Below are 57671 nucleotides of genomic sequence, written 5' to 3'. Positions count from 1 at the left end.
CAGCAGGTCCGACTCGTGCTGAAGCGCGTCCACCGTGGCCGGCGTGACCTCGCGCGCGAAGGGCACCGCACTCGCCGTTACCCCGAGGACAGCCACGCAGCGGAATTCCAACCCCTTCATAGCGTGCATCGTGGCCAGCCGTACCCCGTCCGCGTCCGGCCCCGGATGGTCCTTGATCCTGGCCACCGGGACGCCGGCAGCGGCCAGCCTGTCGTGGGCCTTGTCCAGCAGCACATTGAAACGAGCGCAGACACCGATCTCGGACGGCCGTATGCCCTGGGCGATCCACTCCTGGACGCGTTCGACGAGCGACGCCACCTCTGCCTGCTCCGAACCGTGTCCGTCCACACGCGGTCTGCGCCCGTGCAGAAGCGAGCGGTAGCCCGCCAGGGTGTCACTCCCCTCACCGCCGAGATCCTCCACGGAGACGGGGGTGAGTATGCGCGTCGACCAGGCCAGGATTTCCTCTGTACTCCGGTAGTTGACCCTCAGCCGGTGCGTCCGGCCCGTCACCGGTATACCCAGGGAACCGAGCGAAACCTTCGAGTCGTAGATCTGCTGGTGCGGGTCGCCCGTGATGAACAGATCGTCGCTGCCGTGCTCCACCGCGCGACGCAGCACTCTCCACTGGGCGGGGTGCAGGTCCTGTGCCTCGTCGACCACGACGTGGTCGTGTGTCGGCGACGAGGCTGCGAGGAGGTCGGCGGCACGCGCGCAGATTCTGAGGTGTGTAGTGGCCTTCCGCGCGAGCAGTAGGGACTCGAACAGCTCGACGGCCGACCAGAGTTCTTCTCGCCTGGCCGGCGACAGCGCGCTGCCGCGGCCGCGTCGGGAGGCGGCGCGATAGGAGTCCAGGGTGCGCACGTCCTGGGCAAGGATCACGTGCCGGCACTCCTGTGCCAGGAACTGGTCGGTCCAGGGCAGCCGGAGCTGCTTCGCCACCTTCTGCCACAGCTGGCGTTCGTCACGGTCGTTGACGGGGGAGAGAACCTTCCCGTCGTGGCGCGTGACGACGGCGTGCGCGTAGGCGTTGACCGTCGTCACGTCGACTCGGTCCAGCAGCGACGGGTCACCGTCCAGCAGCACGGAAAGGTTCTCGCGCAGTGATGCGGCAAGAGCGTTGGTGTATGTGGTCAGCAGCACCCGGGCGTCGGCCGAGCGCGTGAGGAGATGCCTGACGCGGTGCAGAGCCGCGACCGTCTTGCCCGTGCCCGGCCCACCGGTGACCTGGACCGGGCCGCCGTACGACACGCGGTAGGCGACCCGGCGCTGCGAGGGGTGCAGGAAGACCCGCCAGGCCGCGAACGGCTTCTCCAGGACGTCCGCGAGCTCCTCCGGGCCGGTGACCAGCGTGATACGGCTCGCCGTGTTGGCGATGGCGACGGCCAGACTCTCCTCGGGGGCGGGTCCCGCGTCGAGGGGGCGGCGCAGGGCGACCACGTCCCGGTACACGTCCTCGGGCTTGAATCCCTCGGCGAGGTACTGGAGAACCTCGCACTGGTCTTCCGGCAGGAGCGTCTCGAAGGCCTGCAGCTGCGGCTTGTCGACGATGGTGCGCACCGCACGGAGCACCTGGTCGTCGATGCCCAGTTCGCGCAGCACGGTGTCGGAGTACTTGGCGAACAGCAGTGAGTCGGCCGTCGCGGCCGCCTTCTCGAGAGCCGGCGTCAGCTGCTCGATGGCGACGACGTTGCGCACCTCGAGGCCGCGGGTGGCGGAGTTGGTGGTGTACAGCCGCTTGGCCGCCCAGATGTAGGCGTCGTCGTGCGGCACCACGTTGACCAGCAAGAACACATCGCTGCCGTCGTCGGGAGCCAGCACGACGCCCCGCCAGAAGTCATTGATGCGGATGGTGCGCATCCGCGGATCGCGTGCCTTGTCGACGGACTCCAGATGCAGACCCTTGTCCGCGTACAGCTCGGCCACGGTCAGCCGCTGGAACTTCTCCATGGCCTTGCGCACGCCTGCTTTGACGGGCTTCTCCAGGACGTCGTAGCTCTCCCAGAAACTGCTGGCGAACGCGAGCTGTGGCACGTGACGCTCTCCCACCCCAGAAAGGACCCCTCCGCGCCGATCATACGCGCAGGTCGGGCACCATTTGCCGGGTGAGGGTGGCGATGTCAGCGAGCAGCCCGGCGGGTTGCTGGTCGAGGTCGAGTGCGTGCTGGTGGATGAGGATGCCGGCGTGCCGCACCCGGTGCGCGGAGTGGGACGCGTTGCCCCTCGCATACACCAGGTGGCCCTCACGCAGCCCGAGCGCCGTGCAGTAGGCCAGCATCTGGTAGAGGTCGGTCTCGGGGAAACCGCCGCGCTTCTCCGTCTTGTACTTGGCGTCCACGACTGCGGCCGGAGCCCCGTCCGCGCCGTACAGCACGAAGTCGGGACGCATCCGGACCTCGGCGGCCTCGTCGAGGTGGTGCGCATCCTGGAGACGCGAGGTCCGCCCCGAGCCGCGCAGGGCCTCCCGCAGCGCGACTGTCACGAAGTCCTCGAAGAGCTTGTTCATGTCGAACAGGAACCCGTCGATACGGAGCCCGCCGTGGGCGTGTTCCGCTGACGCGTTCTGCAGGACGACACGCGCCAGGCGCAGGGCCGTGTGGTAACGGGCGTTGAGACGCGTGGGTCGCCAGTCGGGGAGAGGCTGTCCGCGCACGACGGCGGTCACATCGGCCAGCCGCCCACGCTGATGCACCAGCCTGCGGCGAACGTCGCGTGGTACGCCGGGCAACCGCAGCAGACGCTCGACAGCCGCCCGCAGAAGACGGTTCTCCGCGATGTCGGTGGTGAACTCGTCGTACGTCACCTCCACCGGCAGTGTGGCACCGAAGCGACGCCGGATCTGCTCGGCCTCACGGATCCGCCCGCGGACGACGAGGGCGGACTCCTCCGCGACCCGGTACCCCTGCAACAGACCCTGGCGCAGTGCCCGGTCCACCTGCCGCTCCACGATGTGGGCCAGCGCGGGCAGCAGATCGCGGTGCTCGGCCACCTCGACTTCGCCGTCTCGCCAGGGACCCTTCGGATCGAGGCTGTAGCCCAGGAGGAAGAAGAGCCGGGCGACGGGGGTCTTGGGGAGGACCCGCACGGTGTGTGTCTCGTCCGCGCCCGGCACTCGTACGGCCACCGAGCCCACCTTGCTTCCGGCTCGCAACGACCAGCGCCCCGGCGCGTACGGGTCGGGGGCCGCGTCGAGGATGTCCCCGGCGGCCAGTGCACGGCCGACCCCGTCCGGCAGGGCGAGGCTGACCGCCGGCGCGTGCTCGACGAGCTCGATGACCGACGTCACCCGAGCGACTCCCGCAGTGCGGCCAGCCCGTACCGCTTCTCGACGTCCACGCCCTCGCCGTAGTGGTGCTCCTCCAGGAGCGGCAGGATCTTGGTACGCCAGGTCCGCTCGAGACCACCGTCCCGGTAGACGCCCTTCTTCATCAGGTACGAGGGCCCGATCCGGAAGTCGGAATCGTCGATACGGGAGTTGAGCGCGTCGAGGAGATCGGCGGGCTCGGCGTCCTTGCCCTCCCTGGCCAGCCACCGGCGCAGCAGCCCGCTCGTCGGCTCGGTGCGCGGCGACAGCTCCACGAACGCGAACCGCCGGCGCATGGCCGCGTCGACGAGCGCGATGGACCGGTCCGCCGTGTTCATGGTGCCGATCACGAACAGGTTCGGCGGCAGCGCGAAGTCGTCACCGGAGTACGTCAGCCGGACCGACTTGTTCCTGTACTCCAGCAGGAAGTACAGCTCACCGAAGACCTTGGCGAGGTTGGCCCGGTTGATCTCGTCGACGATCAGGAAGTGCGGGATGTGCCGGTTGCCTTCGCGGGAGGCGAGGTCGGCGAGTTCGCGCAGTGGCCCGGCGGTGAGCCGGAAGGCGACCTCCCTCGTCTGCGGGTCCTCCTGGGGTCGGAATCCCTCGAAGAAGTCCTCGTAGGCGTAGGAGGGATGGAACTGCACGAGCTTGACCTGCTCGGGGCCGCCGCCGAGGAACTCGGCGAGCTTGAGGGCGAGATAGGTCTTTCCGGTGCCGGGTGGGCCGTAGAACACCAGCTGCCGTTCGTCCCAGAGTAGATCGCGTACCTCTTGCAGCCATTCGACAGCGTGCGCGAGGAGGTCGACAGCCAGCTCGTCCGTCGGCTCGGGCAGTTCGAGCTCGCGGCGGGCGGTCGCGAGCTGAATCTCCACGCTCGGGTCGCGCTCTTTGGCCTGAGCTTCCTCGACCAGCTCCTGGTCGCTGAGGCCGAGCCCGTCCACCAAGGCCTGGATGGAGGAGAGGTCAACCACGTCGTGCTGGACGGACAACTTCTGTTGCAGCTCTTCGGGCAGTTCGTCGTATGCGTAGCCGTCCGGCTGCCATTCCACGGGCCGCTGCAGATTGGACCGCCCACCTTCGGACTCGGTCTGCTGCGCTCCACCGGTGATTTCACCCACGTACAGTCGACCACCGGAGATGGTGCAGATGGTGTCACCGGGTTTTATGCGAGAAAGAAACGCATGTATTTCTTCGGCGAGTTGTTGTTTCTGGCTGTAGGTGGCGGTGGTCTCGTAGTCCTCTTGGACCAGCATGCGCAGCTGGTCCTTGCTGATTCCCTGCTCCACGCCCTGGCGCAGCCGGGAGGCGGCGAGAGTCACCCGCCCCTCGGGCAGCCACATCCGCTGTACCAGGTCCAGGCCGCTCACGTTCGAACCACGCACGAGCCAGGGGCGGTTGGGGCCCGGCCACATCCCGGGCATGAAGTCGCCCAGGGGGCGGCCGTCTTCCGTCTTCCAGTTGATCCATCCGTTGGCACTGTGGCCTTTCAGCACCGCTGCGGCCCTGGAGGAGGAATCGAAGGTGATGGCCTCTGCTGTCTCAAGCCAGCCGGGCCACTTCTCGGACGGCTTGATCCGCCCCTGCCGCATCAGTTCCTCCCGCTGCATGTGAGCAGCGGCTACACGGGTGGGGAACGACGGGACGACGTCGGGTCGCACGGGCTGGCCGGCGTAGACGACAAAGCTGCGGCTACCGTTGTCACCCAGCTTGTTCGTGGGGCGCCCCCTGGCGTACGGCCCACCGTTCGGCAGCCGTAGCCGGAACTCCGGGTACTGCCTCTCGTCATCGTTCATGCTGATCGCTCCCCTCAACAGCCGGCTCGACGAAAGGTTAGGCTTCCCGTCCGACACCTTTCGCCGTCCGGCGCTGGGTAAGCGCCGGACGTTTCACTACTGTCCTGGTGCTCGCAGGCTGATCGGGGTTCGGACCCGCGCCCCGTCCAGGACAGTGTGGTCGATGGCGGGCCGGGGCCTGGGTGTAGCCGCGGTCAGCGTGATCGTGCCGCGGTCGCTCAACGCGGTCTGCCATTCGCTCGGCCGGGGACGGGTACCGCGCTCACCGGCTGCCTGCGAGAAGAGCCGACGCACCCCGCCTTCCTGGCGGTCGTTCAGACAGCCGGTGACGAGTTTCAACTCCTGCCCCGGCGCGACATAGGGCTCCTGGGCCAGGATGCGTCCCACCACGAGGGCCGTCTTGTACGCGTCCGTGTCCACCGACGCCTCGGTCGACGGCACCAGCGGATCGTTCCAGTCCGGAGTGCCGGCCTGGGCCTGCACGGCCGCACGGCCAACCTGGCGGAAGCCGTCGCAGTCCAGGAAGTGAACGGCGACTCCCGGTGTGAGCGACCACAGGATGTTGGCCTGCGAGATGTCACCGATCACGAGTCCGGCGCTCTGGAACCAGCCGATGGCTTCCGCGCAGGCCACAGCCAGAGCTCTGCGCTGCTGCGGCGTCGGCTGCGCCACTTCCTGCCAGGCCACCTTGGGCGGCCTGATCAGGTACTGCAGCTCGATCAGCTTCGTGGACCCGGCAGCGGTGCGCCACATCATGTCGGACGGGGCGCGCCGCATCAGGAAGCCGAGTACCCGGTTTCCCTCGACCACCCGGCACAGCGGCCAGGCAGCGAGGGAGTCTAGGCGGCTGCGGTCGGACTGGCCGAGGCTCTGCCGGAACGCGACGAGGTCGGCGAGGGCGCCGCCATTCACCTTGGACGGATCCTTGTACTCCTTGAAGAGCAGCGACCCGTCGGACAGAGCGCGCACCTCACCTTGGCCGCCGCTGCCCACCCTGTCCCCCAGGGTGAACGATGCGCGGGTGACGTCCGCGCCGTCCTCCGCGCTCACGCTTCGTCCTCCCATACGCAGATCACGGTGCGGTCGTCGTCGTAGGACTTGGCCCGCGTCTGCGCCTGCCACAGGAAGTCGGACAGCGAGGGGGTCTCGGGGCGGCCCCAAGCGTGAGCGAGGTGGTCGGCGAATGCTTGGTCCTTCTGGGCCAGGGGGTTGGTGATGCCGTCCGTACCCAGGAGAAGCACGTCACCCGGCTTTGTGGCCAACAGGGTGGCTTTGACGCTGCTGTAGGCGTGCGGGAGAGCTTCGGTCCGGGTTTCGAGAACGGTGGCGTCTTCGGAGCGATTCCATTGGGCCCACCTGCCTTCGCGTAGGACGAAGAGGCCGCCGTCGCCCACACTGAACAGTACGCGTTCACGGATACGGGCGTTCGTGGGCACGAGCAGGACATGCAGGGTCGTGGCGTAGTCCTGGTCAAGGTAGGGACGGCCCGCGCGATCGGCCAGGGTTTTCCACTCAGCACGCAGGTGCTCGATCGCCCTGGCGATTGCCGTGCTGGCTATGCCGCTGAGATCGGCCCGGTTCCGCGCACACAGCGCCGAGTAGATGCTTTCGGCCTCCTGATCGAGGAAAACGGCCGCTTGACGGGTCGCGTGGTAGGAGCCGATGTGCGAATACGAGGCGGAGCCGACCCCGTCGGCGACCGCCAGCAGAAGCATCTCAGTCTCCGGGGGCCCGATACGTGCCACCGTCATGGCGTCCTGGCGGCAGGTTCCCTCCCAGTTGTGGGAGTCGCCGCTCACCGATGCGGCGCGCACCGTGATCTGTCCCACTCGGGCTCCGTCCAGCCTGACGACAGGCGTGAAAGCGGCGAATTCGTCGCCGTCCCGAACGGAGGGGCGGGACAGAGGATGCGGGGGATAGCTCGGAGGCCGGTTACCGACGTGATCGGGTACTCCGCGGGGTACGTCGGTTCTTTCCCTTGGTGACCTCACGGGACGCTCCGGTGCGTGGGGCGTAGCCCACTCGCCTGTCTCCACCGGGGAGATCGTCGTCTCGTGTGTGACGATCCCGGGCGGCGGGAACGCGTAGTCCTTGTCGACGTCATCGCCGGCGGGAGCGTGGCCCGCGTTCCCCGCATCCTGCATCGGCGTGGGCGACTTTTCGAAGTTCACCGGGCCGCTCACAGCTTGTCCAGGGAGAGGCTGGTGAAACCGGGGACGTGCTCGTCGACCTGGAGCTGGAAGCCCTCGCCGCCCTGGGCGGACATGTTGGTCGCCGAGTTGACGATGGACCGGGTGAGGCTTGAGGCGAACTCACGGAGTGCCATGGCCGGAGAGACGGTTCGCTCCTGCTGGATGAACGCCTTGAAATTGGCCACCTCGGTGATGGTCGCGGTGTCCGCGTCGCTGACCCCGAAGGCGATGATCTTCGGCGCGTACCGGAACGAGTTCAGTTCCTCGAGATCGGTCTGCCAGCCCTCGTCCGTGGGGATGCCGTCGGAGAGGAAGAAGACCACCGGCCGGTACACGTCGTGGCCTTCGGCCTTCAGGTCCGTGACGTCCTTCTCGATGGTCTTCTTCAGCAGGCGGAAGGCGTCCCCGAAGGAGGTGACTCCGCCGGCAGACAACGACGGCAACTGGGTCAGCTCGCTCAGGTCGGCCAGCGGCTGGAGCACGGAGGCCTGGGTGGAAAAACCGATCAGCGCGAAACGGGTCTTGTCCGCGACGCTCGGATTGGTGCTGATCTCCTGGTGCAGCTCGGGCAGGGCCGAGTTGATGTTATCCACGCCTTCTCCGGCCATGGAACCTGACTCGTCACACACCATGTAGAAGGGAAGGATCTGCATGGGCTCTCCTGGGTATGAACAGACGGCGTGGCCGTCAGCGGGTGTAGAAGTAGATCTCCAGGTCGGCCGCGCCTGAGGCGCCGCCGTTCCAGAAGTCCCGTGTCGTGGCGTCGCTGAACATGTGCGGTCGCGCCTTGTGCAGGGACTTGTTGATGTCGCGGGCGTACGCCTGCCCGTCAGCGGGTTCGTGGGCCTGGCCGAAGGTCAGCACGAAGGCCGCGTCGCGCTCCTTGTAGCGGGCGGTGGCGGCACGCAACTCCTTCACCATCCGTGCGGTGTCACCCGTCGCGGCCATCACATGGAGCTTGACCGGCTTGCGCTCCACCGACCGCGGGCCCGTCGGTGTCGGGCTCGGCTTGGGCGACGGCTTGGCGTCGGCCGACGGGGAGGGGTGCGCGGCCGCCTGGGCGGCCAGCGGATCTCCTCGGTCGCCCATGGACACCAGCGCGAGCACGAGCAGCATGTCGGCGAACAGCCACCCGGCCAGGTGCAGCGGGTTGAACCTGAAGCCTCGCTTGCGCGGGCTCACCGTGCCGATCCGATCCCGGCCTGCAACTCCTTCGCCTGCCGCAGCTCGTCCTCCGCGCGCCGCTGGGCCGCCTCGGCACCGGCCCGCGCCGCCTCCGCGTCCGCTCGCGCCGCAGCCACGTCGGCCCGCGCGCTCTCCGTCTCACGGAGCGCCCGCTCCAAGGCGTCCGTCACACTCGCGAAGCTGTCGGCCGCATCGTGCAGTGCCCGGCTACGGGTCTCGATGCCGAGCAGCGCCTCGCGCGAGATCTCCGCGGCCTCGCTGGAGCGCTCGGCCACCGCGCCGAGGTCGCTGAGCAGCCGCCCGTTGACGTCCGAGACCACCTCGATGCCGGTGGTGAACCCACGCTGCGAGGCGGCCAGCACGGTCAGGGAGTCCTCCACCTGCTGAGCCGCGTCGGACAGCGCGGTGCGGACGCGGTCACCGTTCTCACCGACCGCCGACTCGAGCCGGTCCGCAGCACCGGCGAGGAGGTCACGCATGGCGTCGCCGGCAACTCGCAGATCTTCCAGGGCCTTGTCGAGCACGCTGTTCTGGCCGTCGACGGCGTCGGTCAGTTGCCTTCCCGCCTGCGTCAGCGGATCGGCGAGGTTCTCGACAGCGGTCTGGAGCGCTGTACCGCTGTCGCGAACGGTCTCCTCGATCTGTTTCACCACTTGTTCGATCGGCTTCACATACGCCTCGGCCTGGGAGAGACGCTGCTCCGCCTTGTCCATCGCCTCACCGACCAGTTCCGCGGCTCGGGTGAGTTCCTCTTGCGTGGCGATGGCCTTGGAGTGCATACGCTGCAGCCGTTTGGCCGAAGAGTTGAGCTCCTCCGCGAAGCGCTGGGGCGAGGCGACACGGTGCCGGTTGAGGCAGAGCTGTGCACGTGTCAGGACCGGCGTGAGGCGGGCCAGGACCGCCTGGGCACGGCGGCGAGCCTGTTCGTCGCTGCGCTCGGCGGCGGAGCGCCGGTAGCCGTGGACCGCCGTGAGGACGAACAACATCCCGAGGGTCACACAGCCGGCCACGGCGACGTGCCCGAACCGGAACGTGGCCCCCAGGTGCCCGTCGAATCCGGACTGCCACAGCTGGAGGAACGGCCGGCCGGCCGCCTTGGGGTCGTCCCCCGTGAGTGCTCCGTACGCGCTCGATGCCTGCCAGAGCCCGAACCAGGTGAAGAGCAGCGGCATGAAGACCAGGGCGCCGAGAACCCAGTCCAGAACCGAGTCGAAGCTCCTCACGCGGCCGACCACCGCGGATTCGGCGATGCTCTCAGGACGTGCGAAGTGCCCCATCAGATCGAGGTCGACCCACGGGTCGAGGGCGTCCGCCTCGTCGGAGTCGAGGGCCTGCGCCAGTGCGCGCAGTTCGTCAGCGCGCGGTGCGAGCAGAGGCTCCTGCGCCATGTCGTCGAGATGGCGTGCGGCCACCCCGTTGTCGAGTTGAAGCCCCGTGAACATTACCCACCCCTGCCCGGCCAGACCGGGCCTTCTGTGCTGATCCAACTGCGGCCGACGCACGGCGATGACCTACAGCGAGAAGCGCTGCGCCAACAAACATGGTTAGTACAATGTTCACACTCCTTTCACTGATCGCGCAAGATTAGACGACGATCACGTCTGTCGTGCGGCGCGGCGGAACCGCCGAGGTCGATGAGTGAGGTATAGGGAGGGCTGCCATGAGCGGGGATGGAAGACAGCGGGGCGTCATCCAGTTGGGCCGTGGAGCACCGTCGGCCGAGCCTGAGTTGCGAACGCAGCAGCCGCGAGAGCAGCCGACGCGCACCGTGGAGCTGACCAAGCACACGCCGCGGGCTCAGATCACCGGCCGGGGCATCGTGCAGGTGAACCTCAACTGGTCGGTCACCGCGGAGGCCGACCTCGATCTGGGCTGCATGGTCCTCACCCGTTCCGGAAAGGGCACTGCGGTGCAACCTCTCGGCGAGGAGTGGGGAAGCCTCGAGGCCTGGCCCTACGTCAGCATCGACCAGGACGACCGGACCGGCGAGACCTCCGACGGGGAGACCCTCCGCATCAGCCTCGAAAAGCGCCGCAAGTTCAAGAAACTCCTCGTCTACGTGTACATCTACGAGGGCGCGGCCGACTTCCGAAAGCTCGGAGGCGTCGTCACCGTCAGCGCACCGAGCGGCACCTGGCGCATCCACCTCGACGACTCCCCGGCCGGTGCCACGGCGTGCGCCATCGCGCTGCTGACCCCGGGGCAGGACACACTCGAACTCCGACGCGAGGTACGTTGGTTCACCGCGAAACCGTGGCTGTCGAACCAGCAGCTCATCGACCGGGCATACGGCTTCGGCTTCGCGTGGGTGCCGGGCAGCAAGCCGCCGTTGTGAGCCGGCGCCGGTCCGGCGTGGGTCCTGGCGGAGCCGGCCGCAGCGGTCCCGTCAAGGCAGCGCGGCGCGCATCCATGCGCTTGCCTGTTCCGGTGGGGCGTGTGTGTCGATGCCGAGCACGTGGATGACACCCAGGCCGCGTTGCGGGCTCCCGATCCGTAGGGTACGTCGGGCGTACTCGCCCGGCTGGGGATGGACGATGACAGCCCTAGGGGCTTCGGCGGGGGTGTAGCCCGCGCTGTAGGTCAGGAGCTGGTGGATGTCGCCCGCGCTCACGCCGCGGCGGTCGTAGCGCTTGTACTTGGCGTCGATGGGCAGCAGGGTGTACTGGTCCGTGCCGGTGGCGGGCAGCCTGAGCAAAAGGTCGGGACGGAACGTCGAGGTGCTGCCGAGGTCGCCGCGGACGGTGATGCCGGTCCCTCCGTTACTGGGGACCGGGCGGCCTCCGCGCGGCACTGCTGCCTCGGTGGCGAGCCGCCGGACGACGGCTTCCCAGAGCGCGGGCATGGCCAGGAGGAGGCCGCCTGCCGTGGTGCCGTCGTCGGTTTGCAGATCGGTCACGCCTCCGCCGCGCAACAGCAGGCGAGCCCACGTGTGGGCGGGCCGGTAGCGGGCGTTGAGGCGCGTGTACTGAGTGCGCTGGAGTGCGCGCAACGCGGTGGCCGGTGTGCTGGCATGAGGAAACGCGTCGGTGATGCCGTGTAGGGCACTGGCCAGTCGGGAGTCGCTCGTCAGGCTGAACGCGGCTTGCAACGCGATGCCCAGGACGAGATTGTCCCAGATGTCCGCCTCTCTGTCGAAGGTGCGGACGTGCAGCTGATCCAGTTGCCCGAAGCGGCGCGTGGCTTGTGCGGCAACGTCCAGGCGTCCTCGCAGTACCGGTTCAAGGCTTTGTCGGCGGACGTAGTCCCGGCGCAGCCCTTCCCTGAGGAGCTTCTCGCATTCCTCCAACAGCGCGGCGGCCACGAGATCGGCGTAACCGTCGGGGCCGGTGGACCAGCGCCTGGCCGTCATCGGTACATGGGTGTGGAGCGCGTAGGCGAGCCAGGTCATGAGCTGATCGCCCGGGATCGCGAATCTCGGCTCGACGACCAGCCGGATGCGGTCCAGGACCAGTACACCTACGGTGGCCCCGGCCTTGAGACGCCATCCCGTGCGGCTCGTTGTCAGGCTGAGGCAGCCGCGTCCCTGGAGGGCGTGCAGCCGGGCGACGTCCCCGGCGGTGAGCTGGTCTGTGCCCAAGTCAGTGGTTTGGTACTCGCCGAGCCGGATCTCGGGACGGTGGTCAGGCATCAGGCCCCGTCGCGCCACTGGTGAATTCGGTGGCCAGCGCGTCGGGGAGGTCCTGCGGGGACATGAGCACGGATCGCCCGGTGTCCTCGTCGACCAGGCCGCCGAGGATGCGGTGCAGCAGGTCAGCCCGACCGAGGCAATAGTCTTCCAGGAGCGGCACCACCTCATGGTGGAAGGCGGCGGCCAGGTCCTCCTCGGTGGCGAGCGGCTCCCCGTCGCGCATCAGGTAGGCGTGCCCGATCTGGTGATCGGGGTCCAGATGGCGGGCGATACGGCTGTTGAGGGACTCGAAGAAGGCCGCCAGGTCGAGCGGGCCGACCGTGCCCGACACGGCGTCCGGGTCGGGACCCACAGGCAGGAAGGCGAAGCGGCGACGCACCGCGGCGTCCAGGTGGCTGATGCTCCGGTCCGCCGTGTTCATCGTGCCGATGATCCGGACGTTCGCCGGCACGGAGAAGCTTCGCTTACTGACCGGCAGGTCGACAGGCAGGTTCCGTTTGTCGAGTTCGAGGAGTGTGATCAGCTCACCGAAGATCCTCGGCAGATCGCCGCGGTTGATCTCGTCGATGATCAGGAGGAAGGTCTGGTCGGGATGGTCGGCAGCCCAGCTGCACAGCGTGTGGAACAAGCCGTCCGCAAGGTCGAGTGTGAGCCCGGAACCCTTGGCATCGAGGTCGGGTTTGAAGCCCTCGACGAAGTCCTCGTATCCGTACGACGGGTGGAACGTGACCAGCCGTACCCGGTCACCGCGCAGCACTTCGACCTGCGCCTCAGTACGTCGCTCCGGTTCCGAACCGTCGAGTACGTCCGCCCGTCCGGCCAGGGCGAGGGCGGCGCCGAGGGCGAGCCGCGTCTTGCCGGTGCCGGGCGGCCCGTGCAGGATCACCTGCCCCTTGCGTTCGAGGGCGTCCATGACGGCCTGCACGTCCTCGGGCAGCACGACGGGCGTGCTCGCCAACGCGGAACCGGCGCTCGGATCGGTGCTGGACCGCTGCGCGGTGAACCTGGCGAACGTGGTCGGGTCGACCCTGGCGAAGGTGGACCGCCAGCCGCGCTGGGGCTTGGACAGTTTCTGTGCGTGGGAAAGGTCCCAGTTCACCGGCACCACGTGCTGGTACTCGGGCCGGTCCGGAAGGAACTGGTAGCTCCCGGCGACGGTGCCGGTGGCCAGCACCTCGTCGATCCCGCGGTTGGCCACGATCCGGTCACCGGTCTCCAGGTCCCGGAAGGCGAGGAGCCTGCGTGCGGTGGTCAGGCTGCCACCGCTGCTGCCAGGCCAGCGTGCGTCCAGAGCCTGCTTCAGCTCCGTGTCACTCTGGTAGAGGGCGAGGTCCCCGAGTTCGTCCCAACCGACGCAGACGAACCCGCCCTCGCGACACTCGTCCCACAGCCTGCCCCGCTCGCCCGGTGCGATCTTCCAAATGGTGCGGTGGTGGGGACGCGGGTCGAACTGCTCGTACAGGAAGTGCATGACCTCCTGCGCCGTCCAGCCCTCGAACTCCGCACGGGACCGTACGAGTTCGAGCAGGCGCCGATTGCTCCGCCAGGCTGGTGCGTCACCCTGGGCCGAGCCGCCCAACCGGGTGATGAATCGGCGTAGGTGTTCTCCCGCATAGATGGGTAGAAAGTGCTCGGGGAAGTAGGTCGCCAGTGACTTCGTCACCAACGCCGGCCCGAAGCGCAGCGCTTCGAGGTCGTCCAGAGCCTCGAAGTCCCCCGCCGCCACCGCATCGAAGGCCTGCGCGAACTGCTCACGCAGGTGCCTCCAGGCGTCCTGCGGCTCCATGCCGTGCAAAGCAGCCGCCAAGCGCCACTCGCCGGAGTTATGGCGGTACATGATGTGCTTCGCGGCGCTGCCGCCCTTGATGCTGCCCAGGTTCGGTGTGAGGAATTCCAGCAGTCGGCAGTACGTCGGTTCCGATCCGGCGGGCGCAGGCTGCCCCAGCGCATAACGCTCAAGTGGCAGCGTCCTCCAGCCCTCCAACGGGAACTGGGACAGCACTCGCTCGCGCTCCTCCTTGGCCGCCGCCTCCGTCTCAGCGACGGCGGCCCGATCGAACCGGCCCGCCGCCACGCGCACATCCGCCCCACCTGTCATGCCGCCATGATGCCGATGAGCGCGACCCCACCGCTGGGTCTTGGTCATTCCTGTGCGGGGCGGCTCTGTCTGCTGACACGATGGACGGCAGGGGCAAGCCCGTACTCGCGGGGTATGGCGACGGAGGCAGTGGGGGAAGCGTGGAGGACTGGATCTACATCCTCAACCCGAACAAGGACACGCTCGACGGAGAACCTTCGGACAAGGAGACCATCCGCAGGCTCGCACAGGAGGAACCCGAGCTGGACCTGTGGCTCAGCCGGCGCAACCGCATGAGCAAGGGCGACCGCCTGTGGTTCTTCTTCAGCGCCCCGGAGTCGGCCGTCGCGGCGGTGGCCGAGGTCGACGGTGTGCCGTACGAGGATCCAGAGGACCCGGAGTTCTCGTACCGAGTCGAGGTCACCCTGCTGCCGGAGGCGACGGACGCGTTGTACGGCAGCCCTGTCAGTCGGGAGGAACTCGGCCTCGGACAGGTGAGGTCGGTGCAGAAGGTGAAGCCCGAGGCGTTGCCCGTGCTGTTGGCGAGGGCGGGGTTGTAGGACGACCAGGACGGGGGAGGAGACGGGTCCTCCGGACTCGTGAGCTTCGCCCGTCGAGTGGCCCGCACCCTCCCAGCTATCGTGATCGGCATGCCGTCCTCGCACTTGCTGATCATCGGAGACCGAGCCGCCCTGAGCTGGGTGGTGACCGAGCAGCGGATGGCGTTCCCCGCGGGGCGGGCGCAGGCGGCCCGGGCGCTGGAGGAAGGCGATGAGATCTTCCTCTACACCACGCGGGGCTGCTTCCGGAATCCGACGCGGGACCTCGGGCGGGTCATCGGCCGGGCCACGATCGCCAGTCCGGTGCGCACCCTGGACGAGCCGGTCGTCTTCGGCGAGCGGACCTTTCCGGAGGGCTGTCGCCTAAAGGTGTCCGGCCTGGCCCGCTGCCGTGAGGGGCTGGTCCTGCGCGACCTGGTCCCGCGCCTGTCGGTGTTCCCCGACCCGGCCACGTGGAGCGTCCGCATGCGCCGCGCGTCGCTGACGCTGCCCGTGACCGACGCCGACCTGGTGCGTGCGGAGTTGGAGCCGTTGCTGCGCCCCTACGACGAGGCGGCCGAGGGCTACCGCTGGCAGGAACCTGTGCCGGGTTAGTCCGAGGCATCGGAGGCCGGCCTCCACAGGTCGGTTGAGCGCGGAGAGCCGGCGATTCGCCTACTCCGGGGGCGTGGGGGTCTCGGGGGTGCGGTACATCGTCTGGACATCCAGCTCCAGCTGCACGGTCGGCCCGACGACAGCGATGCCCCGGGCCAGCATGGAACGCCAGTTGAGGGTGAAGTCCTCGCGGTGCAACTCCGCCTTCGCCAGTGCCGCACAGCGCAGTTCCTGCTCGTAACCGCCGTTCACCGTACCGAGGTACGTCGTGTCCAGGCCCACGGAGCGGCTGATGCCATGCATGGTGAGCGTGCCGTGCAGCGTCCACTTGGAGCCGCCGCGGTAGACGAACCGGTTGCTGGTGAAGTCGATGTACGGATGACGCTCGACGTCGAGGAAGTCCGCGGAACGCAGGTGGTTGTCACGGGTCTTGTTGCCCGTGGTGATGCTGGAGGCGTCGATGCGTACCGAGACCTGGGAGTCGGCCATGTCCGGTGTTATGCGGATGCCGCCGTCGAAGCGGGTGAAGCGGCCGTGGACGTGCGCCATGCCCACGTGCTTGGCGATGAACCGGATCGCGGTGTGCGGCGGGTCGAACAACCACGTGCCGGGCGGTGGGAGTTCCAGCTGGCGGGCGGGCAGCAGCGCGATACGCGCCGGGGAGAGGACGACTCCGGCGGCTATGTCGACGGGCTCGCGGGCGGGTGTGAGCCCCTCCGCCGCGGCCATCACGCTGTAGGAGCCCGGCGGCAGGGTCACCATGAACAGGCCGTACGGGTCAGTGGTGCCGCAGGTGACGACGCGGTGGCTGTCCAGCGCCGTCACTGTGACCTCGGCACTGCCCAGGGGCCGGCCCATGGGATCGACGACCTCGCAGGCGTATGCGCCCGCGCCGGCCGGCAGGGGTACCGAGAAGCCTGGCGCGGCACTGAAAGCGGTGCGGGAACGCCGACGCCGGAGCAGTCCGAGGGCCATGCTTTTCGCCTTTCTTCAGCCGTGCACCACCGCGAACCTCGCGAACGTGCGGACGTCCACGGTTGCCAAGAGATTTCGGAAACTGGTTGCAGGCGCGATGAAGTCAACTTTTCAACGATCATAGAACAGACGGTGCGGAGCGGTTCCTCACTGATGTCGACGTGCGGCAACCCACTCCAACGCGTGCGACTACCGCCAACGGCCGTATTCAGCGGGCCATACCGAGACTCCTTGGCCTCGCGCTTTGCGCCACTGCTGTGGCGAATGGCACCCAATATTCCCCGAGGTGTACACGGAGTTCGCCGCTCTCTCACGCGGCCCACACATTCCGCGCACGTTGGAACGGCTCAGAGCCGGGGCCGGAACCCGTGGGCGGGTCCGGGCGCCCGGCACGGTCCGCCGCAGGCGTGCCGCATGGGCCGCACGCCGCGCGCGTCCGCGACGCCCCCGCCGACGTCAGTCGAGTCCATCCATCCGCCGGGATCCCTGGGCGGTGGAGATGTCGATTTCCGCCCACACGGTCTTGCCGCCCGGCGGGTACGGTTCCGTGTCCCAGCGGTCGGCCAGGGCAGTGACGAGGAGGAGGCCACGGCCTGTCTCACTGTCGGGCCGTGTCCCGAAGTCGATGACGGCTGACGGGATGTGGTCCCCCCGAGCATCGGTGACCGCGATCCGCAGCAGGCCGGCCTTGGGGTCGAGGCGGAGCGCCAGGCGGAAGTCGCGGCCCTGAACCCGGCCGTGCAGAACCGCGTTGGCCGCCAGCTCCGCCACGATCTGCTCCGCGCGCTCGACCACGGACGGTGACACCTGCCAGGCCCGCAGCTCCGCGGCCGTGAGCAACCGGGCGAGCCTTGCGCCGCGACGGGTTGAGGACAGCTGCTGCGTGAAAGTCCTGACGGCGGTGGATGCGTGGGGCGTGGTCACGTTCATGAGAGCCACCGTGAGGGGCACGCGGGGGCGCACGCCAGGGGAGAGGCCCGTACGCTGCGTGAGGGTACGGGCCCATCCCCTGGACGGTACGACGGTCAGCCTTCACTGAGCCCGGTGCGGCAACGCCAAGGGGCTGTCAGTAATGCTCCAGGTCCAGAAGGACGTAGCAGCGGGACCAGTTGACGGTCCACTCACCAGCGACCTCATAACCGGTCTCCCGAACCTGCTCGGTCGCCCGCTCCAGTACGCTCCGCAGCCCTTCCAGACTTCCAGTGTCCTCGAACACGCCGCTGGGCTCAGACACGGGTCCGCGATACATCACACGCTGATCTCCCCAACATGTCCCGAAGACCTGGACGGTGTGGGCGTCACCGTCGTTCTCGACCGACACGCAGTAGCTGATCTCGCCTGATTCCCCATCCGCGTCATTGCCCGCGGAATCCGCATCCGGGGTTTCGATCAGGGGAGCTGTGACATCACAAACGCAGGAGGACCACCAGAGACGCCATGGCCCGGCCGTGTCCCATCTCTCCGTGTCCAGCTTCCTCTGGGCGACTTCGGTGAGAACGGCGAGTCCTCGGAGCGAGCGTCTGTCAAAGTCCGGTGGGAGTTCGCCGCCCAGGTCGTACGACGGGTCCTGTGCCATCCCTCCGGGGAAGGCGTCCACGAGTTCCAAGAAGCAATCGTCGTCACCGCCCTCCCACTCCCCAAGGTTGTCCACCTTGGCGTAGCCCTCTTTGTCCGCCTCGCAGCACCAGCAGAGACCAGGCATGCAGCAACACGTGGCGGTGTCCGTCTCGTCGGCCTGGATGGCGTCCTCGGCAGCCTCAACCTCCGTGGAAACGGGGGCAGGCTCCCGGCTGGGAGAAGGTGAGGACCGGCCCGGGTTGAGGTAGAGCGCCTCCAGCCGTGCTTTTCCGATACGGCTGTTGCTCAGCCATTCAGGCACCTCGTCGCGGATGTCGACGGCCCGTGCCTGCAATGGTTGGTCCCCGTTGCGGTAGAAGGCGATATCGCAGAAGCTGTCGAGCCATTCGTCGAAGAGCTCGTCGGTCCCCGGCCGGCCCAGGCCGCTCGACTCGGCCGTGCGGAACAGTGCCCGCGCGGCAGCAAGGTCGATGAGCGGAAGGCGTTCGCGGCCAGGCGATGTCTCGGAGGGAACGGGCATGTCAGTAGCCTCCCGGAGTCGAAGGACCCCGGTAGCGCTGTTGCCGCACCCCGGTGATCTGCGGTTTACCACGCATTTCGCGTGGCTCGAGCCGTCACCCGGAGCACCTCGCCTTGGGCGGGATGCCGTCCAGCAAGCCGGGACTTGGCGCTGGAACACACGACCGAGCGGGAAGCTAACACCCGTGTCGATCTTCCGCAATATCTCCCACAACCCTTTACTCCGGGGCCGGAGTCATGACATCTTGCGGCTCGGCCAACCGGGCCGTCACGCACGGCCGGGACAGCCGCCGGCCGACCATCTCGCCCACTGCGCGAGTGCCCTTCCGGCCAGGTCAACGCCCCCATGAACCCGTGGGGACGGGTACCGATCTCCCTGCACGACGTGTAAGGGGGTCCTTCGTTTCACAGGAGGCCCTTGTGCACGCCACCGACGCAACCGGTACGCCTGGTAACTGGGATCTCTACCGAACCGCGATCGCCCACATGCAGTTCCAGGACCGGACGGTACGAGTCGAACCGGGTCCCTGGGGCACAGCTGAAGGCCTTTTCCCGGAATCAGCCGGCAGCCGCACCGTCCACGTGATCACGGCCTGGAATCCCCGTGGGCGTACCGCTTCCGCCGACGACAACGCCCGCGCTCATGGCCTGTTGGTCAACGAGATCCGCAGCCGTGCTCTCACCTGGTGGTCGGCCGAAGGAGGCGACGCGTACGGCACGCACCGCGAGGAGAGCGTCGCCGTCGTCGGCCTCAGTGATGCCGGGGCGCGTGAACTGGGACGGCGTTTCGGCCAGGACGCGATCTTCGCCTGGACTCCCCACGCCTGGCGCGTACTGGCATGCGACAGCGAGACTGCGGCTGTGAGCGGATGGGCCGCGTGCGAGAGCGGTCGGCGTTCATCGCTTCGCCCAAGCGGCGACGCCGGGCGCGACCTCTCGGACGAATCGTCGGAGCGGCACCTCGGCGAGAGCTGACATACACAGGAGATGAACCAATGGGCATGTATCCCATGCGCACGCCGGACCACTGCCCCCGCTGCGGCAGAAAGCTGGCCGGTCCGCCTGCCCAGCGGATCAAGGCCGACGGCTTCCCCGCGGAGGTGACCTACGAGACCGACCCGGTGTGCGGCGCGCGCTGGCACGTGTGGGACAAGACGTCCCCGCTGCGCCACTTGGCCCGCCTCCATGTGGAGGGCACGGTCTGACGCGGTCTGGCTTCGTACGGTGAGTCAGCGTACGGACACGTTCGGTGGACAGTACGAATTCGCGTTGGCCACGCTGGGGTTCTCGATCAGGGGAACTGGCACGTGTGCACCTGGAGGTGGGCCTCGAATGACGACCGACCACGTCGAACCGGTGGGGCTGAACGAGGAGTACGAGCGGGAACCGGGCCCGTCGGACAGCCTGCGGACGTTCGGGGCTGTCGTCCAGGCGCTGCGCGAGCACGCGGGGCTGAGCCGGGCGGAGTTCGGGGAGCTGGTGCGTTTTTCCAAGCACACAGTGGAGTCTGTGGAGTTGGGGCGGCGCATGCCGGACGGGTCGTTCGTGGAGCGGGCGGAGGAGGCGCTGGGCAACACGGGGGCGTTGCGACGGTCGGCGTGCTTTCTGACGCGGGGAGAGGCGGGGCTGGCGGCTTGGTTCCGGCAATGGGCTCGTCTGGAGCGGATGGCGGTGAGTCTGTGCACGTATGAGTGCCGGTTGGTGCCGGGGCTGTTGCAGTCGGAGGGGTATGCACGAGCCGTGTTCGAGGGCACCGTTCCGGTGGCGCCGGACGACCAGTTGGAAAGCTTCATGGAGCGGCGGATGGAGCGGCAGCGGATGTTGTTCGAGCGGCCGACGATCCCGTTCAGCTTCATCGTGGAGGAGCATGTGTTCCGGCGCCGGTTCGGGAGCGCCGGCCGGATGCGGGAGTTGTTCGACCACGTGTTGGAGCTGAGCGCACCGCGTAATGTGACACTGCAGATCGTGCCGTTGCAGGCAGGGTTACACGCCTGCCTTGATGGGCCGATGCGGCTTCTGGAAACCCCGAAGGGGCAGCGGCTCGCCTACTCCGAGGGGCAGCAGAACGGCCGTCTGATCTCCGACCCGAAAGAGGTGAGTCTGCTCCAGCAGCGCTATGACACACTGCGCTCGCAGGCCCTGAACGCTCAGGACTCGCGGGGTCTGCTGGAGCGACTCCTAGGAGAGCTATGAGCAAGACGGAACTGGCCTGGTTCAAGTCCAGCTACAGCGGTAGCCAGGGCGACGACTGCGTGGAGGTCGCCGTGACCGAAGAGGTCGTCCACGTACGGGACTCCAAGGATGCGATGCGCACCCCCTTTGCCGTGGGCCGGGACGGCTGGTTGCGCTTCCTTGACTTTGTGGCGGAGGCCTGAAGGCGACGCGTCACGGTTGCAGGCCGCAGGCGCCTGCCACCGTGACGCGTAACCGCCTCTTCGCGGTTGAGGGTGTTGAGGGCTGCGCACTGGCTGACGGTCGACGCTCACTCAGCCTTCCTCGCCGCGTTCCTCCTCACCCCCGCGTCGACGCCGCGCTCGCTCCACAATCTCGTTGGAGAGCTTGCCCTTGACCGAGTTGGCACGGTCGAGGGTCTCGTTGCCGAGGCTTCTGGCGGCATCGACGCCCTTTGCTCCTGTTTCGAGCGCCTTGTCCCTTACCACGGCGGCCGCGTCCACCCACCGTCTCGTCTCCGACGACTGGCGCCCGGACTCGATCCCGAGGCGCCCGCGGAAGTCATGGACGCCGGTCGCGACGTGGTTGGCCGACTGGACTACAGCCGGGGACTTGGTCGGGTGCAGCAGCACTTTCGCGTTGGCCGTGTCAGCAGCCGCGTTCATCCGGGCCACCAGACGCTCGGTGCTTCGCGAGATGAGACTCAGCCGGTTCTGTCGGGCAGCCCGGAGCCCGAGGCGATGCTGGTCCAGGTCATCCGGAGTCGCGTTGAGCACTCGGTCGAGTTCGAGCACGGCGATCGCGTCTTGCAGTTGGAAGCAACGAGCCAGAACAGCTAGCCACTCCTGCGTCTTGGACTCGGCCTCCTTGGCCGTCGTGGCGAGATCACCAATCTTGGTTTTGCTCTCCATCTTCTCTGCGAGTGCGTCGAGTTGACGCAATGCATACGCCTGGGTATCTGCGATCGTGGCCGGCGCGCCCTGCACCTTCGACCACGTGACCTCGGAGACCCGGCCCACCTGTTCTCGGATGGTCATGGTCTCCTCGATCAGGAGGTCCACTCCGATCATGCGGGACAACACGGCGTCCTTCTGGGCCCGCAACACGTCGTCGACCTTCTCGTCGATCGTGGCGAGATAGTCGGTGATCTCGTCCATGGTCTGCTGCATCGCGAGCTGTGCCATGATCCCCGCGGCACCAGACAGAAGCGCTGGGTTCGTCAGGAACGAGCCAGCCCCCTTCTCGACCTGGAGCCAGTTCTTGATCGAGCCAGGTTTCCCGACCATCGCATGGCTGACGCCTGGCGTCTTGCTTTCCATCAGCCCGAACTTCTTGACACGCTGCGCGGACTCCTGGGTCAGCTTCACCCAGCGGCCGGAGTTGGCGGCGATCTCCGAACCTGCCTGAGCGGCTGTGGCCCCGGTACCGAAGGCGGACTTGAGCCGTTGCATGCCTAGGTCCTTCGACGGCAGGCCCTCCGAAACGAGGAAGCGTTCGACATCCGTCGCATTCCCGATGACCGCCAGTCCATCACCGTCACTGATCAGCTGGATCTCGTTGTCCATTGCTCGCTCCTGAGGTGGCTTCTCGCAGTTGAGGGCGATCGGGTTGCGCGCGGCGATCGCCGGGCGGTCAGGCGGGGTGTCGGGGGCCGTGGCCCGGGGGCGGGGTGAGGGTGGAGGTGTAGTTCTCGCCGTCCACCAAGGGGTTTTCGAGGCTGACGCCGGCTGTGGCCATGCGGTCGTACTCGGCGAGGATAAGCGCCTTTGTGCGGTAGGTGCCGTACTTGGCCTCGTCCTTACGACGGACGATGGGGAATGTGTCGAGGATGTAGTCGGTGTCCTCTCGGGATATGCCGTAGAGGTGGAAGAAGAGGGCGTCCAACTCGGCGCGCAAAACTTGACGACGGGATTCGTCCCATTGGAAGGGGGTGCTCCTGTCTCCGTAGTCGGCAGCGAAAGACTCCATGTCTCCAGTGGTATAGGAGAGCTCCATAATGCGAGGGAGAATGAAGGGAGCGTGTGGATTCAATTGGCTCGGGCTTGGGACGGGAAGCTGCTCTAGAAGGAAAAACGTAAGGTTAGTGCCCCCGATTTTTTGGCGCAGTACGTAGTCTAGGGCAAAGGATGCTGTGCAAGCCGTGAGAAGCGGTGCACTATCGGGAAGCCTCGGCAACATCAAGTTCGCTGAGTCGCCTAGAGCGATACGAGGAAATGGTGCTGCGATGAGAGTGCGTTCGTCAGTTGAGCGACAGATTTTCCGTACTGCGATCAGCCAGTCTCGATTCCACTCCAATGGTGAGAGTTTTCCGTCGACTTTGCGAGAGTCGATCCAGTAGCGAGGCGTGACAGTGAATGACGCGCTCTGCTTCTCGCTGAGCGTCACATCGCGGGTGGCGTTATCGGGCCCGTAAGTGGCCCATCGGTGGTCGAACTGGTGAAGCATTTTAGCTTCGTAAACCGGAAGGGCTATTGTGCTCCCATTGGAAAAACCATGTCCCTTCCTGGTCCATCCCTCCGAATTGAGGTCCTCGCGCGTTTGGAAGTATTCAGAATCATCTGACATGTGGAACATTCGGCCCAGGTGGAGTTGCCACGGATTCTCAGATGGGGTGTCATTTTGAATCAGCACGGGAAGGCGCCGGTAGATATCAAGCGTGATCTCTGCGTCTCGTCGACTGCGGAACACTGAGCAGGTACCGCTGTTCGGGTTTAGCAGCATGATCTCCCGAGGTGTTAGCGTGAAAAGCTTACCTGCGCTATCGAGTTCTGCTGGGTCGTGCAAGAAGAAAGCGAACTGGGCGGCCTCGACTCGGATCCGGCTCCCTGTGACGGACAAAATGCTGAACTTGAACGAACGATGCACGCCTGGAAAGATGGGAGAGGCATTTTCAAAGTCGTACAATGCCGCTAGTGAACTGCTTGACGTCAGGTCTTTAAAGAAATATTGAGTAGTTGCGTCGGTGGCAATGCCTGTTGGGACAATAACTCCCATGTGTCCGTGTGGACCGATCAATTCTCGGTTACTCTCGCAGAACGCTGCATAGGTGTTGACTGTGCCGATTCCGGTGAACTTGTACTTCCCAGAATTGCGAATAAAGTGTGCTTCGCCGTCACCTTGTCGCTTTGCCTCGCTGAACTCGCGTGCCAGCTCTGGCTGGGTGCTTGCCAACTGGGAAATCAACCTGCGCCGTGCAGCGGCGTTCCTCGCCGTTGCAATTGACGCGTCGCGTTGCGCGAAGAACTCCTGCTCCAGCAGCTTGATGCGCTCCCACGGCGGATTTCCCAGCACGGCCGAGAAGCCGCCAGCCCACCCCGTAGATGGATCGACACTGCCGCCCGCAGCCTCAGAGACGGCGAACACCTCTGGAAACTCCAAATGCCAGTGGAAGACCTTGTACTGCTGCGCGAGCCGGATGACCTCGTCGTTCGTGCTCACCGGGATGCCCGCGCCCGCGCTCTGTAGGTCGCGGAAGACCCCTTCCGTCACCGGCGTCGGTGCGCCCTGGACCTTGGGCCAGACGAAGGCGGCGCACCAGGCGTCGCTGATGTGTAGCGCCCGGAGGTAGTCCGCCGACTGCTCCAGCTCGCGGAAGCGGCTCGACTGAAGTCGGACGTCGCGCAAGGTGTTGGTCGGGGCTGCAGTGATGTCGCGCAAGCTCGCCGCGAAGGCCGCATTGGACACCCAGATGCGTTCCTCGGTGTGGAAGCTCAACTGGCCGCCGCGCTCAGCAGCGTTCCGCTTCCTAACCGCCGACGCGATCTTCTTGTCGTCGCCCTCGATCGGCTTGAACGCGTCATCAGGGATGCCCTTCGCCAGCAGCGCTGGCGTAGCCCCGATCAGCGCGTTGCCGTGCTTGATGTGGGCGTCCAGGAAACCCAGCGGCTTGCCCGGTTCCAGGGCCTCCAGCCACAAGGAAACCTTTGCCAACTCAACTGCCATCGGGTTGAGGTCGACCCCGTAGATACACCGTGCGACCACCTCGTGCAGCGCGTGCCGCACCGCGTCGATCGTCGGCTCCGGGTTCTGCTCCCGTACCGCAGCCACCCGCTTGGCGATACGACGAGCCGCAGCCACCAGAAAGTGTCCCGAGCCGCAGGCCGGGTCACACACCGTCAGGTTCAGCAGCTCCTCGACGATGGCCGGGCCCGGATTCGGCTGGCCAGAGCGCGTCGCTCGGATCTCGCCTCGCTTCACCGCGTCGTCGATCACTGGGTCAAGCGCCGAGTCCAGCAGGCATTCGATCAGAGAGGACGGGGTGTAGTAGGAACCCGTCGTCTTCCTCGTGTTGCCCGCCAACTCGACCAGTTCGAAGGTGCGGTCGGTCGCGTTGTGCTTGGGGACCAGCTCCAGCAGGGACTCGTAGATGGAGCCCAGTTCCTCCGCGTCCAGGTGCCGGTAGTCGACCACCCGGTTCCGCTTGCTGCTCGTGTCCCGCACGATCGACAGGGCCCGGATCGCCTCCAGCAGCGGCTCATTCGACAGCGACAGGCCGTGCAGGACCTTGTCCGCCTCCGTGTCGTCGAAGATGCCGCCCAGGCCCGGCAGGCCCAGCTCCGGCAGGCCGTCGTCGTTGCCCAGGCCCGTCAGGATGAAGCGCAGCGCCTGGTACAGGTCACCGTGCGCCGTGCCCCGGCGGCGCTGGGCGTGCCGGCGCAGACGGGCCGAGGAGAAGTATGCGGCGTACCGCTCCCTCGCCGTCTCGTCCGCCGACGGGGACAGCAGGACCTCGCGGTCCTCGGCCACGAACAGGAACAGGAGCCGGTAGACCATGCGCAGCAGCGCGTAGTGGAAGGTCTTGACCTCCAGGGTCTCCCTCAACTCCCGGTTCTCCGGGTGCTTCAGGAACCCCGTGCCGAGGGTCGTGATCGCCCGCTGGACGCCCTTCCTCAGCTGGTCCAGCGCACGGGTGCCCTGCGCGATCGCCTCCGTGCGCCACTTCTCCAGCCAGCACGTCGACGGCGCCGCGTCCTCCGCGACCTCGAAGCGGGACACATGCAGCAGGCGATACAGCAGTACGAACTCGCTGAACAGCTCACCGTCGAAGATCGCCTCCAGGTCGAACTCGACGTACGACGCCGTGGCCAGCGCGCTGGAGTCCCGGAGCAGTCGAACCTGGCGACCGTTCGTCAGGATGCCCCACAGGTGGGCCTCGGTCCGGTTCAGGCACTCCTGGAGCATCGACTGTGGCGGGACCGTGCCCGCGCCGCCCGGACGCTTGTCGAGGTTGCCGTTCCATGCCACCTGGTGGATGAGCGCGTGCTGCCAGCGGTGCGAGACCTCGAACCGCTTCTCCGTGTCCGAGTCGGCCGTGACGCCTTCCGTGCCGATCGGCGTCAGACGGCCGAAGCCCAGCTCCCGCCACAGCGGCGCCAGCCAGTCGGCGCCCGCGCGGCCAGTGGGATCAGACGAGGGAAACCCCGTCTCGCGGTCCTCGGGGAGGTGCTTGCGCAGCTCGCGCCAGAGCGGTTTCAGGTACTCCCAGCTGCGCTCCGCCTCGTCCCGTACCGAACGCGACGACGGCAGGCCGTAGTCGGCCGGCTTGGAGCCCGGGACATCCTTGCCCTCGGAGATGCGCAGCAGCATGTCGGCCGGCAGCAGACCTCCGACCGTGTGGACGGCGGTGAACACCTGGTTGCGGGTCGTGGCGGACATCAGGCGGACGCTCCAGAGACAGCAGCAGGGGCGGGGGAAGAAGCAGCAGGGTTGGCTGGCAGGTACAGGTACGCGCCGAGGACGTCGGCCGGCTTCTGGGCCGTCACCGACAGGCCTCGGACGATCTCGCCGGAGGCCTGGCGGACCCGGCGGTGCGAGGCGTCCAGCTCGGCGGCCAAGTCCTCGCCGTAGGTCTCCAGGTAGCCGTTCGCTTCCGGGAGTTGGTCGAGGATGCGCTTCATCATGCGCTCGCCGAAGTGCGGGTCCGTGTTCTCGGACGCCGTCGCGTCCAGCAGGGCCGCCGCACGCTCCTGCGACAACCACACCGCGTTCTTCGGGGAGCCCTCGAAGGCCAGCAGCCGCGCGTCCTCCGCGACCAGCTGCTTCTCGCCGCTGCGCGACGGCAGGGTCAGGTGGAAGCGGTAGCGGACCAGCAGCAGCGTCGTACGCGTCGCCACCGCGTCCGTGGTCACCACACCGCAGCGGCGTGCCGGGCGTGTGCCGTCCGCCTGGGTGTCCAGCGCCGCGTTCAGGACGTGCGACGCGAGCGCGCCCACCACCGGGTCCGTCCGCACCAGCGCCGCCTCGCCCCGTGCCACCGCCGGGTCCGTCCGGAACGGGATCGGGCGGTCCTGCTCGATCACCTCAGCGCCCACGGCCGTCGCCAGCGCGTCCCGCAGGCCCGCGGGCGTACCGCCCACCTGGGCCGTGAAGTCCTCCTGCACGTCGGCTCCGCGCAGTACCGCGCCCAGCGAGCCCAGCGCTTCACGTACGAACGTCCTCACCTCGCCCGTACCGCCCAGCGCATCCCGGATCGCGGCGACCTCCCGGGCCACCTCCTCCGGGTGGACCGAGCGCTGCGCGAACCGTGAACGCGATGCCTTCTCCCGCTCCGCCGCCGAGTTCCAGTCGCTGTCCAGCTTCGCCGTGCTCACCTTGAACGCGTCCGCGCTGAACAGCGCGTCCTCGCTCTCGCGGCCGCGCATCAGCAGCCACTCCACGATCGCGTCCGTCACGCCCGTCGACAGCTCGTCCGGGATCGACACCGAGATGCCCAGGTCCTTCTTGATCTGGCGGTGCTTCTTGATGAGGACTTCGAGGACCTTGCCGTCGATGCCGTTGTCGTCGCCGTACAGGGTGATGACGCGGACCTCGTCGCGGCGCTGGCCGTAGCGGTCGACGCGGCCCTCGCGCTGGTCGTGGCGGGTGGGGTTCCACGCCAGGTCGTAGTGAACCACCGCGTCGAAGTAGTGCTGCAGGTTCACGCCCTCCGACAGGCAGTCCGTGGCGATCAGCACCCGGCGCGCGGCGGCGTCCTCGCCGGCCTCCGTCGCCAGCGCCTCGATGTTGTCGATGCGCTGCTGCGGCGACAGTTCACCGGTGACCGCCTTGACGACCGTCTTGGCGCCCAGGGGGCCGCGCTTCTTCGTCTCCGGGTCGTTGGCCAGTTGCTCGGCCAGGTACTTGGCCGTGGGGATGTAGCGGCAGAAGACGATCGGGTTGTAGCCGTCGGCAAGCAGCGACTTGAGGTGCTTGATCAGCGCCTTCAGCTTGAGGTCCTGCGCCGGGCCCTCCAGGTCCGCCGCCCGGTCGGCGAGTTCGGCCAGGCGCGAGCGCGGATCGTCGACCTCGATCTCCGCGCCCGGCGCTACGTCCATGCCCTCCATCGAGTCGCTGTCTGCCGCGTCGCTGTTCAGTGGGGCGCCGAGCTTGTCGGCCTCCTCCGCCGAGGACGCGACCGCGGCCGCGGACCTCGTGCGCAGCGTCTGCGCCGCCGCCCGCGGGGACGACACCAGCGAACGCAGCAGCGCGATCGCCGACCACCACGCTATTCGGGCCTCCCTCCGGCCCCGGCCGTCCGCCTCCTCCACCCGCTCACTCGCGTAGGCGATCGCGTCGTCCAGCAGGGCCCGGTACTCCGGGGACAGCTTGTACGTCTCGTCCTTGAAGTAGCGGTCCGAGGGGAACGCGGTGCGCTCGGCGAGCGAGTCGTCGGCCAGGCCGTCCTCCTTGGTGAGGTACTGGCGCACGTCCGCGCGCTTGCGGGCCACGAAGTGCTGGGCGAGCAGCTTCCGGCCCCTCTCCGACTCCAGGTTGACGTGCGCCAAGTCGGGCTTGACCAGGCCCAGCAGGTTCCGGAACGCGGACTCCTTGCCGCTGTGCGGCGTCGCCGTCACCAGCAGCAGGTGCCGTTCCGCGTCCTCGGCGACCCGCCGCAGCAGCTCGTAGCGCAGCTGGTTCTGCGTGCCGGTCTTGGTGTCGTCGGCCGCCACGCACGTGTGCGCCTCGTCGACGATCACCAGGTCGGGACAGTGCCGTACGAAGTCGTCGCGGTGACGGGTGGACTTGATGAAGTCGGTGGAGACGATGACGTTCGGGTAGCGGTCGAAGAGGGACTGGCCGAGGTCCAGGCCCCGCTCCAGGCGAGTCACCGTCGATGACAGCACCAGCTCCGCGTCGATGCCGAACTTGCTGCGCAGCTCTTGCTGCCACTGCTCCGCCAGCGCGGGGGAGCACAGCACGGCCAGGCCCGACGCCTGGCCCTGCGCGAGGAGTTCACTCGCGATGAGGCCCGCCTCGACGGTCTTGCCGATGCCGACGTCGTCGGAGATCAGCAGGCGGACCGTCTTCTGACGCAGTGCCATCAGCAGCGGGACGAGCTGGTACGCGCGCGGCTCGACGGCGATGCCGGCCAGCGAGCGGAACGGGCCGGCGCCCGAGCGGAAGCCGACGCGCAGGGCGGTGCGGAGCAGGCCGGCCGCCCGCTGGTCGCCGAGGTCGCTCGGCTCCGGCGCGGCGAACCGGGCCTCCTCGACCGTCTCGAACGCCGGGAACACGGCGGCGACGTCGTCGTCCGAGCCGCCGAGCGGACGCAGGACGAGCAGGTCGGGCTTGCTCTCGGGGAGCACCACCCATTCGCGGCCGCGGGCCTTCACCAGGGAACCTGCGGAGTACGTGAGTGCCATGTGTGTTTTCAAGTCCTCAGGAGAAGCCGGTCGTCAGTTGGCGGTCGGCGTGCCGAAGTAGCGAGCGTTGGCGGCGGCGATGGCGTCCCAGTCGTCGCCGTGCGGGAAGCGGACGACGTCCCAACTGGCGTTGAAGAGGCGGTCTTCGGCGTACTCGTCCCGGAAGGTGTCCTGCTCCTTGTCGGGTGTGTCGACGAAGACGGCCACGTTTCCTCCCGGGAGCCGGTACACGAAGTCGGGCATCGCGTTCGCCTCGGTGAGGAAGGGGCCCGCCTCGTCCGGCAGGTGCAGTCCCCGCGCCTTCGCCCAGCCCAGGAAGTCACCGCGCGCGGCCAGTTCGGCGGCGGCCGATGCCTCGACCGCCGTAGGGGCCGCCGGGGTCTGGTCGAGCAGCCGCCTGTACTGCTCCGACCGCGACTCGCCGCGCGACTCGCGCTCCGCCGTCGCCGAGGCGAACCGCACCAGCAAGTGCCGGGCCGCGTGGCGGTTGATCAGTGCGTGGTCGAGCTGGTTGCCGTAGGTCAGCAGGCACTCGTAGCAGCCCAGGGCGCAGGGGCGGTCCGGGTGCGGGCCGCCCAGGTCGGTGCCGTCCTCGTCGAAGTGGCAGATCGACAGGGCGTACCGGGCCGCCTTCGCCAGGGCGTCCGGCTCGGCCTGGAGGCGGCGCAGCACGCCCGCGCCGCCCTCGGCGGCCTCCATGAACAGGAACCGGTTGCGGGGTCCGCCATCCGGCGGCAGCAGTTCGCTGGACAGCTCGGCGTCCTCCAGCTCGAAGGCGGCCTCGATGCCCCGCTCCAGCGCGTACATCAGGGACAGCGCCTCGGGCTCGGGCAGGGCCTCGTCCAGGGTGACGACGAGGATGTTGCGGCGGTCCTCGACGTACGGGATGACCCGCTTCTTACGGCGCCGCTCCTTGCCGTCCTCGTCGACCACGGGCAGCTCGCTGGAGTCGCCGGAGGCCTCGGCGGCGTCCTTGTCGTTCATCCAGCGGCCGTCGGCGAGGTCGAGCCAGTAGCCCGCCGGCTCGTCCTTCTTCGCCCGTACCCGGCCGAGGTTGGTGATGCGGACGGTCGCCGAGTCGCCGTACGCCAGGTCGGCGAGCGGCGCGTCCGAGGTGTCGGCGACGGACGCGTTGAGGCGGCCCTTGCGGGCGCCGTGGTCCTGGAAGCGGTACGACATCTCCAGGCGGAAGCCGGCCCGGCGGCGCTCCTCCTCGTCGGAGGAGATGCGCTCCCGGCGCGTGGTGTAGACGGTGTGCAGCTGGAGGAGGCCATGGGTGGCCGCGCCCAGCGGTTCGTGGCACATGTGGCAGCGGTCCTGCCGCTCGGCCGGGTCGTGGTGGTAGCCGCAGTGCGTGCAGCGGCGCGCCTCGCTGGTCGCCAGGTCGCCGGAGGAGTCCGGCGGCAGCTGGATGCGGGTCACCTGGTAGCGGGCGCCCTCGTGGTAGATGAGCGAGCCGGGGCCGAACTCGCGGATGGCGAGGAAGCGGGGACGCTGGAGGTAGTCGCCGTCGCCCCGGCGGCGGCCGATGGTCGGGATGTAGGCGGCCAGCGGCAGACGCGGGAAGCTGTAGCCGGGCAGGAAGCCCTCGGAGGCGAGGTAGCGGTAGGGGTTGAAGTCGGAGAGGACCGACTTGCTGTCCACGCTCTCGTTCATCAGCAGGTTGAGTTGTGTCTCCGCCTCGCGGCGGCGGGCGTTGGCCCGGTTGCGGTCGCTTTCGGTGAGGCTGTAGTCCAGGCGCCGCTTGTTCTGGATGTACTGGTCGTCGAGCGCCGCGCGGAACAGCTGCCGCCATCGGTCGAAGGCCCGGTCGAAGCGCTCCGGCACCGTGCGGACCCGGTCCTGGATCCAGTCGTCGTGCCACCACGTGGTGTCGGCGAAGTCGGGCAGAAGCGGGCCGAGCACCCGCAGGGCCGCGTCCACCGTGCGGTGCTGCGCGGTCTCGTCCAGGGAGGCGTCGAGGATGTCGGGGAGCAGCTTCAGGGCCGGGTTCGGGCGGTCGCCGGTCTCCGGGTGCGACACGTCCAGGACCTCGGGTATCGCGCGGCCCAGCTTCAGGCCGGCCTCGGCGATCCATATGCCCTGCAGGTGGGAGAGCACCAGGTCCTCGTTGGCGAGGTCCAGGCGCGGCGGGGCCACAGCGCCCGCCACCATCCGCTCCGAGCGGCGGAAGTAGTACTGGTCGTGGCTGTTGCCCGTCGCGCAGTACGTCGTCACCAGCGCGGGCTGTCCGCTGCGGCCCGCGCGGCCCGAGCGCTGGGCGTAGTTGGCGGGCGTGGGCGGCACGTTGCGCATCATGACCGCGTTGAGGGAGGAGATGTCGACGCCCAGCTCCATGGTGGGGGAGCAGTACAGCAGCTTCAGCTCCGCCTTGCGGAACGCCTCTTCGCGCCGCTCCCGCTCCTCCGGGGCGACCTGGGCGGTGTGCTCGCGGGCGAACAGCCCGGACAGCGCGCTCGCCGCCTCCTGGTACAGGTCCCGGAAGAAGGTGTTCACGCGGGGGCCGTCGCCGCTGGGGTAGGTGCGGGTCAGCGGGTCGTGCGTGCCCGTCTCGCCCTTGCCGGCACGCCAGATCAGCGACTGGGCCGCCACCCGGTAACCGGTCGTGGCCGGCGTCGTCGGCCTGCGGTAACGGCCCGCGCGCTGCGGCGCCTCCGCCACCTCCTTCACCAGGCCGTTGGCGGCCAGCACCTTCAGCAGTTCCGCGATGACGAATTGCAGATCGTCGGGGGAGAGGTTCTTGAACGAGGCGTCGGCACGCTTGAGGTACTTGCCGAACTTGCCGCGCGCCGAGAGGAACAGGCCCGAGCGGTCCAGTCCCCGGCCCGAAGGACGCGGGTAGGCGGTGCCCACGCCGGGCCGGTCGGAGGCCGAGAGCACCCAGGGGTCCACCAGCCGCTCCTCGCTCGCCCGCTGCAGCGCGTCGAAGTCGTCACGGAAGTACGACACGTCGATGGCGAGCGAACGGCGCATCTCGTTGAGCAGCACCTTCATGATCTCGGCCCGCAGCGCGGGGTCGGCGTCCCGCAGCGCCGCGTGGGTGTGCGCCCAGCGGTCCTGTTTGTCCGCGATCCAGCGCAGATCCGCGTAGTCGATCTCCAGCAGACCGGTCTGCTCCAGATTGGGCATGGTGATGCGCCAGCCGCGCTCCAGGTCGAGGTAGAGCCGGAAGGCGACGACGTCGCGCAGGGTCTTGGCCGCCGCCTTGGCCAGCGTCGGAGGCAGATCGTGCTCGCCCGTGTAGTCGACGGGAGCGATTCCGAGCGCGTTCGTCACCGCCGAGGCCAGCTCCTCATGGGTGAGGCCGTCCTCGCCCGCGTCCAGGGCGGCCCGGTACAGGGCCCCGCGCAACTGGGTGATCTGCACGAAGTCGTTGAAGTGACCGGCCTGGAGCGAGGCGTCCTGGCGGTTGTCGACGAAGGTCAGGAGCTTTCGGGCCTCCTTGTCCAGGGCCTCCTCCGGCACCGACTTCAGGGACCGCACCACCGACGCCGAGATGAGGGAGGTCGCCGAGGAGCGGCCCTCCTGGTCCAGCGTCGCCAGCTTCGCGAAGTCCCGGCCGCGCGTCTGCTCGTAGGCCACACCGCAGTGCAGGCAGAACAGGAACGGCGACGGGATGAACGCGGCCTGCAGCTCGCCGCGGCCCTCGTAGCCGAGCGGGTCCACGGTGATCGCGCGCGGCACCCGGTCGCGGTACGTCTTCCTGACCACCTCCTGGTCCCTGTCGTCCAGCTCCAGCCAGGACTCGGGCAGCCGGCGGTCGTCGACGGCGTACTGGACGCTGGACGGCCATGGCCGCTCCTGGTCGATGAAGAGGTAGCCGTCGCCCTGGCGTCCGCCCGTGGCGGAGGTGTCCCGGCGGGCCTCGTAGCGCACCTCGCCGTCCTTCTCGGTGCGCCAGACGGTCAGGTACTCCTGGCCGCACTCCCGGCAGAAGGCGAGAGGCATCAGGAGCTTGCCGCCGCTGCCCGGCTGCTCCAGTTGGTAGGAGCGGGTGAGGTGGCGGGAGAGCTTGTCCTCCAGGGTGACGTACACGGTGTCGCCCTTGGAGAGGAACTGGTGCAGACGGAACGCGAACAGGGGACGGTCGGTGACCGGGTGCCGGGCCTGCGAGCCGGCCTCCAGAGTCGCCTCTATGGCCCTCGCGCAGTCGTCCTTGGCCGTACCCGACTGCTCCGCCAGTTCGCGCGCCGCGGCCTCGATCTTCGTGGGTCGGCGGCGCACCAGCCGGCCCGTGGCCTCGTCCGTGGCGAGGCCGAACCTGGTCTCGATCCAGCGGGCCAGCGGGTCGCGCACCAGATCGTCGTACGCGCGGGGCGCCGCCGGCGAGGTAAGGCGCTCGGCGGGGACGGTGTCGGGAGCCTCGTCGGTGGCGCGTACGAGCGTCTCGCCGATCACGTGCTCAGGGCTGACGGTCGTGCCGAACAGCCGGCTCGCCACGTCGGCGACCACCTTCTTCTGGTCCTCGACGGTGCCCTCGGTCGACATGGTGGCCGAGGTGCCGATGCACTGTACGTCGGGCGCCTGGCAGGCCTCGCGGACCCGACGGATGAGCAGGGCGACGTCGGCGCCCTGGCGGCCGCGGTAGGTGTGCAGTTCGTCGAAGACCAGGAACTCCAGGCCCTTGGCCATCTTGATGAGGCTGGCCCGGTCGGCGGGCCGGGTCAGCATCAGCTCGAGCATCACGTAGTTGGTGAGCAGGATGTCCGGCGGGTTGTCGCGGATCTCCTTGCGCTTCTCGTCGTCCTCCTGGCCCGTGTAACGGGCGAAGGTGACCGGCTCGTGGCCCTGGCCGTACCCGTCGCGCAGGTATTTCTCGAGTTCCTTGAGCTGACTGTTCGCCAGCGCGTTCATCGGGTAGACGATGACCGCGCGCACTCGCTTGACTGATTTCGGACCTTCGGAGTCCCGCTCATGAAGGACGCGGTTCACGATCGGAACGATGTACGACAGCGACTTGCCGGAGCCGGTGCCGGTGGTCAGCACGTACGAGGCACCGCGCGCGGCGGCGTCGATGGCCTCGCGCTGGTGGCGGTGGAGGGTGAGCGGCCGCCCGTCCGGAACGGTGCCGCCCTCCGTCTTGCCGGCCTGGAAGATGCGGGCGCACTCCGGGTGGAGGACCTTCTCCCCGACGAGTTCCGCGACCGTGCCTCCGCTCTGGAAGAACGGGTTGAGCGACAGCCACGGATCGGGCCACTGCGACTTGTCGTCGAGGTCCTTCTCCACGAACGCGGCGACGCGGTCGTCACGGATGACGGTGCCGCCCTCGGTGAAGTCGCGGTAGTCCTTGATGAGAGCGCGGTGAACACCGAACACGTCCATCGCGGTGCCGGAGGCGGTGACGGGCGCCGGTCGCGGCGACGGCGCGGACGGCGTGGCGACGATGCGGGCGGCCATGGCGGCCAGGGGGCGTGTCGGGTCGAGAGCGCTCCAGTGAGGGAGTCGCGGCGTGTCACCGTCGCCCAGGGCCAGCGGACACAGGGCGTCGTGGACGTCGGCCGCGCTCGCCGGACGCTCGGCGGGGTCCTTGGCGAGCAGCCGGCCGACGAGACGGATCAGTTCGGAGGGAATCTCTCCCCGGACGACGCCGAGCGGCGTCGGCTCGGTCTCGAGGTGCTTGCGGGCGAGTTCGAACGGAGACTCGCTGACGAAGGGCGGTACGCCGACCAGCATTTCGTACAGCACACAGCCGAGGGCGTACAGGTCGGCGGCCTGAGTCACCTGACGGGCCTCGAACTGCTCGGGCGCCATGTATCGGGCGGTGCCGACGCTGACGCCGGTGCTGGTCAGCCGTGCCTCGTCCGGGTCGTCGACGATGCGGCCCATGCCGAAGTCGAGGACCTTGACGGTTCCGCCGCGGGTCAGCATGACGTTCGCGGGCTTCAGATCGCGGTGCACCACGTCGGCCGCGTGGGCGGCGGAAAGGCCGTCGGCTATCTGGGCGCCGATCGCTGCCACCCAGGTGATGGGCAGCTGGCGCTCCTCCTCGATGAGGTCGCGCAGTGTCTCGCCGTCCAGGAACTCCATGGCCAGGTAGGGCAGTCCGCCGTCCGTACTGATTCCACCGGCTATGAGCCGTGTCAGGTTCGGGTGCTCGAGGCGGCGCATGATGCGCACCTCGCGTGCGAAGCGCTCCACGGCCTTGTTGTCCGCGCCGGTGTCGATCAGGCCACCCGTACGGCGGCGAAGGATCGTCTTTACGGCGACCGGGCGTTCGGCGCTGCCCTCCGGAGCCTGGAGATCCTCGCCCCGGTGAACCTCCCCCATGTTGCCCTTGCCGATGACCTGCCCGACACGGAACCTGCCATCGATCAGCTCGTGGCCCACGGTTTCTCCCCTGCCCTCTACTTCCCCGTCCCGTCAAGGGACTTGCCCCTGTGAGTGCCGTCCCGCCACCTGGTTCTGAAGCGGAGAGTGCGGACGCGGTCACGGTACACGAGGTGTGTCAACTTTCCTAGATGCGTGATCCGTTGACAGTGCTAACAGACATCCCTTACGGTCTGGCGTGTAACCGGGTGTGGGGGTGGGTGACATGGCGGGGCATCAGGATCCCGGAGCGCGAGGCGTGCCCGTGACGAAGGCCGCGCTGGCGGAACTGATGGCACAACTCCGTCGGGCCGCGGTGGGTGGAGTCGTGCCCGAGGCGGTGTTCTTGGCTCAGACGCGCAAGCTCGGGTTGCGTGGGCACGAGCGGGAGCGGCTGCGGGACGAACTGGTCAGGCTGCACGTGCCTGTCCAGAGGAGCGTGGCGCATACACACATCGACAATCCAGATGTGCCAAAGGTTGCGCGGAAGCGTGTAGAAACTGTGTTCCCTCAACTCGATCGGGTGCTGGGACTGCTCGAGCGGTACGCGGACGCCGAGGGACGCGTGACCCCTCGGACCCTGGAGGGGGTCGTACGGCTCTGTGGGCTCAACGCGCGCGAGGCGGCGGCCCTGCGGGATGCGGCCAATGTGGGGCCCGAGAGGACTCCGACGGACCCGACGATCGAGGCCGCAGCCGAAGCGGACGGCGAAGACGTGGACGAGCAGCTGGCGACGGTCGGCGGCGCGAAAGTCGCGGGCGAAGGCTCCTCCGCGCAGGAATCGCAGGCACCGCACGAACCGCCGGTCAACGAAGGTTCCAGGATGGAGGAACTGGATGTCGCATCGGCGGAAGGCTTCCCGCCCGGGCCATCCGAAACGGTCGTACCGACGGACGCGGACCTGGCCGCAGCGGTCGCCGCGGCCGAGCGCGTCATGCGCGAGGACCGCTATCGGCGTCGGCCGGAGAAGCACTTGCTCACCGCCCGGGAGGAAGTCGGACTCGCCATGCTCGTGCGGGGTGGCCTCGACGAGGAAGCCGACCAGGAGACGCTGAGCGCCCTGTCCTCGGACGACATAAGAATCCGCGCGCGGGACTGCTTGGTCGTACACAATCAGGGGCTCGTGCACAGCCTGGTTCCCCGCTACCTGGAACAGGGACTGGACTATGAGGACCTGTTCCAGCACGGAGCGCTGGGGCTCATGCGGGCGGCGCGGAAGTTCGACCCGACCAAAGGCTTCAAGTTCTCGACGTACGCGACGTGGTGGATCCGTCAGTCCATCACCCGGGGCATCGCGGACGAAGGCTCCGTCATCCGTGTACCCGTCCATATGCACGAGACAATCCGTAAAGTGGCGCACGCGGAGCGCTCTTTGGCCGAACGCGGGCGTCCGGCGACCGCGGCCGACGTGGCCGTGCACTGCGACGTGAGCCTGAGCAAGGTCGAGGAGGCCCGACGGCTGAGCCGGCGCACCGACTCGCTCGATCGTGTCGTGGGGGACGGAGCGACGCTCGGAGACTTCGTCGCGCAGACCCAGACCGTGCCGCCATTCGAGGAACGGGTGCACAACGCGCTGCTCCTGGATGACGCGATGGCCGTGGTGAACACCTTCTCCGGCCGCGACCATCGGATTCTCGTTCGGCGCCTGGGACTCGACGACGCGGAGCCGTCGACACTGGACCAGTTGGGCAGCGAGTTCGGCGTGACAAGGGAACGTATCCGGCAGCTGGAGGTCAAGCTGGTGCCCGCACTCCGCTCGCGGCTGCGGACGGCGCGCCTGCTCGGTGTCCGTGCTGTGGTGGCGGCTGAGGACCCGGACAGTGCGGATGGCGTCCGTACCGTTGCCACCGGTCGCCGTGCGGCGCGCGCCGCACGCACCGTTCGTCCTGTCCCGGCGAAGAAGAAGGCGGCTGTCGCAGCGGCCATGCCGTCCCGTAGTCAGGACACGACGGTGGCTGCCTCGACTTCGCAGAACGCCGAAACCCCTGCTGTCGTTACGGCCGCGGACGTGCCAGATTGGGAGCGGGCCCTGCGGTTGGCCGAGTCGCCGTCCGGGCAGGCGTGGCTCGCGGACTACGCGATCGCCGCCGTGGGAGGTCCAGGGCTCACCGAGATGCTCGGGCAACCGGCGGCCGAAACGGTGCGTCGGATCGCGTGCGAGCGGGAGCCGGCCGATCACTCGGTGCTGGCGGCGCTCGAGGTGCTGCGTCGCGTGTGTGACGGTGTCGCACAGGCCGGAATGCGCCCGGAAGACTTCTTCGACCGGCCCTCTGAGGCGCTGTGCGGGGTGACGCCCCGGGCCTACCTCGCCCGCAAACCGCTGGTGCGAAGTGAGCCTCGGCTGGCGATGCGTGACGCCCTCCGGGAGTTCCTGGTGTTCACGAAGGCGCTCCCGGACGCATCGGCAGCGGAGAGCGCGGAGGACGCACCGGCCCGTCCGGAGCCCAGAGAACAGACGCTGCCCTCTCATGAGCCGACTGAACCGGCGCTGCCCCCGCATGAGCCGACTGAACCGGCCTCGGCCGAAACGCTGTCGGACGAATCGGAGCCGGTGCGTGGCACGCTGCCGTACGCGGAGCTCGTGAACATCACCGACGATTCCGACGCGGGGGCGGCGGCCGAGTCCGGGACGAACCAGCCGACGTCGAGCGATGCGGCAGTCACCGACCTCCCTGCGCCGCTGCCCCAGTACACCGCCGACTGGGACAGGGCCCGGGAGCTGACACCGGCACCGTTCGGCGGGAAGGTGGCCTGGCTCGCCGAGTATGCGCTGCGCGCTGTGGGGTATCTGCAACTGGCCGTGATGCTGGGCTCGTCCCCTGCAGACGCCGTTGTCCGGGCCGTTCGGGAACGAGGCATGCTCAACCGCCCCACAGTCCTGGCCCTGGAGACGCTCGAAGTCGTTCTCAATGTCGTCAAGGAGCTGGAACTCCGGCCCGAGCACTACTTCGAGTGGACTTCCGAGGCTCTGGGCGGGACGACACCCCGCGCGTTCCTGGCCGCGAAATCTCTGGTGGACGACGAGTCGCGCCTCGCCATCCATGACGCCCTTCGGGAGTTCAAGGCGGCGCAGGCGCAACGGAACGAGGCGGAGCAGGCGGAGGTGGAGCAGGCCGAGGTGGAGCAGGCCGAGACGGAGCGGGTCGAGGCGGAGCAGGGCACGGAGGCCGGTCCGCCGCATGAGCCTCTCGTAGACGTCGAGCACCTGCTCACCGAGGCCCGCGCCGGGCACGAGGCGGAACTCGCACGGCTGGCCGACACGTACGAGCGTCGGCTGGCGGAGGAACGGCAGGCCGCCGACGCGCGTGTCGCGGCCCTCCAGGCAGAGGCCGGACAACAGCTCGACGACCTGGAAGAGATTCTGCTGAAACGCGTCGACAAGGCGCTGGCACGCCAGGAGCAGCACCTGCGGCGGCAAGCCAAGGAACGCGTCGCGCGGCTCAAGGAGGAGCACCGCGAAGCGAACACGGCCGCGACGCGCCGCGCACAGGAACGCATCGTGGACCTCGAGATCCGGCTGCGACAGGCCGAAACGGCGATGTCGGCGGTCGCTTCCGAGCAGGTATCCCGGTTGCAGGCCCACGCCGAGCAGGCGGAGAAGCAGCTGCACCAGTACCGCGAGGAGGCTGTGGCACGCGTCGCGGACCTGGAATTCCGACTTCGTCAGACGGAAACGCGCCTGCGGCAGACCGAGGCGCGACTCATCGCCCGGGACAGAGCCCTGTACGAGGCCGGGCAGCGTGCCGCCGCCGAAGTGGAGCAGGCGCAGCAACGGGCCGAGGCCGCGGAGCAGCGGGCGCAGGTACTGGTCACCGCCGCCAACCAGGCGGAGGCTCGCGCGGTGCGGGGTGAACAGCTCGCCGCGGCACGCCTCGCACAGGTCGAGCATGATGCCCGGGCCCGCATCACCGAGTTGCAGACGCAGCTCGCCGCACTCCAGGTACCGGCCGCCGACCGGGCAACCCTCAGGGACCGCTGGCGCCGGTCCTGAGGCGAGCCCGCGCTCCACCCACCGTCGTACCCTCTCGAACAGTTCCCAGGAGCACCATGGACGCCCGGCAAGAGCTCGTCGACTACTTGCACCGCCAACTCGTCGGCCCGGTCGCCGGAGGGTACGAGACCCTCGATGCCCCGCCCGACCGGCAGTACCTCATGGGTACCCTCTACCCGCAGGAGGCGGACCTCCAGCGGCAACTGGACCTCGCGGCGGAGGAGCCGGACGGCCTCGGCACCGAAGCCCGGGCCGACGACACAGCTCCGTCCACGGATCCCGTTCCCGAGGCCAACTCCTGGCTGCCGTCATCCCTGGGACTGAGCTTCTACACCGACACGACCACTGTCACCGTGAGCTGTTCCGGTGCCCGTTATGAGACCAAGGCGGCGACGGGCGAGCGAGGCCGGCGTTGGAAACGAGTTCCGCTCGACCCCGAGACACACACTGTTGGAGCGGACCGCGACCGCGTGCCCGTCCTGGACGGCCGGGCTGAGATCCGGGTGCGCCGCCGGGCGTTCGGCAGCGGGCATCTGATCACCGTGGCCCTGGTCAACGTGGCACACCACGAGCAGGCTCTCGGCAAAGCCGCCCAGTGGGACCGCATGCTGTTCCAGGTGGGCCTGACCACCCGGCCCGTGGACGGGACCGTGCTGCCCTACCCGAGCATCCGGCTGGCCAGCCGCGACCTCGAGGAACAGGAACTGCGACTGCAGTACCGGCACGTACAGACGCATGCCGTCGGGCACGGATGCGCAGTGGAGGAGCTGCGCGACGAGGACACCGGGCGCGTGACCGGAGTGCGGGCAGCCGTCATGCCGCAGGCCGAGGTGAGCGGCACCCGGGCCGCGGGCCTCACCGACACGCCCGTCCTCAACGTCCTGCATCTGGCAGACCCCGATGTCTCAGTGGAGCAGCTCCGTGAAGAACTGAGCGACTTCGCCACCCACTATCGAGCCTGGTACGTGGGACAACTCAATGCGGACATCCCCGAATGGGGGCGGGACGCCGCTGATCGGATCCTCGAACGCATCGGCGCGGCGGTCGCGCGCATCGAGTCGGGTGTGCGCACACTCTGTGACCCGCGCCGCCCCGAGCTCCTGCGTGCTTTCCGAGTGGCGAACCATGCCATGGCGTTGCAGATGCGGCACTCGGCCCACGACCAGGCCGGCGAGCGGCGCTCCCGCCGCGACCCGGTTCTGCTCGACCCGGCGCCGCACGCGGACGCGACCTGGCGGCCGTTCCAGCTCGCCTTCTTCCTCCTTGCCGTGGACGGCATCGCCGATCCCCGGCACCCCGACCGCGGCACCACCGACCTGATCTGGTTCCCCACCGGTGGTGGAAAGACCGAGGCCTACCTGCTCCTGGCCGCCTTCGTCATCCTTCTGCGCCGCACCGCTGCCGACGGCGGCGGGACCGCGGTGCTCAGCCGCTACACCCTCAGCCTGCTGACCACCCAGCAGTTCCAGCGCGCGGCCACCACCGTCTGTGCCCTGGAGACCCTGCGCCGCGCCGATCCCGAGACGTACGGAGAAGAGCCCTTCTCCATCGGCCTTTGGGTGGGCGAGGCCACCTCGCCGAATTCCTACGACACCGCCCGCACCAAATTCGAGGAGGTACGCAGGGCTGCCAAGCCGGACGACGTGTTCATCCTGGACCGGTGTCCCTGGTGCGGCACACGCATACTTCCCTCCCACAAGTCTCCGGACATCGGGGACTACGGTGTGCGGGCGGCAGCCGACTCCTTCGCCTTCTTCTGCCCCCGCGACGATTGCGCCTTCCACGATGAGCTGCCCGTCGGTGTCGTGGACGAGCAGTTGTACGACCGTCCGCCCACATTCGTCCTCGGCACCGTGGACAAGTTCGCCCGGCTGGCCTGGGAGCCGCGTGCCGGGCGGCTGTTCGGCGCCGGCACCGGGAACCTGCCGCCGTCCCTCGTCATCCAGGACGAGCTGCATCTGCTCACCGGCCCTCTCGGCACCACCGTCGGCCTGTATGAGTCGGCGGTCCTCGGCCTGTGCACCACGACCGAGGGAATCAGTCCCAAGGTGGTGGCCTCGACGGCGACCATCCGCCGCTCCGGTGAGCAGATTCGCGCACTGTACGGCAGTGACGTGCAGCTCTTCCCGCCCGCCGGACTCGACGCCAGGCACTCGTACTTCGCCGAACCCGACACGTCGCGACCAGGACGGCTGTACCTCGGGGTGATGGCCCAGGGCCACACCGCGGGCCGTGCCTCCGTGGCCACCGCCGCGGCCATGCTCCAGGGCGCCTGGGAACTTCCCCTGGAGAACCGCGACGACTACTGGACCCTCGTTGCCTACCACCACAGCTTGCGGGAACTCGGGCGTACCGTCACGGCCGCGGCCGATGACATCCCGGCCCAGTTGAAGGGCCTCGACTCCGGCGCCGGAGCAGGTGTACGCGAGTTGCGGGACGATCAGGTTCAGGAACTGACGAGCAACCTGCCGCGGGCGGAGCAACCCGTTCTGCTCGACCGGCTCGAGAAGGGCTGGCAGGACGAGCAGTCGGTGTCCTTCCTGCCCTGCACGAACATGCTGTCCGTGGGCGTCGATGTGAAGCGGCTGTCGCTCATGCTGATGCAGGGGCAGCCCAAGACGACGGCCGAGTACATCCAAGCCACCAGCCGCGTGGGCCGGCACGCCGTACCAGGTCTCGTCGTCACGTTCTTCAACGCGACCCGGCCCCGCGACCGCTCGCACTACGAGACGTTCGACGTGTACCACCGCTCGCTCTACCGGCACGTCGAACCGACCAGCGTCACACCGTGGTCGGTGCCTTCGCGACGACGGGCACTCCATGCCGCGCTCGTCATCCTCGTACGACACCGTCTCGGCCTGGCCGCGGAGAACCAGGCCGGGGGAGTTCTCGACAGGATGACGGAAGCCGAATCGCTGGCCGATGAGCTGACGGCTCGGGTGGTCGCCGCAGCTGAAGACCGCGCCGCCGAGGCCGTGCGCCAGGAACTCGGTGAACTCCTGGCCGACTGGGAGGACGCCGCTCGCGAGGCGCGCAAGGAAGGCCGGGTGCTGTACTACCGCAGCCAGGGCAAGGGCCAGTCCAACCTGATCAAGAGTTTCGAACAGCGCTACGGCCTGTGGGAGACCCCCAACTCCATGCGCAACGTCGACCGGGAATGCCAGGTAATGGTGAAGGGAGCGGACCTGTGAGCCGGACACTTCGGGTACGTCAGGCGCAGACCGTCCTGCCGTTCGGGGTCGGAGCCGTCTTCGACATCCAGGGCGAATCGTTCGTGGCCACCGGCATCGGGGACTGGCCGCAGCGCGCAAAGCAGCGCGTGGAGTCGACCAGGCTGGCCGCGCGTCTCGGCGTCACCGGCTTCTACGCCGCCCCGCCTACCCCCAACGAACGGTACGACGTACCGGACGCGCCCGGCGCTCCCTACATCCGCTTCCCGTCCTGGCTGTTCTGCGGCGCCTGCCGGCGCATGAAACGCTGGCGCATCGCCGACGAGAAGCCGGGACAGCCGCCGCGTTGCCCGTCCTGCTCACCCCGCCCCGCGTTGGCGCCCATGAGGTTCGTGCAGATCTGCTCCGCCGGCCACCTCGGAGACATCGACTGGTGGTTCTGGGCCCATTCGCGGCGCGAGGCCACCGAGCGCCGGGAATGCACCGAACGCGGGAAGCTGCGCTTCCTGGTCTCCGACCGGGCCTCCGGCCTCGAAGCCTTGTCGGTCGTGTGCACGGCGAAGGGCTGCGGAGCCGTGCGTGACCTGCTCGACATCCTCGGCACGCACGGAATGCGCTGCTCCGGGCGTAACCCGTGGCAGCGGGCCAACGAAGCGGTGGAGTGCGTCAAGCCCGTCCAGATAGTTCAGCGCACCGCAGGCAATCTGTACTACCCCGTGGTGCACTCGGCCCTCGACATACCCGAGACGGAAACCGCGGTGTACGCAGACGAGACACTCGCGAGCCGGGTGCGCGAGCACGACCTGTGGGTGTCCCTGTGCAAGGTCGCCGCGACCCCGCGCGCCGAAGTCTTCCGCGAAATGATCAAGGATGACACCGGAGCGGACGACGCCCTGCTGGATGTCCTCCTGGCCGAGGAGACCGGACAGCCAGTGGCGGCCCCGTCCGGGTTGGCGGCCGCGCCCGTGCGCCCCGACCTCAGCCGCGAGGAGTGGGCGGCGTTCATGGCTCCCGTACCGCCCGCCACCCGTGACTTCGCGCTGCGAGCGACCACGCTCGACCTGGCGCGGGAGACCATGGAACCCTGGGTGGGCCTGCGGCGTCGCATCGGGCGCGTGCTGCTCGCAGACCGGTTGAGAGAAGTGCGCGCCCTGTCCGGTTTCACCAGGGTGTCCCCGGACGCGACGGTCGTGCCCGCCGACACCGCACGGCGCCTGAAGTGGCTGCCCGCCGTAGAGGTATTCGGCGAAGGCATCTTCCTCACCCTCGACAAGGACGCACTGACCGAGTGGGAAGCGGACGACCGAGTGCGTCGCCGCGTCGCCGGAATGCGTGCCGACCTCGACAGAGCTTTCCAGAAGGACCGGCTGGAGTCCCTCACCGGAGCGGAGCTCTCGCCGAGGTTCGTTCTCCTGCACACGCTTGCGCACCTCCTCATCCGCCAGTTGTCCTTCGAGTCTGGCTACACGACGGCGAGCCTGCGCGAACGCATTTACGCCCGCCCTGACCAGGACCAGTACGGCATCCTCGTCTACACCGCCGCCGGGGACGCCGAAGGCACTCTGGGCGGACTCGTGCGCCAGGGCGAACCGCCCCGCTTGGCGGAAACACTGTTGCGGATGACCGAGGCGGCGGCCTGGTGCTCCGCCGACCCGTTGTGCGCGGAGCACGCCGGGCAGGGCTTCGGCAACCTGAACCGGGCCGCCTGCCACGCGTGTGCCCTGTTGCCCGAGACCAGTTGCGAGTCCGGCAACACGCTGCTGGACCGCGCCCTCGTCGTGGGCGGTGAACAGGTGCCCGGCTACTTCGAACCGATCGTCACAGCCGCCCGCGCAGCGGCTGCCGCAGCCCTGGAGCAGATCCCCTCATGACGCTCACCTACCTGGACCTCATGCCGGAGCAGCGGTCAGCGCTCGACAACCTGCCGTTCGACGGCAACCATCTGATCAGCGGTCCCCCCGGCAGCGGCAAGAGCCTTCTGGCAGCCCAGCGCGCCGTGATGCTGGCACTGACCGGAACCCCGGCCGTCCTGCTCACGCGCTCCCATCTGCTCCACCAGTCCTTGGCGTCCACCGTCCATGCGCTGGGACCCAGAGACCGCAGTGTTCGCGTGGCCACAGCGCACTCATGGCTGGACAACTGGTACGGCCCCAAACCTCCACGTGCCGCAGACGGCTGGTACGACTGGCCGGCCTTCTACGAACGAGCGGCCGAAGCCGAACGGGACCCCGGTCTGACCCTGGTCATCGACGAAGGACAGGACCTTCCGCCCGAGTTCTACCGGCTGAGCAGGCTCCTCGGGGGCCGCATCACGGTGTTCGCCGATGAGTGCCAGCGGCTGACCGACACGAACTCCACTCTGAAGGACATCGCCCAGCGCCTCGGCAACTGCACGCGCGTCGAACTCGACGGCAATCACCGGAACACCCGCCAGATCGCCGCGTTCGCCGCGCACTTCCACACGGGCGCCGGCATGCCCGCCGTCCCCGACCGGGACGGGCCGCCACCGCGCGTGCACAGGCTGCCCGAACGCGGTGCGGCAGACTTGCTGATCACGCTGGCACAGCAACATCCCAGCCACACCATCGGCGTGATCGTCAACTCCCGGCACACGCAGTTCTCCCTGCTCGGCAGCCTGGAGAACAGAGCACCATGGCTGAAGCCCCAGCTGTACACATCTCAGGCAGTGAAGGGCCGCTACCGCACCCTGGACCTCGCCCGCCCGGGTATCGTCCTCGTCCACCGTGCCAGCGCGAAGGGACTGGGTTTCGACACGGTCGTCATCCCCGACACGCACACCGACGCGGCTGCCGATCCCACCTCGGCGGCCCTGCGGATGACCTACTACGTGCTGGCCACCCGTGCCCGGCGCGAGCTTCACCTCGCCTACGAGGGGGAGAACGAGCCACCGCTGCTCGCCGAGGTGGGCCCGGGCGAACTGCTGCGCGGCTGACCGAGCCGTGTCCCGCCCAGCGTGCCGGTGTGGTCATCATTCTCCCTGCCCGGCCTTCTCCAACCTCGTGACCGCACCGTCGAGAGGCGAACGACCAGCAACGATGTCCTGTCTCGACGAGTCGTCCTCCGGCCGGAGCCGGGGCAGGGGCCCGAGGCGGCTCACCGTGTACTGCAACGGGACGCGCAGGCACGAACAAAGGTCACACTCATGCCAGATCCGTTCGCCGACCTGCTCCTCCGTCCGGCGACGATGGTGAGGAGCCCGTTCGTGCTCGCCGGCACGAGGCAGAGCCGCGGTGTCGCAGCCGGAAGCGTTCGAGCTCCCAACTAGCGGCGCCGAAGCTTCAGGGCTCCCGGTCGTGAGGGTCGCACGCCGACGGTCAAGGAACCGTCGGAGCTGATGAGCCTGCCCGAGAATGAGGTGATGGAGGCCCGCCTTGCTTCCAACGGCTACAACTCCTCCTGCCTGGACGCCACGATCGGCGGCAGCGAGGACGGCGAGGCGGCGCTGCAGGACTTCATCGGCGTCGAAGACACCGCGCTGGATTTGGTGGAGGACTTCCACGCCCTGGCCTCGCTGATCGCCGACCTGGATGAGCGGGACCGGCAGCTCATCCAGATGCGGTTCGTGGAGGAACTCACCCAGGCCCAGATCGGCGAACGCCTCGGCGTCTCCCGGATGCACGTCTCCCGACTCCTGTCCCGCTGCCTCGCCCGCCTGCGCGAGGGCCTGCTCACTACCGGCTGACAGCCGGCTGTCCGCGCCTCGCTGATGCTCGCCACGGCCGTGGCGAGCATCAGCCGCATCAGGGCGCCACGGCCCCGAGGCCAGGGCGGCGAGGCGTCCGGAACGGGCGGTGACGTCGCCGAGGCGCCGACCAGGCACAAGTGCACAAGGACGGGGCCGGGCGCGTGTTTGCGAGCCTTGGTGACCAGTTCGCTGATCACCAGTTGGGTCAGCCCGCGATCCGCTCGGAGACTGCAGCCATGGACTCCAGCGGCATCTCAACGCCCTCATCACTGCCCGCCGAGCCGCACAAGGCACCTGTCTCCCGGACGTCTGCGTGGGCGAGCACTGAGCCGGTCTCACCGAGGACTGCTGTGCCGGAAGGAGGGGACCGCCATTCGAGTGGCACTCTTCATGGAGTGCCTGCGGTAGAAGGTCAGGTGTACTCCATAGAGAGAAACTGTCATGGCAACAGTAGACATTCCGACGTCACAGGGTTAGCGTTATCTACGTACCCAGAAGTCGAAGTGGGCACAGCAGGCATGAACTGCTGTGCAGGTAGACCAGAAGGACACGGCCCCAGCGGGGCTGTGAGCAGCACCCCGCGGTATCCGCGCAACCGAGAGGTAAGGAGCAGAACGCCATCAGGATCGCCCGGGCGAGGAAGGAGTCCGCCCGGGTACCGCAAGGCCCCGGATGGGAAGGTGGTCCCCGGTCACGCATTGGCGATCCCCGCAGCCCCGCACTCCCAGGCGGCCCCTGCGGAACAAGAAAGCCGGCGCGGTGCGCCGGTAGATGGTGTTGAAGGCTCGGGGCCCGGGTGCCGGTAACTGGCACCCGGGCCCCCGACGCATGCCCGGAAGAAGAGGCCTATGCCGCCTGCCGGTTCCCGTCCCGGCGCCCCTCTCGACGATGACGACTACCCCGCCTACACCATGGGTCGGGCCGCCGAGATGCTCGGCACCACACCCGCCTTCCTCCGAGCCCTCGGCGAACACCGCCTGATCACCCCGCTGCGCTCCGATGGCGGCCATCGCCGCTACTCCCGGTACCAGCTGCGCATCGCCGCCCGCGCCCGCGAACTCGTCGACCAGGGCACCGCCATAGAGGCCGCCTGACACATCGTCATCCTCGAAGACCAGCTCGAAGAGGCCCAGCGCATCAACGAGCAACTGCGCGCCGAAGGCAGCTAGCCTCAGCCGACGAGATCAGCCTGATCGGAACACCTGAACCCGAGGCAATCGATGTCCCGGGGGGACGAGGCGGCCGAGAATCCCCACTGCCGGTCCACAGCCCAGGCGGGCTCAAAGCGTCAACCAGATCCCGACGGAAGAGAAAACCGCGAGCGGGCGCGATAGATGTACTGGGTGAAGACGGGCGAACCCGGGGAAGAAGGAGCGGCAACGGATAGGAGGTTGCCATGGGTGGCGGGGATCTGGAACTGGGGCAGCTTCTGGCCGCCGCGGAGGCGGCACCGCCGGGGGAGTCCGTCGAGGTGGTTGCGAACGACTTGCGCAAGCGTTTCGGGGCGGAGTGCGTGTCCTTCCTGTTCGTCGACCTCGTGGGCCATCGGCTGCTGCGCCTGGTCACACAGGCCGATGACGACGGGGGCGCTGTCGAGCGGATCGACCTGGAGGGCAGCGTCTACGACGCCGTCCTGCGCAGCCAGCGCCAGCACGTGGAACCGGACGGCCTGGGCGGGCGGCGTGTGATCTCGCCGGTGACCAACCGCGGCGACTGCATCGGTCTGCTGGAGGCGACGCTGCAGAACGCCGACGACACCGTGCTCGCTCAGATCGAGGACGCGGCGCACGCACTGGCCTACATCATCGTGACCGACCGCCGCTTCACCGACCTCTATCACGTGGGTCGGCGCACCACCCGGACCAGCCTGTCCGCCGAGATCCAGCACCAACTGCTTCCCTCGGCCTCCTGCTGCGAGGCCCCCCAGTTCACCCTCGCCGCCGGCCTGGTCCCGGCCGACGATATCGGCGGGGACACATACGACTACACCCTCGATCGCGACACACTGCATCTGTCCATCACCGACGCCATGGGCCACGACACCCACTCCGCGCTGCTCGCCACGCTCCTGGTCGGCGCCCTGCGCGGCGCCCGCCGCAGCGGCTGTGACGCGCTCCAGCAGGCCCGACGTGCCCATGACGCCTTGCTGACCCACAGCCGCGGCCTGGCCACCGGTCAACTGCTGTGCATCAGCCTCGCGACGGGTACCTGCGAACTGGTCAACGCCGGGCATCCCCGGCCGCTGCGCCTGCGGAAAGGCGCCACCGAGGTCGAAGAGATCCAGCTCGCGGCCAACCTCCCCTTCGGCGTGGCAGCCCCCGCCTCCTACCGTGTCCAGGAACTCCAGCTCCTTCCCGGCGACCGTCTGGTCCTGCTCACTGACGGCATGCAGGAACGCGGCGCCGGAGCCGTCGACCTGGCATCCCTCATTTGGGACACCCGCGCCTCACACCCCAGGGAGGCCGTGCGCAGCCTGACCAGCGCGGTGCTGGATGCCTGTCGGGGAAACCTCAGGGACGACGCCACCGTCCTCTTCTTGGACTGGCATGGTCCGCAGCGCGAAGACGGGTAGAGCCCAGTCCGCCGATCAAGCACTGCCTGCCCGGGGTGACGAGGAGTGGGCTGATGAGGCGGTGGGATTCCGTCTCCCAAGGGGCCGGGCTCTCTACCGAAGCCTTCCGCCAGGGCCGCCGGGAGACTGATCACGGGCCTTTGGGGAGGTTGATGACGGTCCTGCCGCGGACGGCGCCGACGGCCGGGGCGCGCCGCGCATCCGCGGCCTGCAGGTCCGGTCGGTGACGCGGGACCGGTGGCAACCTGGTGAGTGGTCCGGGTGGTACTCCGGCCGCTCGGGCAGCAGGACCGCGAATCGGTCCCGGAGGCGGTTCCGTCAGCCATGCCGTCGAGGCCGGCCACACCCCCACCGCCTCTGCGGGCCGCTTTCTTCCCGCCGCTGGAGAGGCCGGTGCTGAAGCGTCAGTTGCTGATGGCTTGGTGGAGCGTTTCCCGGCAGTCGATGAGGGTGTCGACGCCGACGATGTTCAGGGTGCGCATCACGGATTCGCGGGGTGCGGCCAGGCGCAGCCAGCCGTCGGCTTCGCCGAGGGTGCGGTGAGCGGCGATGAAGATGTTGATGCCGCTGTAGGAATGCGGCCGGCTACCGCAGCCTCGCCCGCGTTCACCATCACGGACATCCCGGCGCTCGTGGAGACTTCTCCAGGTGTGCCCGTACTCCAACGGCACCCGAACTCAGAATGCAGATCCAGACCGGGTGAGCAGTGGCCATGTCAGTCGATCATGAGCAATCGGGCCCGCTCCGAGCGCAGGCGAAAGTCGATTGGGCCGATTCCGATCGGTGCCGTACAGTTCACCGTACCGACGCGGGGTGGAGCAGCTCGGTAGCTCGCTGGGCTCATAACCCAGAGGTCGCAGGTTCAAATCCTGTCCCCGCTACTCAAACGTGAAGGCCCGGTATCCACCGGGCCTTCACTGCGTGTGTGCCGGTTCGGACACACGAGGAGGCAATCCGTTTACACGGCGCAGCCTGCCGTCCTGCCGGCAGGCGCATCGACGGATCAGACCACGCCCACCATGGACAGACAGCAGGACCATGGGCATCGCTGGTTTCCTGGCTGGTTTTCGGTCGTCCCGATCAGTGCTGCGATCCCGGTACCTGGCCGCCTCGCGCCGATGCGGTGCCCGCGCTCAGTAGCGGAGGACGGCAAGGGCGCCGTCAATAGTCGGTGAGGCGGAAGGAACAGCCGACGGCCTCGATGCGGTGCCAGACGGTCATGAGCACGGTGATGCCCAGAAGGAGTGCGCCTCGTGTCGGCGGGCATCTCGCTCACAACCGTGCTTCGCCGTCGGGGCGGGGTGCGAGAACGGCCAGGACGGCGGTGTCGTCGTCCATCCCGGTGCCGAAGGCGTCGAGGGGGCTGTAGCGCACTCACCCGGCACGCGCCGGCACTGTCGAACTCCCGGCGGATGACTTTCGCGGGATCTGCCGGTCACCCGGCAGACACAGACGGTTCACCGGGCAGGCAGGGGTAACCCGACAGATGGCTTCCACCGGCTGCGCAGAGCACCGGTCGGCGGCGGCCCAGAGCCACCCGCGCTGGAGGAACCTCGTGAACGGCGAATCGACCATCCCATCCTGCGAGACGCGCTTCCCCGCAGTCACGGCGAGCATCACGGCCGCCCGGCACTGGGTCCGCGACTGCGTGGACGGTTTCGGCGGCCCGCTGCGCCAGCACCGGATGATCCAGACCGCCGAACTGGTCGTCTCGGAGCTGATCACCAATGCCATCCGCCACGGCTCCGGCTCGCCCCTGATCCAGCTCACCTGGAACGGGCGGTGGCTGCGCATAGCCGTCAGCGATTCCAGCGACCGCTGGCCCCGCAAACGCGCCACTGCGAACACCGAGCCCGGCGGTTTTGGCATGCAACTCCTCGACCGACTCGCCCGACGCTGGGGCGTCACCCCGGGTCACCCCGGCAAAACGGTCTGGGCCGAACTCAGCCTCGACTCCTGAGCGCGGTGGCGGAGCCGACCACCAACAGCGTCGTCCACGGCGCCGGCTCGGGCACGCTGCGGATCGGGGCCGAGAGCGACCGGATCGTCTGCGAGGTCCACGACGGCGGACAGCTGAACGATCCCTTGGCCGGTCGCCGCCCGCCCCATCCCGCGCAGCCCGGCGGCAGCGGACTCCTACTCGTCCACCAGCTCGCGGACCTCGTCCGTGTCCACACCGGCCCCGACGGCACTACCCTGCGCTGCTACCTCCCCGGCTGACCACGACAACGTGGCGGGCCCCGCTCACTCACTCATGCGTTTCGCCTCCGGCGACGTGTCTTCGATGACTTCTCATGTGGAGTGCGTCGCCACCCTGACTTGATGGGGTGGCTGCCGACCCCCGTGGCCGACCTGGATGCCGGCGGCGCCGCGGCCGGAACGGGACAGTGCTGCAGGGCTGTGGCTCAGGCGTCGATGGTGACGGGCATGATGAGGGGCTTGCGGCGGAGGGCGCGGAACGCCCAGTTCGCCACGGCGCGGGCGAGGAGCTGTTCGAGTTGGCGCGCGTCCCCGACGCCTTCCTCGGCCGCGGTGGCCAGGGTCTTTTCGATGACTGGGATGACCGGCTCGAAGGTGGTGTCGTCGTGCACGAAGCCGCGGGCCAGGAAGTCGGGGGCCTCGGCGAGGGCGCCGGTGTCCGCGTCGACGATCGCCACTACCGTGAGCACGCCCGCGGACCGCGCTGCCGCGGCGAGCGCCCCACCAGTCGTAGGGGCTGCCGGGGTTTGCCCTTACTCGGCCGAGAGCTGGTCGGGCAGCGGCCACAGCAGAACGCGCGACGATCGCCTACGCCGGCGGCCGGGCTCTGGGCGGCTCCTGCGACCGGCGTGAGCGCACGCGCCTGGCCGCCAGCCTGGCTGCGAACTTCACCCTGAACGCCGGGTGGAGCTGGCTGTTCTGGGACGCCTTTCCGATGTTGCAAACCGGCCCCGCCGGCGCTCCCCAACGACGCCCGCAGGGCCCACACCGGGACGGTGTGGGCCCTGCGGGCGTCGTTGGGGATCAGGTCACCATCGATACCAGCGGCCGCGGCCACCACCGGCACTGGTGGAGCGCATGACGAAACCGAGCAGCCACACGACCAGGACGGCGAGGGCCACCCACCAAAGGATCTTGACGGCGAAACCGGCACCGAAAAGGATGACCGCGAGAAGCAGGACCAGAAGCAGGGGAACCATAGTTATCGACCTCCTGCACGCCCGTCTTCCCTGTCTTTTCTTCAATATTCGAGATCAGCACCTTGTTTATTAAGGTGAAGCAGGGGCACGAGCCGGTTACCGCGAATGCGGTCCCGAAGCTACGAGGAGGCGTTGTTCTGTGACTGCCAACGAGAAGGCGAAGGCGAAGACCGAGCAGGCCAAGGGCAAGACCAAGGTGGCTCTGGGAAGCGCCATCGGCAACGACCGCATGGCCGCCGAAGGGCAGGCAGAGAAGAGCACTGGGGACGCCCGCGAAGCCAAGGAAAAGGTCAAGGACGCCTTCAAGCACTGACCTCCGCGAACCGGAAAGGGGGCCCCTTGCAAGAGGCCCCCTTTCCGGTTTGGCGAGGCCGCCCGTTGATCCGTCACCGTCGCGCGGCAGTGCCCGCCTCCGTCGCGCGTGTGTTCGCCCTGACGGGGCTGGACCAGGCGATCGGCGTACACGCCACCCTGCGCCAGGCTGTGAGCGCCGGCAGCGCGGTTCGAGAGCCTGGCAGCGAGGACCGTCCGTCGTTGCGTTCGGCTAGTGGAAGGTAGCGGGCGATGAGCCACGTCTCGGAACAGGAACCCGTACCTGCCTCCTCTGCGGGCTCGACGAGCCCGACACGGGGGACGCCGAACGCGATCTACGGGCCTTGTTCGGCCAGTCCACTGGCGTGTTCGCGTCCACGGCGTGCGGCGAGATCGATCTCGACAGCGCTCCACAGCTGCTGGATGCCCTGACCGCCGATGGCGCTGCCGCTCAGGTGACGGTGGTGGATCTCAGCGGCGTCACCTTCATGGACTCCAGCGGCATCAATGCCCTCATCGCCGCTCATCACGCCGCGCAGCGCCATGGCGGCCGGCTGCGACTCGCGGCCCCGAGCCCCACCGTCTCCGAGACTTTCGGGATCGTCGGCCTCGCCGAGGTCATTCCCCGTCACCTCACCCTTCGCGAAGCCCTTGCCGCCTGCCCCCGGCAACCGGAGGAGCCGGACGTGGCTGATGCCCGCCACAACCGCGGCGGGCATCAGAACGGCACCTCGAAGAGAATCAGCTGGTCGTGAGCATGCCCTCGCGCAGCCGGGCCAGGCACCGGGACAGCAGCCGGGAGACGTGCATCTGCGACACACCCAGGCGCTCGCCGATCTGGGCCTGGGTCAGCTCCTCCACGAACCGCATGTGAAGGAGCTTCCGGTCGCGCTCGTCGAGTTCGGCGATCATGGGAGCGAGGGCGTGGAAGTCCTCCACCAGTTCCAGCGCCGCGTCCTCGGTGCCGATGAAGTCCTGCAGGGCGCTCTCGCCGTCCTCACTGCCGTTGATCGCGGCGTCCAGGGAGGAGGAGTTGTAACCGTTCGAGGCCAAGCGGGCCTCGACGACCTCCTCTTCGGACAGGCTCATCAGCTCCGACAGTTCCTTGACCGTCGGATCACGGTCGAGCCGGGTACGCAGCTCCTCCGTGGCCTTGGCGAGCTGGACGCGGGCCTCCTGGAGCCGACGCGGCACATGCACGGCCCAGGTCGTGTCGCGGAAGAACCGCTTGATCTCACCGACGATGTACGGGATGGCGAAGGAGGTGAACTCCGCCTCCCGGGTCAGCTCGAACCGGTCGATCGCCTTGATCAGGCCGATCATCCCGACCTGGACGATGTCCTCCATCTCCTCCGGCCCCCGGCTGCGGAACCGGCCGGCCGCGTAGCGGACCAGGGACATGTTCATCTCGATCAGCGTGTTGCGAGCGTAGCTGTACTCCGGCGTGCCCTCCTCCAAGACCGCCAGCTGCTGGAAGAACAGCTTCGACAGCTCGCGAGCGTCCTTGGGTGCCATCCGGGAAGGATCGGCGACCTCCGGCAACTCGGCCGTCCGCGTCTGCGTTGCCAGCGTGCTGGGCGCCATGCTGATTCCCCTCCCACGGTCGATCTCACCACTGCTGCCTGCCGGAATGGCCCGACGATGCTGCGCCTACCCCGTGATCCCGCACTCACGCCTGCTCCCTGAGCGAACGGGATTGTCGACCCACTGACGAGGCACGAGGGGCCCTTCCGAAGCGGTCGACGCTCCGATACCGGACGGCGGCGCTGGATCGAACGCGTCGAAGACTGGAGTCAGTCGGTGAGTGCCTGCTGAAGAGTCTCGTGGCAGTCGATGACGGTCCAGGGGCGGTCAAGCGGCGGGGTGCTCCTGTCAGGCGGCGCTCTTCTTGCGGGCGGCGTCCGCTGAGCGCGAGTGCGTCGATGAGCTCCTCACGACTCATCTTGGACCGGCCGGCAACCTCCTGGTCGGTCGCCCGCTGGTACAGCTCCGCCTTGCTCAGCTTCTGCGGCATCACGAACGTGGCGATGCCGGCCTTGTTCCCTTCGGCGAGCGCCGCGTGCAGCAGCTCGTAGACCTTGGTGTACTCCTTGCCGCGGGGAGCGATGTAGTAGGTGCGGTCGAAATACACCGGCTCGACGGCGTCCAGGTCGACGAAGTCGCTGATGTCGATGGTCTGCGAGCGACCGGGTGCGATCTCGTCGCGGAGCCGGTCGCCGGATAGTCGGCGCGGGATGACTCCGCCGTTCCTCGCCCGGTCAATCCGGTGCGGCTTCCGGGGAGGGATAGCTGTCGAGGATCTGATCGACGCCGGTCAGTTCCAGCATCTTCCGCACCGGCTGGCTGGGCGCGATCAGCGAGAGGCGGGCGCCGGTGCTGCGGGCCGTGCGGTATGCGGTGATCAGACAGGTGAGTCCGGTGGAGTCGAGGAAGGTGACGCCGGACAGGTCCACCAGCACCGTGTGAGGGCCGCGGTCCAGCAGCGGTTGCAGTGCGTCAGCGAGATGGTGGGCGGTGTGCAGGTCCAGATGACCCGTGACGGTCACAAGATGGCGGTCGGGGGCTGCGGTATGCACCTGTACGTCTGCAGGGGCGGCACGTGGCTTCTTGGGAGCGGGCGGGTCGGTGCTCACGTGATCCTCCTGCGTGGGCTGGCGTTGGTTCATGGGGTCAGTTCGTCCTGGTGGCCGCCGCGCCACTCGGCGAGCAGGACGGTGGCGTCGTCGGCGAGGCGCCCGTCGTTGTGGTCCATGACGGCCGCCATGAGCCGGCGCAGGGTTTCGTGCAGGGTGTGCCGGCCCGCGTGGTGGCGGCGGACGAAGCCGACGAACCGGTCCCGGCCGAACTCGTCACCGCGCGCGTCACGGGCCTCGATGATGCCGTCGGTGTAGAACAGCAGGCGGTCACCGGGTTGCAGCTGCTCGGTGCGCTCGGTCACCGGCAGGCCCAGATCGGCCCCCATGGGGCCGGCCGGCGGGCAGGCCAGCTCGGTCGTCCAGCGATTGTCGCGGATGAGGATGGGCAGGGGGTGCCCACGGTTGATCCAGGTCAGCCGCCCGCTTGCCACGTCGAGGTCGGCCAGGATGCCGGTGACGTAGCGGCTGGTGCTGAACTGCTGGAGCAGTGCCTGTTCCACCTGCTCGCTGGTCTGGGCCAGGGACGCGCCCTGGCGGCGGGCATTGCGGCAGGCGGCGACGGCGACGTTCGCGGTGATACCGGCCGTCGTGTCATGGCCCATGGCGTCGAAGACGCTCAGATGCAGCGTGTTGCCGTCGACGGCGTAGTCGAAGGCGTCGCCGCCCATCTGATAGGCCGGCTCCATCACCGCACCCACCGTGACCCCGCGTCCGGCGTAGGCGGGAGGCGGGGTGAGGTTCCACTGCATCTCGGCTGCGACGTTCATCGCCTCGGTGCGCACCAGCCGGGCGTAGGAGTCGCTGAAGGAACGCTTGCTGAGCAGCACCAGTGCCGTCATCGACGCCAGATCGCGCAAGATGTCACGGGTCGGCTCGTCGTCGGTGTCGCTGTCTGCCCGCACCACGCCCAGACGCTCCACGCCGTCGGTGACGGCCACCCACCACCGCCGACGGCCGCCCGGCACACCGCCCGACGCCGACTCGGGGAGCAGATCCACACGCTGGTACGCGTGGCCGGGCAAGCTGCCCCGGACGGTGAACTCCTGTCCTCCGCCGGCGGCGTCGCCTCCCTTGCCGGTGAGCCGACGCAGCACCGTCTCGCGGATGTCGACGACGAAGACGGCCACGTCGTACAGCCCGGCTTCGGCAGCGTGTTCGGCGACCAGGTCCGGAAGCTGCTCCAGCGTGACCGTATGGCTGGCCTGGACCATCCGTACCAGTGCCAGAGCGGCCGCGGCCCTGTCAACCACAGCAGACCCCGTCACTTCGCCGGCCGGATCCGATCCAAGCGATAACAACGTGCACCAAACCACGACGTCGCATCGTCGACTCCTTTCCGGCCCTCGTGCAAGCAGTGATCACTTACCAGGACGGCGCTGACCATCACTGCTGTTCGAGCCACCGATGAGACAGGCCGAAGCACTGGTCTTGAAATGCTCGATCGGCTTCGTCAGAGCCGAAGGGCGGGTCATCGGCACGGCCCCGACCGCCTTCTCGAACGCCGGGGCGGATGGCGCCCGGCGCACAGCCGCCACTCCCAGCGTGCCCTACTCGAGTTGTCCGGGCAGCGCACCGAACCGAACTGTTCACCCGCCTGAGGCTCGCCCGTCTGATGCACACCCGTGCCACCCAGCCGCCCGGCGCCACTCCGGGTGAGGAGGCACAGCGCGAAAGTGCGAGCCGCAGGACATCGGCCGCGAACGCCGACCTCCTGATCTCCCGACAGCAGCCGGGCGGCCCGGGCGTCCCCCTCAGCCGTTTGAGCGGCTCGGCGACGCATCAATCACCAGCTGGTGGCAACCCGGGCAGTGACGATCACAAGCAATGCAGGAAGACCGGCGCCATGCGGTCGGTCTGCTGCCCGCTTCCCAAGAAGGGAGATCACTGTTGTCGCAGGTAGAAGAGTCCATCGAGGTCGACGTCCCCGTCCGCACCGCCTACAACCAGTGGACCCAGTTCGCGGACTTCCCGCAGTTCATGGACGGTGTCGAACGCATCGAACAGCGCACCGACACCCTCACCCACTGGGTCACCAAGATCGGCGGAGTACAGCGCGAGTTCGACGCGGAGATCACCGAGCAGATCCCCGACGAGCGGGTCGCCTGGACCACCGTCAACGGTGAGGCGAAGCAGGCCGGCGTCGTCACCTTCCACCGCTTGGACGACACCCGCACCAAGGTCATGCTCCAGCTGGACTACGACCCCCAGGGCCTCGCTGAGACGGTCGGCGACAAGCTGGGCTTCGTCAAACGGCAGGCCACAGGCGATCTGAAGCGGTTCAAGGAGTTCATCGAGTCCCGCGGCGGCGCCGAGACGGGCGCCTGGCGCGGCGAGGTCTGACCCGGACGACCGGCCGGTGCGGTGGGCCTGCGGGCCCACCAACACCGGCCTCGTGCGTCGCCCGCGGGTGGCAAGCCGGTCTTCCGGGCAACCCGGACGCACACACGACTCCGACAGCCCACATAACAGGGCAGCAGCGGGCGGACGAACCGGACGATCACGCCCTCGGCTGATCCCGAGGAGGACTGACAGTGATGATTGCTGTGGCTCCGGCCGGGGGTCTGACTCCAGGACTGACTGGCGCTTCGGCTGTCCTTG

40 protein-coding genes, 1 tRNA gene, 4 pseudogenes and 1 riboswitch (1 of these 46 running past the window's edge) are annotated in these 57671 nt (G+C 68.4%); of the genes and pseudogenes, 20 read left to right on the top strand and 25 right to left on the bottom strand.

Annotated features, from left to right (window positions below; all coding sequences use genetic code 11):
• The 8 genes from LZ604_RS23485 to LZ604_RS23450 all read right to left on the bottom strand — a co-directional run.
• Positions 1 to 2034, bottom strand: partial view of a UvrD-helicase domain-containing protein gene (locus LZ604_RS23485; RefSeq protein ID WP_234517415.1) — the 5' portion only. The gene continues 102 nt to the left of window position 1, outside the view; 2034 of the gene's 2136 nt are visible here — the first part of the coding sequence; the start codon lies at positions 2032 to 2034; the stop codon falls past the left edge of the window.
• A 40-nt stretch (positions 2035 to 2074) separates the two neighbouring features.
• A complete protein-coding gene (locus tag LZ604_RS23480) occupies positions 2075 to 3286 on the bottom strand; it encodes an McrC family protein (protein WP_234517414.1) in 1212 nt (403 codons plus the stop codon).
• Positions 3283 to 5100 (bottom strand): DUF4357 domain-containing protein, encoded by a 1818-nt coding sequence (locus tag LZ604_RS23475; RefSeq protein ID WP_234517413.1) that lies wholly within the window; start codon positions 5098 to 5100, stop codon positions 3283 to 3285. The genes LZ604_RS23480 and LZ604_RS23475 overlap by 4 nt, the downstream gene beginning before the upstream one ends.
• Positions 5101 to 5196: 96 nt before the next feature.
• The gene (locus LZ604_RS23470) at positions 5197 to 6150 is read right to left on the bottom strand and encodes a hypothetical protein (RefSeq protein ID WP_234517412.1); all 954 of its coding nucleotides are present in this window, start codon (positions 6148 to 6150) and stop codon (positions 5197 to 5199) included.
• A complete protein-coding gene (locus LZ604_RS23465; protein WP_234517411.1) occupies positions 6147 to 6929 on the bottom strand; it encodes a protein phosphatase 2C domain-containing protein in 783 nt (260 codons plus the stop codon). Before LZ604_RS23465 ends, LZ604_RS23470 begins: the two co-directional genes overlap by 4 nt.
• Positions 6930 to 7279: 350 nt before the next feature.
• Positions 7280 to 7945, bottom strand: a complete 666-nt coding sequence (locus LZ604_RS23460; protein ID WP_234517410.1) for a vWA domain-containing protein — start codon at positions 7943 to 7945, stop codon at positions 7280 to 7282.
• A 34-nt stretch (positions 7946 to 7979) separates the two neighbouring features.
• The gene (locus LZ604_RS23455; protein WP_234517409.1) at positions 7980 to 8474 is read right to left on the bottom strand and encodes a hypothetical protein; all 495 of its coding nucleotides are present in this window, start codon (positions 8472 to 8474) and stop codon (positions 7980 to 7982) included.
• On the bottom strand, positions 8471 to 9919 hold the full coding sequence (locus LZ604_RS23450; RefSeq protein WP_234517408.1) for a coiled-coil domain-containing protein: 1449 nt from the start codon (positions 9917 to 9919) through the stop codon (positions 8471 to 8473). The genes LZ604_RS23455 and LZ604_RS23450 overlap by 4 nt, the downstream gene beginning before the upstream one ends.
• A gap of 218 nt (positions 9920 to 10137) precedes the next feature.
• On the opposite strand from LZ604_RS23450, the gene LZ604_RS23445 reads away from it, so the two are divergent.
• Positions 10138 to 10812: a tellurium resistance protein gene (locus LZ604_RS23445; RefSeq protein ID WP_234517407.1), complete on the top strand. Its 675-nt coding sequence runs from the start codon at positions 10138 to 10140 to the stop codon at positions 10810 to 10812.
• Positions 10813 to 10863: 51 nt separating this feature from the next.
• Here LZ604_RS23445 and LZ604_RS23440 read toward each other — a convergent pair whose 3' ends face one another.
• On the bottom strand, positions 10864 to 12105 hold the full coding sequence (locus tag LZ604_RS23440) for an McrC family protein (RefSeq protein ID WP_234517406.1): 1242 nt from the start codon (positions 12103 to 12105) through the stop codon (positions 10864 to 10866).
• Positions 12098 to 14203 carry a DUF8426 domain-containing protein gene (locus LZ604_RS23435; protein ID WP_234517405.1) on the bottom strand — a complete coding sequence of 702 codons (2106 nt, stop codon included), beginning with the start codon at positions 14201 to 14203 and terminating at the stop codon, positions 12098 to 12100. The genes LZ604_RS23440 and LZ604_RS23435 overlap by 8 nt, the downstream gene beginning before the upstream one ends.
• A gap of 80 nt (positions 14204 to 14283) precedes the next feature.
• On the opposite strand from LZ604_RS23435, the gene LZ604_RS23430 reads away from it, so the two are divergent.
• Both LZ604_RS23430 and LZ604_RS23425 read left to right on the top strand, forming a co-directional pair.
• Entirely contained in the window at positions 14284 to 14742 is a 459-nt protein-coding gene (locus LZ604_RS23430) for an EVE domain-containing protein (protein WP_234517404.1), read from the top strand.
• Between the two features lie 90 nt (positions 14743 to 14832).
• A complete protein-coding gene (locus LZ604_RS23425; protein WP_234517403.1) occupies positions 14833 to 15336 on the top strand; it encodes a hypothetical protein in 504 nt (167 codons plus the stop codon).
• Positions 15337 to 15396: 60 nt separating this feature from the next.
• On the opposite strand, the gene LZ604_RS23420 is transcribed toward LZ604_RS23425, so the two are convergent.
• The 3 genes from LZ604_RS23420 to LZ604_RS23410 all read right to left on the bottom strand — a co-directional run bounded on the left by LZ604_RS23420 (position 15397) and on the right by LZ604_RS23410 (position 18409).
• Positions 15397 to 16311 carry a YceI family protein gene (locus LZ604_RS23420; protein WP_234517402.1) on the bottom strand — a complete coding sequence of 305 codons (915 nt, stop codon included), beginning with the start codon at positions 16309 to 16311 and terminating at the stop codon, positions 15397 to 15399.
• A 456-nt stretch (positions 16312 to 16767) separates the two neighbouring features.
• Positions 16768 to 17241 (bottom strand): ATP-binding protein, encoded by a 474-nt coding sequence (locus LZ604_RS23415; protein ID WP_234517401.1) that lies wholly within the window; start codon positions 17239 to 17241, stop codon positions 16768 to 16770.
• Positions 17242 to 17377: 136 nt separating this feature from the next.
• Positions 17378 to 18409, bottom strand: coding sequence for a hypothetical protein (locus tag LZ604_RS23410; RefSeq protein ID WP_234517400.1), 1032 nt, complete (start codon positions 18407 to 18409; stop codon positions 17378 to 17380).
• A gap of 55 nt (positions 18410 to 18464) precedes the next feature.
• Positions 18465 to 18574: riboswitch (SAM riboswitch) on the bottom strand.
• Positions 18575 to 18828: 254 nt separating this feature from the next.
• On the opposite strand from LZ604_RS23410, the gene LZ604_RS23405 reads away from it, so the two are divergent.
• The 4 genes from LZ604_RS23405 to LZ604_RS23390 all read left to right on the top strand — a co-directional run bounded on the left by LZ604_RS23405 (position 18829) and on the right by LZ604_RS23390 (position 20783).
• Positions 18829 to 19383, top strand: a complete 555-nt coding sequence (locus LZ604_RS23405; protein ID WP_234517399.1) for a DUF3293 domain-containing protein — start codon at positions 18829 to 18831, stop codon at positions 19381 to 19383.
• A 20-nt stretch (positions 19384 to 19403) separates the two neighbouring features.
• Entirely contained in the window at positions 19404 to 19613 is a 210-nt protein-coding gene (locus LZ604_RS23400; RefSeq protein ID WP_234517398.1) for a hypothetical protein, read from the top strand.
• Positions 19614 to 19740: 127 nt separating this feature from the next.
• On the top strand, positions 19741 to 20601 hold the full coding sequence (locus tag LZ604_RS23395; protein WP_234517397.1) for a helix-turn-helix domain-containing protein: 861 nt from the start codon (positions 19741 to 19743) through the stop codon (positions 20599 to 20601).
• Positions 20598 to 20783: a DUF397 domain-containing protein gene (locus LZ604_RS23390; protein WP_234517396.1), complete on the top strand. Its 186-nt coding sequence runs from the start codon at positions 20598 to 20600 to the stop codon at positions 20781 to 20783. Before LZ604_RS23395 ends, LZ604_RS23390 begins: the two co-directional genes overlap by 4 nt.
• A 111-nt stretch (positions 20784 to 20894) precedes the next feature.
• On the opposite strand, the gene LZ604_RS23385 is transcribed toward LZ604_RS23390, so the two are convergent.
• The 4 genes from LZ604_RS23385 to LZ604_RS23370 form a co-directional block, all read right to left on the bottom strand.
• A complete protein-coding gene (locus tag LZ604_RS23385; RefSeq protein WP_234517395.1) occupies positions 20895 to 22145 on the bottom strand; it encodes a hypothetical protein in 1251 nt (416 codons plus the stop codon).
• A 67-nt stretch (positions 22146 to 22212) separates the two neighbouring features.
• A complete protein-coding gene (locus LZ604_RS23380; RefSeq protein ID WP_234517394.1) occupies positions 22213 to 26235 on the bottom strand; it encodes an Eco57I restriction-modification methylase domain-containing protein in 4023 nt (1340 codons plus the stop codon).
• A complete protein-coding gene (locus tag LZ604_RS23375; RefSeq protein WP_234517393.1) occupies positions 26235 to 29201 on the bottom strand; it encodes a DEAD/DEAH box helicase in 2967 nt (988 codons plus the stop codon). Before LZ604_RS23375 ends, LZ604_RS23380 begins: the two co-directional genes overlap by 1 nt.
• Before the next feature lie 33 nt (positions 29202 to 29234).
• Positions 29235 to 35528, bottom strand: coding sequence for a protein kinase domain-containing protein (locus LZ604_RS23370; protein WP_234517392.1), 6294 nt, complete (start codon positions 35526 to 35528; stop codon positions 29235 to 29237).
• Between the two features lie 502 nt (positions 35529 to 36030).
• On the opposite strand from LZ604_RS23370, the gene LZ604_RS23365 reads away from it, so the two are divergent.
• From LZ604_RS23365 to LZ604_RS23335, 7 genes and pseudogenes are all read left to right on the top strand, one after another.
• Complete coding sequence (locus tag LZ604_RS23365) at positions 36031 to 39498, top strand: sigma-70 family RNA polymerase sigma factor (protein ID WP_234517391.1); 3468 nt, start codon at positions 36031 to 36033, stop codon at positions 39496 to 39498.
• Between the two features lie 56 nt (positions 39499 to 39554).
• Complete coding sequence (locus LZ604_RS23360; RefSeq protein WP_234517390.1) at positions 39555 to 42689, top strand: helicase-related protein; 3135 nt, start codon at positions 39555 to 39557, stop codon at positions 42687 to 42689.
• Positions 42686 to 44539, top strand: a complete 1854-nt coding sequence (drmB, locus tag LZ604_RS23355; protein WP_234517389.1) for an MrfA Zn-binding domain-containing protein — start codon at positions 42686 to 42688, stop codon at positions 44537 to 44539. Before LZ604_RS23360 ends, drmB begins: the two co-directional genes overlap by 4 nt.
• A complete protein-coding gene (locus tag LZ604_RS23350) occupies positions 44536 to 45621 on the top strand; it encodes a DEAD/DEAH box helicase (protein ID WP_234517388.1) in 1086 nt (361 codons plus the stop codon). The genes drmB and LZ604_RS23350 overlap by 4 nt, the downstream gene beginning before the upstream one ends.
• Before the next feature lie 360 nt (positions 45622 to 45981).
• Positions 45982 to 46371: pseudogene (locus LZ604_RS23345) on the top strand (sigma-70 family RNA polymerase sigma factor); the annotation flags it as partial.
• Between the two features lie 851 nt (positions 46372 to 47222).
• Positions 47223 to 47543: pseudogene (locus LZ604_RS23340) on the top strand (MerR family transcriptional regulator).
• A 227-nt stretch (positions 47544 to 47770) separates the two neighbouring features.
• The gene (locus tag LZ604_RS23335) at positions 47771 to 48946 is read left to right on the top strand and encodes a PP2C family protein-serine/threonine phosphatase (RefSeq protein ID WP_234517387.1); all 1176 of its coding nucleotides are present in this window, start codon (positions 47771 to 47773) and stop codon (positions 48944 to 48946) included.
• A 216-nt stretch (positions 48947 to 49162) separates the two neighbouring features.
• Here LZ604_RS23335 and LZ604_RS23330 read toward each other — a convergent pair.
• A pseudogene (locus LZ604_RS23330) lies at positions 49163 to 49292 on the bottom strand (IS5/IS1182 family transposase); the annotation flags it as partial.
• A gap of 58 nt (positions 49293 to 49350) precedes the next feature.
• Positions 49351 to 49617 (bottom strand): STAS domain-containing protein, encoded by a 267-nt coding sequence (locus tag LZ604_RS23325; protein WP_234517386.1) that lies wholly within the window; start codon positions 49615 to 49617, stop codon positions 49351 to 49353.
• Between the two features lie 136 nt (positions 49618 to 49753).
• Between LZ604_RS23325 and LZ604_RS23320 the strand changes: the two genes are divergently transcribed.
• The 3 genes from LZ604_RS23320 (at position 49754) to LZ604_RS23310 (ending at position 51166) form a co-directional block, all read left to right on the top strand.
• Positions 49754 to 49827: transfer RNA gene (locus LZ604_RS23320), tRNA-Met, on the top strand.
• A gap of 674 nt (positions 49828 to 50501) precedes the next feature.
• A complete protein-coding gene (locus LZ604_RS23315) occupies positions 50502 to 50906 on the top strand; it encodes an ATP-binding protein (RefSeq protein ID WP_234517385.1) in 405 nt (134 codons plus the stop codon).
• A 5-nt stretch (positions 50907 to 50911) separates the two neighbouring features.
• A complete protein-coding gene (locus tag LZ604_RS23310; RefSeq protein WP_372482188.1) occupies positions 50912 to 51166 on the top strand; it encodes an ATP-binding protein in 255 nt (84 codons plus the stop codon).
• Positions 51167 to 51351: 185 nt separating this feature from the next.
• Here LZ604_RS23310 and LZ604_RS23305 read toward each other — a convergent pair.
• Together LZ604_RS23305 and LZ604_RS23300 are read right to left on the bottom strand one after the other, a co-directional pair.
• Positions 51352 to 51618, bottom strand: a pseudogene (locus LZ604_RS23305) (RNase J family beta-CASP ribonuclease); the annotation flags it as partial.
• 336 nt (positions 51619 to 51954) lie between these two features.
• Entirely contained in the window at positions 51955 to 52125 is a 171-nt protein-coding gene (locus LZ604_RS23300; protein WP_055495969.1) for a hypothetical protein, read from the bottom strand.
• A gap of 139 nt (positions 52126 to 52264) precedes the next feature.
• On the opposite strand from LZ604_RS23300, the gene LZ604_RS23295 reads away from it, so the two are divergent.
• Complete coding sequence (locus LZ604_RS23295; protein WP_234517384.1) at positions 52265 to 52438, top strand: CsbD family protein; 174 nt, start codon at positions 52265 to 52267, stop codon at positions 52436 to 52438.
• 364 nt (positions 52439 to 52802) lie between these two features.
• On the top strand, positions 52803 to 53192 hold the full coding sequence (locus LZ604_RS23290) for an STAS domain-containing protein (RefSeq protein WP_234517383.1): 390 nt from the start codon (positions 52803 to 52805) through the stop codon (positions 53190 to 53192).
• Here the strand turns inward: LZ604_RS23290 and LZ604_RS23285 are convergent.
• The 4 genes from LZ604_RS23285 to LZ604_RS23270 all read right to left on the bottom strand — a co-directional run bounded on the left by LZ604_RS23285 (position 53179) and on the right by LZ604_RS23270 (position 56284).
• The gene (locus tag LZ604_RS23285; protein ID WP_234517382.1) at positions 53179 to 54021 is read right to left on the bottom strand and encodes an RNA polymerase sigma factor SigF; all 843 of its coding nucleotides are present in this window, start codon (positions 54019 to 54021) and stop codon (positions 53179 to 53181) included. The genes LZ604_RS23290 and LZ604_RS23285 overlap by 14 nt on opposite strands.
• Before the next feature lie 85 nt (positions 54022 to 54106).
• The gene (locus LZ604_RS36085) at positions 54107 to 54586 is read right to left on the bottom strand and encodes a Ku protein (RefSeq protein WP_372482190.1); all 480 of its coding nucleotides are present in this window, start codon (positions 54584 to 54586) and stop codon (positions 54107 to 54109) included.
• 109 nt (positions 54587 to 54695) lie between these two features.
• A complete protein-coding gene (locus LZ604_RS23275) occupies positions 54696 to 55070 on the bottom strand; it encodes an STAS domain-containing protein (protein WP_234517381.1) in 375 nt (124 codons plus the stop codon).
• A 29-nt stretch (positions 55071 to 55099) separates the two neighbouring features.
• Positions 55100 to 56284 (bottom strand): PP2C family protein-serine/threonine phosphatase, encoded by a 1185-nt coding sequence (locus tag LZ604_RS23270; RefSeq protein ID WP_267971727.1) that lies wholly within the window; start codon positions 56282 to 56284, stop codon positions 55100 to 55102.
• 676 nt (positions 56285 to 56960) lie between these two features.
• On the opposite strand from LZ604_RS23270, the gene LZ604_RS23265 reads away from it, so the two are divergent.
• Positions 56961 to 57413 (top strand): SRPBCC family protein, encoded by a 453-nt coding sequence (locus LZ604_RS23265; protein WP_234517379.1) that lies wholly within the window; start codon positions 56961 to 56963, stop codon positions 57411 to 57413.
• The last annotated feature ends 258 nt before the right edge of the window (positions 57414 to 57671 follow it).

It is taken from the genome of Streptomyces glomeratus, from assembly GCF_021462825.1.
GTDB lineage: Bacteria > Actinomycetota > Actinomycetes > Streptomycetales > Streptomycetaceae > Streptomyces > Streptomyces glomeratus.
The sequence above is the reverse complement of the archived record's forward strand: the minus strand, read 5'-3'. Positions and strand labels throughout refer to the sequence as shown.

What these genes read in the sequence shown, in the direction of transcription:
- LZ604_RS23390 (WP_234517396.1), top strand. Translation starts at nt 20,598, where the DNA reads ATGAGCAAGACGGAACTGGCCTGGTTCAAGTCCAGCTACAGCGGTAGC.
- LZ604_RS23270 (WP_267971727.1), bottom strand. Translation starts at nt 56,284, where the DNA reads ATGGTCCAGGCCAGCCATACGGTCACGCTGGAGCAGCTTCCGGACCTG.
- LZ604_RS23380 (WP_234517394.1), bottom strand. Translation starts at nt 26,235, where the DNA reads ATGTCCGCCACGACCCGCAACCAGGTGTTCACCGCCGTCCACACGGTC.
- LZ604_RS23475 (WP_234517413.1), bottom strand. Translation starts at nt 5,100, where the DNA reads ATGAACGATGACGAGAGGCAGTACCCGGAGTTCCGGCTACGGCTGCCG.
- LZ604_RS23425 (WP_234517403.1), top strand. Translation starts at nt 14,833, where the DNA reads ATGCCGTCCTCGCACTTGCTGATCATCGGAGACCGAGCCGCCCTGAGC.
- LZ604_RS23300 (WP_055495969.1), bottom strand. Translation starts at nt 52,125, where the DNA reads ATGGTTCCCCTGCTTCTGGTCCTGCTTCTCGCGGTCATCCTTTTCGGT.
- LZ604_RS23440 (WP_234517406.1), bottom strand. Translation starts at nt 12,105, where the DNA reads ATGCCTGACCACCGTCCCGAGATCCGGCTCGGCGAGTACCAAACCACT.
- LZ604_RS23460 (WP_234517410.1), bottom strand. Translation starts at nt 7,945, where the DNA reads ATGCAGATCCTTCCCTTCTACATGGTGTGTGACGAGTCAGGTTCCATG.
- LZ604_RS23430 (WP_234517404.1), top strand. Translation starts at nt 14,284, where the DNA reads ATGGACGGCAGGGGCAAGCCCGTACTCGCGGGGTATGGCGACGGAGGC.
- LZ604_RS23445 (WP_234517407.1), top strand. Translation starts at nt 10,138, where the DNA reads ATGAGCGGGGATGGAAGACAGCGGGGCGTCATCCAGTTGGGCCGTGGA.
- LZ604_RS23450 (WP_234517408.1), bottom strand. Translation starts at nt 9,919, where the DNA reads ATGTTCACGGGGCTTCAACTCGACAACGGGGTGGCCGCACGCCATCTC.
- LZ604_RS23435 (WP_234517405.1), bottom strand. Translation starts at nt 14,203, where the DNA reads ATGACAGGTGGGGCGGATGTGCGCGTGGCGGCGGGCCGGTTCGATCGG.
- LZ604_RS23285 (WP_234517382.1), bottom strand. Translation starts at nt 54,021, where the DNA reads ATGGCGCCCAGCACGCTGGCAACGCAGACGCGGACGGCCGAGTTGCCG.
- LZ604_RS23360 (WP_234517390.1), top strand. Translation starts at nt 39,555, where the DNA reads ATGGACGCCCGGCAAGAGCTCGTCGACTACTTGCACCGCCAACTCGTC.
- LZ604_RS23415 (WP_234517401.1), bottom strand. Translation starts at nt 17,241, where the DNA reads ATGAACGTGACCACGCCCCACGCATCCACCGCCGTCAGGACTTTCACG.
- LZ604_RS23400 (WP_234517398.1), top strand. Translation starts at nt 19,404, where the DNA reads ATGGGCATGTATCCCATGCGCACGCCGGACCACTGCCCCCGCTGCGGC.
- LZ604_RS23395 (WP_234517397.1), top strand. Translation starts at nt 19,741, where the DNA reads ATGACGACCGACCACGTCGAACCGGTGGGGCTGAACGAGGAGTACGAG.
- LZ604_RS23335 (WP_234517387.1), top strand. Translation starts at nt 47,771, where the DNA reads ATGGGTGGCGGGGATCTGGAACTGGGGCAGCTTCTGGCCGCCGCGGAG.
- LZ604_RS23385 (WP_234517395.1), bottom strand. Translation starts at nt 22,145, where the DNA reads ATGGACAACGAGATCCAGCTGATCAGTGACGGTGATGGACTGGCGGTC.
- LZ604_RS23375 (WP_234517393.1), bottom strand. Translation starts at nt 29,201, where the DNA reads ATGGCACTCACGTACTCCGCAGGTTCCCTGGTGAAGGCCCGCGGCCGC.
- LZ604_RS23350 (WP_234517388.1), top strand. Translation starts at nt 44,536, where the DNA reads ATGACGCTCACCTACCTGGACCTCATGCCGGAGCAGCGGTCAGCGCTC.
- LZ604_RS23410 (WP_234517400.1), bottom strand. Translation starts at nt 18,409, where the DNA reads ATGCCCGTTCCCTCCGAGACATCGCCTGGCCGCGAACGCCTTCCGCTC.
- LZ604_RS23420 (WP_234517402.1), bottom strand. Translation starts at nt 16,311, where the DNA reads ATGGCCCTCGGACTGCTCCGGCGTCGGCGTTCCCGCACCGCTTTCAGT.